This is a genomic window from Arthrobacter sp. zg.Y820 (assembly GCF_030125555.1).
Classification (GTDB): Bacteria; Actinomycetota; Actinomycetes; order Actinomycetales; family Micrococcaceae; genus Arthrobacter_B.
In genome coordinates this window covers 1-55,785 of the sequence record NZ_JASKLX010000001.1, presented here as the reverse complement: position 1 = coordinate 55,785, position 55,785 = coordinate 1, and the positions used below count along the sequence as shown (strand labels likewise).

The following is a 55,785-nucleotide window of genomic DNA, read 5'->3' as shown; positions in this document are numbered from 1 at the left end:
GGGCAGCGTGAGCGCAGCTCTTTTCCTGGGACATCTATCTCGTCCCTCGTGGAAACAAGATCCATAAATATCTCGCCACTGACCTTCTGATGCGATCCATCCTCCCTTAATAGGATGACAATGCCGGCTGCCAAGCGAAGAATTCACTGACAGCAAGTAATTCCAGCCATACCTACAGAGCGCTAACAGACGTTTTCCACCCGAACCAACTCTAGAAGTTGTGTAAGCTCCTCAAATGCAACTAAGTAGAGCGCTAGAGCAGCACATCGCGGTCTTCGGCGAGAGCGGTAGCGGCAAAACCGTCATGATCTCTTCCTTTTACGGAGCCGCACAGGAGCCACAGTATCTGAAGAAGAGTCTGTTCAACGTCGTGGCGAACGAGACTGGCCAAGGCAATCGACTGCATCAAAACTACCTCGGCATGAGAGATTCAGCGCGCCTGCCCGCACCCACCCGATTCTCAGCCACTTCCTACTCTTTCTCAGTGAAGCCAAAGGAAGCGTTCGATGCTAAGGCGGTGAAGGCGAGACCCTCTGATGCCCTCCGCCTCGTTTGGCACGACTACCCGGGCGAGTGGTTCGAGGAGGATGTGAGCGGGGAAGAAGAAGCCAAGCGCAAGGTTGATACATTCAAGGCGTTGCTGGGTTCTGATGTAGCTCTACTGCTGGTGGACAGTCAGCGGTTGCTTGACCACTCAGGCGAGGAGGAACGGTACCTGAAATCGTTGCTGAGCAATTTCCGCAACGGATTGCTGTCGCTCAAAGACGATCTCTTGGACGATGGCAAGCCTCTTGTCGAGTTTCCACGTATCTGGGTCATGGCTCTCTCAAAGTCCGATCTGCTTCCCGAAATGGACGTGTTCAAGTTCAGGGATCTCCTCATAGAAAAGGCCGGTGATGACCTGGCCCAGCTACGGGAAGTGCTCGCCGGGCTGGTGGAAGCCAGTGACGCGTTGTCAGTCGGCGAGGACTTCGTACTGCTGTCGTCAGCCAAGTTCGGCTCAGACAAGATTGAGGTCACTGAGCGCGTTGGGCTGAAGCTAATCTTGCCCCTCGCGGCAATGCTCCCAATCGAGCGTCATGTCAGGTGGGCCGAGGCAAAGCAGATCCCAAGAAAAGTGGCCCAGAATCTGTTGGCTGGCGTTGGCCCTTTGGCCGCCGCGCTGATCGGGCGGAAAGGCCAGGCGCCCGGCCCAATAGGAAATCTGCTGCAGCATATTGGACCAAATCTTGTGAACGAAGCAGTCAAGTTGGCAGCGGATAAACTAAGGGGGATCAACTCCGAGGCTTTGGCAAGACAGGATTATTTGTCAGCAACGCTAACCGGGTTCCGGGCGGACTTGGACAAAGCAGAAGAAGATCAGGTCCTCCTCCGGAGCCGTAGGTGAGCCTGATCTGGGCCACTCGTGGGCGGAGTTGGGGTTTCCGATTTCTCCGCGATGGCGGAAACAAGGATCCTCTCGTGGTCTATGAAGAGGCCTTTGCGGGTGCAGGGGCTGAACCGGAGGTCTTTCACCGCGTCGCCGACATGGTGGCACTGCGTTTCCCAGATCCTTTGCAGCGCAAAGACAGGGCAGGCAGGATCATTCCCCATGATTTTGTCCTCTTCGGGGCCGAGGCCAACGACATCGGCTCAGTTGCGGATGGTCGTCGACTGGTCTGGCAACAAGTTGCCGACGAGTTTTCCCGGGTCTGGGAGTTATCCAAACCGCCCTCCGCCGGCTGATAGCTTGTGCGGGCGCGAGTCCTCACACCCTTGCCCGCCAAAGGGGATACAGAGTCTGTCGACCGTCGTCGTCGGGCAGGTAATCTCAAGCAGCAGCGCGCATCAGTCGGCGGCCAAGGCGTCCGTGCCTGGCTCCACTCAGGAGACAGTCTCAGCCGCGTTTACCTGCCCAAACGGTCCCTCCCCCGCAAACGCATACTCGGCAAAACGTTCCCCGATGATGCGATGTGCTGCAGTGTCCGGGTGCAGCGCGTCGGGCAGCGGGTGCACCTCAGCATCCTCGGCCCCGTAGAGACTCAGGCCGTCCAGGAAGAACAGATTCGGATCGTCAGCCCGGCGCTCCGCCAGCGACGCCAGCGCCTCGCGGATCACCCGAAGCGTCAGCTGGCCCGCAGCCACCCCGGCAGGATTGCCGGACGCCGTGAAGCGGATCTGATCCGTGCCGAACGATGCCGGATCGATGGCGCCCGGGCCGGGAGTGTCCTCGTGAATACCGCAGAAAATCGGCGAGATGAGCACCAAGGGTGTCTCCGGGTGTCCCTCACGGATGGTGTCGATGAACCCGTGCACGGCAGGCACGAACGAGCGCAGCCGCATGGAATCAAGGTTCACCACGTTGATGCCGAGCTTCACGCTGATGAAATCGGCCGGGGTATCGCGCATGACCTGGGCGGTGAACGGATCCACCAGCGCGCTTCCGCCCAGGCCGAGGTTGTGCAGCTCGACGCCGCCGATTCGGGCGGCAACCGCCGGCCAGATCTGCGTCGGGGTGGCCGCATTTGATCCGTGGCTGATGGAGCTGCCGTGGTGCAGCCAGACGGGCTTGCCCGAGGAATACGGCACCACCGGAGCGTCGGCGCGCAGTTCCAGCAGCTCGACGGACTCGTTGTGCGGCAGCCAGATCTCCACGACCTTCTCGCCCGGAGGCAGCCGGAGGTCGCTGGTGTGGGACGGGCCCTGGAAAGGGGTGCTCTCGCCGGTCGACATATCAACCTCGACGTAATCACCGCCCGTGAGTTCTTCGCTTTGGAGGAATTCGCCGTCGACCATCAGGTCCAGGCTGCCCCGGGGACGGTCCGCCCCGCGGTACACGACCCGGGTGGAATGCGTGACCATTTCGAGGGTTTGCGCCGTCGTGGACAGGACCAGCCGAACACCGGAGGGCTGGCCTTCGGCCATCAGCAGCTGCGGATCGGGAAAGCGGGTGCGGACCCAGGCCGGCAGCCGATGGGGTCGGAGTCCCCGGGCCGTTGTTTCAAAGTCTGCCGCTCCGACTACGAAGGAGGGCGTGATGGCAGTGGTGATCATGAAGGGTGCGTCTCTCAAAGTCCGGCGGTGGGCACTCACATTTTATGCCTGCGGTTCCGGTGATCCCGCCGGACACGTCTTCTCGGGGCCGAGAATCGGGCCTTCTGCTGCGCTAGGCTGGCGCTAGATTTCGAGCTGCCTACCGCAGGCGCCGAACCGCATCGCCGTTCAAAGCGAATTCACCACAGGGGGAACAAAAAATGAGTGAACCGACGCAGCCTTCCATCCAGCCCGGGCCCAATCCCGGGCCGTGGAATCAGGGCCAGCCGGGACAACAGGGCACCGGCGGCTATCCCGCTCCGGGTGCCCCCAGCGGCTACAGCTATCCCGCGCCGGCCGGTCAGCCGCAGGGCGGCTACGGATATCCGCAGAGCCCCGCCGGCCAGATGGTTCCCGCTCAGGAGCCGGCCCGCCCGCAGCAGGTGAACCTGGCCTTCTGGCTGCTGATCGGCAGCGCCGTCCTCGGACTGATCGCACTGCCCTTCGCCATTGCGTACGTGAATTCGCCCGAATACCTCGAGACCATGGAGGAAACCTTTCGCAACGCCGGGCTGCAGGTTGATTCCACGACCCTGGCCGCCAGCGTAGCGTCCGGCACGGCCTCCGCCGCTGTCTCCGGCATCATCGGCCTGGGCGTCAGGGTGGCTTTGGCCTTCCTCGTGCGGGCCGGTTTCAACTGGGCGCGCATCACCATCACGGTCTTTGCGGCCCTTTCCCTGATTGGACTGTTCGGGCTGTTCACTGCCGGGACGATGTCCGGCTTCCTCACACTGGCAGCGATGCTGGCCACCTTCGCGGCCGTGGTGCTGTTGTTTATGAAGCCTTCAAGCGAGTACTTCGCCCGGAAGAAGGCGTACCGGCAGGCCCAGAAGTTCGGCGGCTACTAGTCCACCGATCAAATAGCTTGGACGGTGGCGCGGACAGCTGCCACCGTCCAGGTCCTGCCCGGGTTTGTGCCCGGCTCAGCTCTCCGAGCCCGGCCCGTCGATGCTGATCATCCAGCTGGTGCCGAACTTGTCGGTCAGCATGCCGAACACATCCCCCCAGGGCGCGCGCTCCAGCGGCACGGTCATCTGTCCGCCGTCGAGCAGCTTGTCCCAGTAGCCGCGCAGCCGGTCGCCGTCGTCGCCGCTCAGCGCGATGGAGTAGCTGCTGCCCTCATCCAGCTCCATGCTGTTGGGCGTGTCCGAGGCCATCAGGACCAGGCCGCTGTCCGTGGTCAGCGAGGAGTGCATGATCTTGCTGCCCTCGGAAGGGTCATCGGCCATGTTCATCTCTGCGAATGTGCTGCTTTCCAAGGTTCCGCCGAAGACGCTCTGGTAGAACGCCATGGCCTCCTTGGCGTTGTCCCGGAAGCTGAGGTAGGGATTCAGGGTGGTGGACATAGCGATCTCCTAAGAACTCCGTGGGATGGGTCTTTCCGTACGCCGCCAGATTAAGCGCTGGCAGGGGCGCGGAGGAAGAGATCGCCACCGTCTCCGGAGAGGCACGACCCGATCGGTTTACCTGCCCACAGCCATGCTGCTGATTTCCCGGTACCGCTCGACCAGCTGCTCAGGCGTCAGCGCCCCGCCGGGCCGGAACCACTGGGCAACACCGGTGCACATGGTAATGACCGCCATGCTGGCCTCCCGCGGAAAACGGGTGGTGAACACCCCGGTTTTGGCCCCCTGTTCAACAACCGCATTCATCAGCCCCTGCTGGCGGTCACGGGCCGCAATGTGCTCCGAGTGGGCGGAGCCGTCCAGGCTCCGGATCTCGCTGAACGCAATGAAGGCCAGCTCCGTCCGCCGGGCATGAAAGAGCACCAGGCATTCGACCAGGGAATCGAACTGGTCCGAGACGGATTCTCCGGCTTCGGCCAGCGCCTGTTCGCTGCGCAGCCACAGGTCGGACATCGCATGCGAGGTAATGGCCACCAGCAGCGCGTGCTTGGACGGATAGTGGTGATACAGCCCGGGGACGGACAGTCCGCACCGGGCCGCAACCTGGCGGATGGTTGTGCCGTGATAGCCGTGCTCCATGAAGCACTCCAGGGCGCTGGCCAAGATCGGCGACAGGTCATCCGGTGCGTAGGTTCGCCAATCCGACCCTCCGTTTCGAGCCGGCAAAGCAGCGCCCGGGGACGGAACCGGTTCCCCTTTTCGCTCTGTGCGTGACATTTCTTCCCTTCGAACTACCTGTTTTTGGGCCTTGACAGTCCACGTGTCCTAGCTCACACTAATGCTACCGAGCGATCGCTCGGTAAGCGATCCCCTTCCGGGTCCCCCCAGATCGACATGGAAGCGAGCACGCAGTGGATGCCAGTGTGACTCCCAGATCAACCAGCCTTCATCCTTCCGGTTTGTCCTCCCCCTTTGAAATCCACGCCCAGTCAGTGGTGGAGGCCTGGCGGCGACGGGTTCAAGGGAATCCCCAAGGAACCGCCATTGCCTACTTCGACCAGACCCTAACCGCTGCGCAGCTGGACGAATTGTCCGATGCGTTCGCCGCAGCCCTGCAAAACCGCGGCGTGGGCCACGGTGACCGCATCGGGATCCAGCTGCAGAACATCCCCCAATATGCCATCTCCTTCCTTGCCCTGTGGAAGCTGGGAGCAACGGCAGTGCTGCTGAACCCCATGTACAAGGGCCGGGAGCTGCGCCATCTCATCGATGACTCCCGCTCCACGGGGATCATCGCCGAAGACACGCTCTACCCAGCCACTGCCGACACCGTCGCCGGCAGCTCCGTGCAATGGATCGTGACGACGTCGGGACTGGAGTACCAGAGCCGCAACGATCCGCGGGTCTTCCCCAAAACAGAGCCGCTGGAACCCTCGCCGGACGGCGACATGGCGGAGCTGATCAGTGCCTTTGCCGGCCGCTCCCCCGCCGGCCTGGCACCGGGGTCCGCCGGCCTGGCACCGGGGTCCGCCGGCCTGGCACCGGGGTCCGCCGGGACGACGCCGGGGCCCGACGACGTGGCGCTGCTGAGTTACACCTCCGGAACCACCGGGCCGCCCAAGGGCGCCATGAACACGCACCGAAACGTCCTCAACGTGGCGGCCACCTCGGCCGCTTGGATGGGGCTGCAGCCCGGCGACCGGGTGCTGGCCGTTGCTCCGCTGTTCCACATCACCGGTGCCGTGCTCGGCGCCGCCGCTCCCCTGCTCCAGGACACCACGCTGGTCTTCATCAACCGCACCCATCCCGCCGTCGTCGTCGACGCCATAGCCGAGCACAAGGTCACCTGCACCACGGGCTCCATCACCGTCTTCAATGCCATCTATCAGATCCCCGGCGCAACCGCCGAGCACTTTGCCTCGATCCGGACGCTGTATTCCGGCGGTGCCCCCATTCCGCCGGCCACGGTCGAGGGCTTCCGGGCGCGGTTCGGAAAGTACATCCACAACATTTACGGCATGACCGAGACGACGTCGGGCGTCATCGCCGTGCCGCCCGGCGTCGACGCCCCCGTGGATCCGGCCAGCGGCAGCCTGTCCATCGGCCTTCCGCTGCCCAACGTCACCGTCCGGATCATCGATGCGGACGGAAATCCGCTGCCCGCCGGTGAGCAGGGCGAACTGGAACTGGCCGGGCCGCAGATTGTTCCGGGCTACTGGAACAATCCCGAGGCCACCGCCCGGACCATGCCCGGCGGCCGGCTCCGGACCGGGGACGTGGCCGTGGTGGATGCGGACGGCTGGGTCTACATCGTGGACCGGCTCAAGGACCAAATCAACGTGTCCGGCTTCAAGGTGTGGCCCCGGGAGGTCGAGGACGTGCTCTACGAGCACCCCGCGGTCTTTGAGGCCGCCGTCGTCGGACAGCCCGACCCGTACCGCGGCGAGACGGTGGTCGCCTACGTCTCGCTGAAGCCCGGGCACACACTCACCGAGGAGGAAGTCATCGAGTTCACCAAGCAGCGCCTCGCCGCCTACAAATACCCCCGGATCGTCCATGTCATCGAGGACCTGCCCAAGACGCAGACCGGCAAGATCCGCCGGAAAGTGCTCCGCGACTCACCCTTGGAGGGACAGGCATGAGCGGCGGGGGCGAACTCGACGGAAAAACCGCGCTCGTCACCGGCGCCAGCCGGGGCATCGGCCTGGCCATCGCCCGCGACCTCGTGGCCCACGGAGCCCGGGTCTGCATCACCGCCCGGAGCGCAGGACCGCTGGAAGAGGCGGCGGCCGGCTTCCCGGCCGGCTCCGTCATCGCCGTCGCGGGAAAGTCCGACGACGCCGTCCACCGGGCGACAGCGCTGGACACGGTGGCGGAGGCCTTCGGCGGGCTGGACATCCTGGTGAACAACGCCGGCATCAACCCGGTCTTCGGGCCGCTCGTCGACCTGGACCTGGCCGCAGCCCGCAAGGTCTTCGAGGTCAATGTCCTGGGAACCCTGGCCTGGGTGCAGGACACCGTTCACCATCCCGGCCTGAGGTTCCGCGAGCGCCGCGGAGTGGTGGTCAACCTGTCCTCCGTCACCGCCGACACGCCCTCCCCGGGGATCGGGCTCTACGGCATCAGCAAGGCCGCCGTCTCCCACCTCACCCGCTCCCTCGCCGTCGAACTCGGCCCGGAAATCCGCGTCAACGCCGTCTCCCCCGCAGTCGTCAAAACCCAGTTCTCCAAAGCCCTGTACGAGGGCCGGGAGGACGAAGTGGCCAGCGGCTACCCCCTCGGCCGCCTCGGCACTCCCGAGGACATCGCCTCGGCCGTCACCTACCTCGCCTCCGCAGAATCGGCATGGACCACCGGGCAGATCCTCACGCTGGACGGCGGCCTGATGGTTGCCGGCGGCACGGCCTGACCCGCCCCGAAAGGACACAGTTATGACCGCAGCAGCCCACACCCCGGACACGGTGGAAGCACTCCGCCGGCGCACCCGGGACTTCATCCGGCAAACCGTCCTTCCCGCCGAACCCGCACCGGGCCAGCGGATGGACCAGGCCACCCGCGACCGGCTGCAGCAGGCCGCCAAGGACGCCGGAGTGTTTGCACCCCACGTACCGCAGGAATACGGCGGCCAGGGCGTTCCCATCCAGTGGTGGTCGGTCATTTTCCAGGAGGCCGGCTATTCACCCATCGGACCCGCCGCGCTCAACTGCATGGCGCCGGACGAGGGCAACATGCACCTGCTCGAGCTCATCGGCACCGCAGAGCAAAAGCGCCGCTTCCTGGCGCCGCTGGCCTCCGGAGAGATCCGCTCCTGTTTCGGCATGACCGAACCGCACCCCGGAGCCGGGTCGGATCCGGCGGCCCTGCTGACGTCCGCGGAGTTCGACGGCGAGCGGTGGGTGATCAACGGCCACAAGCGCTTCATCAGCGGAGCGGTTGGCGCCGGCTTCTGCATCGTCATGGCCCGCACCGAGGCAACCAACGACGCCGCTGCCGGGGCAACCATGTTCCTCGTGGACATGGACCATCCGGGGGTGCGGGTCGGAGAGCCCATCCACACCATTGACCGCACCATCGACGGCGGCCATCCGCACCTGCATTTCGAGGACTGCGCCGTGTCCCCGGATGCGGTGCTGGGCGGGGTGGGCCTCGGGTTCACGTACGCCCAGGTGCGGCTGGGACCCGCCCGGCTCACGCACTGCATGCGCTGGCTCGGCCTGGCCCGGCGCTCCCTGGACATCGCACTGGACCGGGCGGAGCGGCGCGAACTCTTCGGCTCTCCCCTGAAGAACCTCGGCCTGGCCCAGGAGCTCATCGCCCAGTGCGAGATTGACATCGAAACCTCTGACGCGATCATCACCCGGACCGCCCAGCTGCTGGCAACCGATCCGAAGGCCGGTTCCGCCCTGTCCTCCATCGCCAAGGTGCATTGTTCCGAAGCGGTGTTCCGGGTGATCGACCGCTGCATCCAGATCTGCGGCGGCGACGGCGTTTCCGACGGCCTGCCGCTCGCCCAGTACCTCAGCGAGGTACGGCCCTTCCGGATTTACGACGGCGCCAACGAGACCCACAAGTGGGCCATCGCCCGCCGTGCCTCCTCGCGCAGGCGCAAGGCCGTGGAAGCGGGCGAACCCTATTTGGGCGATGCCGCGGTTCGGGCCGGGGCGGAGGCCCGATGAGCATGCAGACCGGCATGAAGCCCGACGGCGTGGAGGTGGTCATGACGACGGCGGAGGCCCGTGCCCTTCCCAGCCCTCCGCTGCTCATCCTGGATGCGGTGACCGCGTTCTTCGACGAACAGGGACTGGGCGCCGGACCGCTGGCCTGGGAACGGATCGGCGACGGCCAATCGAACATCACGTACCGGATCCAACGCGGAGACCAGACGTATGTGCTCCGCCGCGGCCCCCGGCCGCCGCTGCCGCCCTCCACCCACGACATGGTGCGGGAAGCGCGGATCCAGCAGCTCCTGCACGCCGAGGGTGTGCTCGTTCCCCGGATCCTGGCCGTCTGCTCGGACGAGTCGGTGCTGGGGGTGCCCTTCTACGTCATGTCTTTTGTGGAGGGGGTGGTGATCACCGATGCGGCCCCGCCGGCCCTGACCCCGGCGGTGCAGCGGGAGGCAACCAGCCGCGCCGTCGTCGATACCCTGGCCCAGCTGCACCGGGTGGACGTGAGCCGGCCGGGACTGGCCGAACTGGGCCGGCCGGAGGGTTATCTGGAGCGGCAGGTTCGGCGCTTTTCCGGCCTGTGGGACACCAACACCACCCGGCATCTGCCGCAGGTACAGGATCTGGCCCGGTGGCTGGAGACCAACCGGCCGGATTCCCAGGGCGTGTCTGTGGTCCACGGCGACTACCGCATGGGAAACCTCCTGTTCGGCGGTTCCGCGCCCGCCGCCGTGCTGGGGATCCTGGACTGGGAGATGGCCACTCTGGGTGATCCGCTGGCGGACCTGGGTTATCTGACCGCCACCTACTCGGATGCGGCGAGCGCCCCCACGGTCATGGAGCTGACGCCGGTCACCCGTGAGCCCGGCTACTGGAGCAGGGCCCAGCTGGTGGACCGGTACGCGGAACAGACCGGACTCGAGATGGCCGCGCTGCCCTGGTACCAGGTGCTGGCCCTGTGGAAGTCGGCAATTTTCTGCGAAGCAATCTACACCCGCTGGCTCCAGGGCGAGCGGCCGGGCGACGAGGTCTTCGGCCCGTCGCTGGAAACCGGAGTCCCCCACCTGCTGCAGCAGGCGGCCCGGCACATGCACGACCTGTAGCCCCACCACGCCATCCCATCGATAGAGCCCGTCCCGTCCCATCCGTCCGCAGAACCCCTCACTGTCTGAGCGGCAAAGGAGCCCCAGCATGTCAGCACAATCGTCCTCCATCCCAGCGTCCGGCGCGGCCGTAGCCCCGGCCGGCAGATCCAAAAAGCACTCCCTGGCGGCCAGCACCGTCGGCAACATCCTCGAGTGGTACGAGTGGAGCGCCTACGCCGTCTTCGCGCCCTTCATAGCCGCGGCCATGTTCAATCCGGACGATCCGGTGTCGGCGCTGCTGTCCACCCTGGCCGTGTTCGCCGTCGGCTTCCTGATGCGTCCGCTGGGCGGCATCGTGTTTGGCCGGATCGCGGATAAGAAGGGACGGAAGTTTGTCCTTATCACCACCATGCTGATGATGGCCGGCGGCTCCTTGGTCATCGGCCTGATGCCCACCTACGCCACGGTCGGCGTCTGGGCCTCCGTCATTCTGCTCCTGGCCCGCGTCGGCCAGGGCTTTGCCCACGGCGGCGAGTCCGCCACCGCCAACACCTACGTGGCCGAGATTGCCCCCGCGAACCGCCGGGGCATGTGGGGCAGCATTGTCTTCGTCGCGATTTTCGCCGGATCGGTGCTGGCCTACACCGTGGGCGGAACGGTCACGGCAGTGCTCGAAGAGAGTGAAGTGGCTGCTTGGGGCTGGCGGATCCCGTTCATCCTGGGCGCTTTCCTGGCCCTGGCTGCCCTCTACCTGCGCAAGGGGATGGACGAGAGCGACGTCTTCCACGAGGAAAACAACGCCCAGGCCGCCGACCAGCCGACGCCCCTGGCCCGCAAGCAGGTGGTCCGGTCGGTCCTGCTGATGATCGCAATGACCTCAGGCATCACCGCCGCCCACTACACCTGGACCTCCTACGCCTCCACCTACGCCATCACGCAGCAGGGAATGTCCGCCTCGAGCGCCTACTGGTCCTCCGTCATTGCCCAGCTGATTGCGCTCTGTTCCCTTCCGTTCTGGGGCCGCCTGTCCGACAAGGTGGGCCGCCGGCCGATGATGATCGGCTTCGCCGCCGTCATGATCCTGGTCCAGCTGCCGCTGATGGGGATGATCTCCTCCGAGCCCTGGACCCTGCTGGTCGCCGCGTCCCTTGCCCTGCTGGTGGTCGCCGTTCCGGGCGCCCTGCTGGCTGCCACGCTGTCCGAAAACTTCCCCACCAAGGTGCGCACCCAGAGCATTGGCTTTGCGTATTCCATCTCCGTGGCCGTCTTCGGCGGCACGGCGCCCTATCTGAATGCGCTGCTGATCGAGTTGGGGGTGGGCTGGCTGTCGAGCGTCTACATCATGTTCCTGTGCGCATGCACCGCGGTGGCCGTGTGGCTGATGCCCGAAACCAAGGGGATTGACCTCAAGGACGCCTGACCCGCGGGCAAGCAAACACCGTGACCGGACACCAGGGCCGGCAGTCCTGAGGCCGGGCAGCTCCTGCCCGGCCTCAGCTGCGCATCTAGGCGCCGACGGCGCGCGCGGCGCCGTTCGCAGCTGCCGCGGAACGGAGGACGATTGCCACCTGAACTACGAGCGTCAGGGAAGCCACGCCGATACCCCATGCCCCGCCCGCCGTGAACTGCACAACCAGGGCAGCCAGCACGCCGACGCCGGTCACGGGCCACATCTTCTTCACCACCGGAAGGGCAGCCCGGTGCCCGGCAGTCCATGCTTCGTCCGAGGCCTTGGTGTACCGGGTACGGATCCCGGCGACGCCGTTCGGGCCCATCAGGCCGTCGGCGGCCTGCCGTGTCATGGCAACGCAGAGGCCCGGCAGGAAAATCAGGGCGAACAGCAGCGGGATCAAGCCGCCGAGCTCCTCAGACATGGCCCGCCGCCCCTCCGGTGCCCCACACCGACAGCACCGATATCTCGTCTTTCCGCAAAGTCATGCTCCCGAATCTATCGGAGAAACAGACCCTAACGCACACTCCGCCGCCGGCTGAACCCGAACGCCACCGCGAGCAGCAGCACCAGACCCTTGATGATCTGCTGCCACGCCGCGTCCACGGACAGGATGGACAGCCCCTGGTTCAGCACGCCCATCACCAGGCCGCCGATCACCGCGCCAATCACGGTGCCCACCCCGCCCTGCACCGACGCCCCGCCGATGAACACCGCGGCAATGGCATCCAGCTCGAACCCCGCGCCGGCCGCGGCCACCGCTCCCCCGGCCCGCGAGGTGGCGACCACGCCGGCCAGCCCGGCGAGGAATCCCATGTTCACGAAGATGAAGAAGTTCACCCACTGCGTCTTCACGCCGGACATCATCGCGGCGTTCAGGTTCCCGCCCATCGCGTAGATGTGCCGGCCGAACACGGTGCGGGTGAGCAGGAACGAATACGCCAGCACCAGCACGGCCAGCGTGATCAGGATGAACGGCGTGCCCCGGTTGTACGCCAGCAGATAGCAGAGGTACATGATGGCCACCACGGCCACGCCGATCTTGAACCAGAAGGACAGCGCCCGCTCGCGCGGCAGGCCCAGCCGGACCAGATTGCCGCGGCTGCGCAGCTGCTGCACAATCACCGCCACCGAGGCAACGGCGCCGATGCCCAGGGTGATCAGGTCCGGAGTGCCAGTGGTGGGCAGAGTGCCGGAACTGATCGCCACGTACGGCCGCGGCAGCCCGCTGACCGTGCCACCGGACAGCAGCACCAGGGCCAGGCCGCGGAAGATCAGCATCCCGGCCAGCGTGACAATGAACGCCGGGATCCCCACAAACGCCACCCAAAAGCCCTGCCACGCACCGATCAGGGCGCCAACGACGAGCGCCAGCGCGACGGCGCCCCACCAGGGCAGGCCCCAGTCGTTCATCGACAGCGCGGCCACGGCACCGACCACCGCCACCACCGACCCCACGGACAGGTCGATGTGCCCGGCGATGATCACCATGACCATGCCGATGGCCAGGATCAGCACGTATGCGTTCTGCTGGATCAGGTTGGACACGTTGCCCGGGTAGAGCAGCCGGCCACCGGTGAGGATCTGGAAGAGCACGATGATGACGACGAGCGCGGCCAGGATGCCGTACTGCCGCAGGTCCACCCCGCGGCGCTTTTTCGACGTCGTGCCCGCGCGCGGCGGAAGCGGGGCCTTCGCCTGTTCTGAGGTGGTGGTGGTCACGAGGCTTGTGCTCCTTGGGTCCGGGCGGCGGTCATGTGGCGCATCAGTTCCTCCTGGGTCGCGTCGGCGTGCTGCACCTCGGCGGTGAGCCGGCCCTCGGCGATGGTGTAGATGCGGTCGGCTAGCCCGATCAGCTCGGGCAGCTCGCTGGAAATCACGATGACGGCTTTGCCCTGCGCCGCCAGCTCGTTGATGATCCCGTAGATCTCAAATTTGGCGCCGACGTCGATTCCGCGCGTCGGCTCGTCGAGGATCAGCACATCCGGACCGGAATAGATCCACTTGCTGAGCACGACTTTCTGCTGATTGCCGCCGGAGAGGTTCCCGACCAGCGAGGACACCGACTGCGTTTTGATGTTCATCCGCTGCCGGTAATCGTCGGCGACGGCGTATTCCCGGTTGCGGTCGATGATGCCCAGCTTCGCGAGCCGGCGCAGCGCAGCGGCGGAGATGTTGACGGTGACGCTGCCGATCAGGTTCAGCCCGTAGCGCTTGCGGTCCTCGCTGACGTAGGCGATGCCGTTGCGGATGGCCTCCCCCACGGTCCGGGTGCGGATTTCCGCCCCGTCCTTGAACACCCGGCCGGAGATCCCGGCGCCGTAGGAGCGGCCGAAAATGCTCATCGCCAGCTCGGTGCGCCCGGCCCCCATCAGCCCGGCGAAGCCCACAATCTCTCCGGCACGGACAAAGAAAGACGCGTGGTCGACGACGACGCGGTCCACGTCGATCGGATGGTGCACGGTCCAGTCCTCGACCCGGAACTTCTCCGCGCCGATGTCCGGTTCCCGCTCCGGAAACTGGGAATCCAGCGGCCGGCCCACCATGTTCCGGATTATGCGGGTCTCGATGTCGTCGGTGTCCTCCACCTCGAACGTCTCGATGGTGAGGCCGTCGCGGATGACGGTGACGACGTCGGCGATCGCCCGGATCTCCTTGATCTTGTGGGAAATGATGATCGAGGTGATGCCCTGCCCGCGGAGCTGGTCGATCAGCCCGAGCAGGTGCGCCGAATCGCCGTCGTTCAGTGCTGCGGTGGGCTCGTCCAGGATCAGGATCTTCACTTCCTTGGAGAGCGCCTTGGCGATCTCCACCAGCTGCTGCTTGCCGACGCCGAGCTCGAGGATCTTCGTGGCCGGGTTTTCATCCAGACCCACACGCTCGAGCAGTGCCGCGGCCTGCAGGTTCGTCTGGTTCCAGTCGATCACTCCCCCGCGCTGCACCTCGTTGCCCAGGAAAATGTTCTCCGCGATGGACAGGTACGGGCTCAGCGCCAGCTCCTGATGGATGATCACAATCCCGTCCCGCTCACTGTCGTTGATCGACCCGTAGCTGACCGGCCTGCCCTCCAGCGTGATCGTGCCCTCGAAGCTGCCGTGCGGATACACGCCGCTGAGCACCTTCATCAGCGTGGATTTGCCGGCGCCGTTCTCGCCGCAGATGGCGTGCACGCCGCCGCGCTCCACTTCCAGCGAAACGCCGTCGAGCGCTTTGATGCCGTGGAATTCCTTCACAATGCCGTCCATGGAAAGGATGACGTCATTCATGCCGTTCTCGTTTCGCTGCAGGGAAGTGGTGTCCACGGACGGTGCCTTCCGGGGCGGGCGCGGAGCGGCCGCGTCCCGCCCCGGAGGCGGCGAAGCGGCAGTTACAGCCCGACGTCGTCAGCGGTGACGAAGCCGGAGTCCACCAGCACGGACTGGACGTCGTCCTTGACCACAACCTGCGGCTCCAGGATGTAGGTGGGCACCACGAAGACGCCGTTGTTGTAGGTCTCGGTGTCGTTGACCTCCACGTCTTCACCGGCCACGATCGCCTCGATCATGGTGTCGACCTGGGCGCCGAGCTCGCGGGTGTCCTTCCAGACGGTCATCGACTGGCGGTCGGCGAGCATCGCCTTCACGTTGGCGGCGTCGGCGTCCTGGCCGGTGATGAGCGGCCAGTCGGTGCCCGGGGTGTAACCGGCCGCTTCCAGCGAGGATTCGATGCCCAGCGCCAGGCTGTCATTGGGCGAAAGCACGACGTCGACCTTCTCACCGCCGGTGTAGAACGACTGCAGGCGGTTGTCCATCTCGGACTGCGCGTCGGCCGATTTCCAGCCGAGGATGCCGATGGAGGTCCACCCCTCGTTGCTCTCCGGGGATTTGTCGGAGGGCACCACAAGCTGGCCGCTCTCGACGTACGGAAGCAGCACGTCCCAGGCGCCGGCGAAGAAGAAGGCGGCGTTGTTGTCATCCGGGCTGCCGGCGAAGGGTTCCAGGTTGTAGGGGCCCTCACCCTCGGCCAGGGCCAGCTCCTCCTCGATGAATTCTCCCTGCAGCTGCCCCACCTTGTAGTTGTCGAAGGTCGCGTAGTAGTCCACGGCCTCGGTGCCGTTGATCAGCCGGTCGTAGGCGATGACGGTGATGTCCTGCTCCTTTGCGCTTTCCAGCGTGGGGCCGAGGGTTTCACCGTCGATGGCCGCGACGACGAGGATCTTCGCGCCGCCGGCGATCTGGTTCTGGATCTGGCTGATCTGCTGGTCCGTCTCGTCTTCGGCGTACTGCAGGTCAACGTCGCAGTTCCTGGCTTCGAGCTTTTCCTTCAGGCCCTCGCCGTCGTTGATCCAGCGTTCCAGGCTGCGCGTGGGCATCGAGATGCCGACGCTGCAGGCGGCGGCTTCGCCTTCGCCGTCCTCGGTGTTGGATCCCGCCGGAGCGCAGGCCGCCAGGCCGGCTGCCAGTCCGAGGGTGAGAAAGAGGGTTGATGCGTGCTTGATTCGGGTCATGGTTGCTGCCTTTGAAAAAGGATCCGGCCGCGGCGGGCAGCTCCCGGGCATCACGCCGGCGGAAACGGCGAAATGTCACTGGATGGCCGTGGGGCTGAATCGAGCGGATACAACGCTGTAGCGCCCGGTCGACGGCGACCGTCAACAATCTGCAGGCGAGGACAAGAGTCCCACTGCCCGGCCGGTTGAACAAGAGAAATGAACACAGTTATGCAATCGCAATTCCGCATCCGGGTAGGCCGTGCGGGGCTGGCCGGCCTGCGCCGTTTGGGGCTCCACGGAGCTGGCGGTGACAGGCGCTCACCGCCCGTAAAGACCGGGCACGGAACGGAGCACCATCGAAATCTCGTGGGCGGTCCCCCGCAGCAGCAGGCCGAGGCCTCCCGTCCGCACGAGATCCGCGGACGCCGGCACCGACACGGCCACCGAGCCCACCGTCTGGCCGTTGCCGTTGCAGACCGCCACGGCCATGCAGCTCGTGCCGGAAAGGTACTCCTCGATTTCCGTTGCCAGCCCCTCGCGGGCCACGCGGCGCACCTGGGCAATCAGTTCCTCTTCATCCGTGATGGTGCGCGGCGTCCGTGCGGCCATGCCAAACCGGCGCAGGAACCGGCGCTGCTCCGGCTCAGGCAACCCCGCCAGCAGGATTTTCCCGAAGGCCGTGGCATGGAGGGCTCCGGCAAAGCCCGATTGCGGAACCGGAATCCGCGGATGCTCCGGAGAATCCGCCACGTGGGCCACCACCACCTCGTTTCCCCAGTGCACCGCGTAGTAGGCGGCCGCCCCGGCAGTCTCGTGCAGGTTGGCGACCAGCCGCGCCACCGTGCGCGACGTACCCATCTGCCGATGCAGCGCACCGCCCAGCCGGTGCAGCTGATAGCCCAGGACATACCGGCCCTCGGACTTTCGGTGCACCACATAACCGGCGTCGCCCAGAGCCGCCAGGAGCCGGTAGGTGGTGGCCACCGGGAGGCCGAGCGCCGTCGAAATCTCCTTGGCGGTCGCGCCTCGGGCATCGGCTGCCACCGCCTCCAGGACATGCAGCGCCTTGTTCAGGGAACCCATGGTCAGCATCGATTCCATACCGTCCCCCGCCCTTGGTTTCCCACTCTCTGGTAACGCATCTTTACCGAACGTTCGGCGGATGAGAAGAGTGAGTACCGGCAACGAGGCCGTCCGGGAAGAACCGGGTCCGAAAGGGAAAACGATGGCTGCTCAAAGCGAAAACAAGACCGCACTGATCACCGGCGCAGGGCGGGGCATTGGCCAGGCAATCGCCGAGCGCCTGGCCGACGACGGCTTCAACATCATCGTCGCTGATGTTCCCGAGGCCAAGGAGAACGTCGACAAGGTCATCGCCTCCCTGCAGGCCCGCGGCCGGGACGCCGTCGGCGTGTATGGCGACGTCGCCAATCCGGACGACGTCACCCGCTTCGTCACCGAGGGCACGACGGCGCTGGGCAACCTTGACGTGTTCATCGCCAACGCGGGAATCGCCCAGGTGGACGCCATCCTCGACGTCGAACCGGCAGCCCTGGACCGGATGCTCGACGTCAACATCAAGGGCGTTTACTACTGCTATCAGGCCGCGGCACGGCAGTTCATCGCTCAGGGCACCGGCGGGAAAATCATCGGCGCCGCCTCGATTGTCGCCTACCGTCCGTTCCCGCTGCTGGCCTCCTACTCGGCGACCAAGTGGGCGGTCCGCGGGCTGACGCAGGCGGCGGCCATGGAGTTCGCCAAGCACCACATCACGGTCAATGCCTACGCCCCCGGCGTCGTCGGAACGGCGATGTGGGACCTCATCGACGAGCGGCTGACCACCATCGAAGGCACTCCGCGCGGCAGCGCGCTGGAACGGCAGGTTGACGGCATCCTCGCGGGCCGGGTGTCGGTGCCGGAGGACGTGGCCAAGCTGGTCTCCTTCCTGTCCGGACCCGATTCCGACCATATGACCGGCCAGACCGTGCTGGTCGACGGCGGCATCAACTTCGCCTAGGACTGCACCGCCCAGTAGCCGGTCCCGTCCTGCTACTCCCCGGCCCGGCCGCGCACGGCCGCCCACTTCTCGCCCAGCGCGACATCGGCCAGCGGCTGCCACTTGCTGGTTTCCAGCAGCGAGGCGACGGTGTCGCGGTTGATGTCCAGCTCCTTGCCGCCTTCCTCCACCGCGGTGGGATAGCAGACCCAGAGCACGCCGTCGGCCTCCACGGCGGCGGCGGCGCCCGCCAGGTCATGGGCCAGATCCGCTGCCGAACCGACAACCAGGATGACGACGTCGGCCGGCATCAGTGCGCCCGGCTCGGCCAGGAATGCCTGCTCCGGCAGGAAGGAGGCTACCTCCGGGCGGCCCTGCGCGCCGTAGACGGTGACGCGGTTCCCGGCGGTGGTGCCGAACGGCTGGGCGGAGGAATCAGAAGACATGGGTGGAGCTCCATTTCACGGGCGTGAGTCGGACTGGAAACATGATTCCGGCGGGCACGCCAACCAACCGGATGTTTCCATTCTTTCAGGTTCCGGCATCGGCGCAGGTCACCGCGCTTTCGGGCACGGACCACGCTCCGGATCGAGCCGGACCGGAGTCTGGGGCGCCGTGTGCGGGACGGGCGCGACCTCTTGGCCCTGTGGTGCGGCCGCTTTTGCCGGGCACCCTACACGCGCCGGGATCCGGTAGGCAGAATATGCCCAGGCGGGACGGCCTCCCGCCGGCCCATCCCCTAAGGAGAGTCCCATGAACACGTCGCCTCCGCGCAGTGTCATCGTCACCGGCGGCTCCGGCGGCATTGGCCGGGCGGCCGCGCTGCGGCTCGCCCGCGACGGCGCCCAGGTTCTTGTCCACTACAGCGGAAACCGCGACGCGGCCCGCCAAACGGCCGACGGCGTCGTCAATGCCGGCGGTACAGCCGTGGTTTTCGGCGGAGATGTGGCGGAGGAAGGACAGATGCAGGAGATGTTTGTCGAAGCCGACGCGGCCTTCGGCGGCGTTGACGTGCTGGTCCACACCGCTGGCATCATGCCCCTGGGGCCAGTCGCGGAAATGTCGCTGAAGACCTTTGACCGGATTCAGCGGACCAACCTCCGCGGCACCTTCATCGTTGATCAGCTGGCCGCACGGCACCTGCGCGACGGCGGTGCGATCATCAATTTCTCCACCTCCGTCACCCGCCTCCAGCTCCCCGGCTACGGCGCCTATGCAGCATCCAAGGGCGCCGTGGAAGCGCTGACCCTGATTCTGGCCCGCGAGCTGCGTGGACGGAACATCACGGTGAACGCCGTGGCTCCGGGGCCGACGGCCACTCCCCTATTCTTCACCGGCAAATCCCAGGAGCAGATCGACGCCATCGCCAAGCTCAACCCCATGGAGCGGCTCGGGACACCGGAGGATATAGCCGAGGCGGTGGCCTTCCTCGCCGGTCCTGGCCGCTGGATCAACGGCCAGGTCCTCTACGCCAACGGCGGCGCCGCGTAGCCGCAGTGCGCCCACCGTTTACTTCTGGAACTGCCGGACCTGCTTTAGGTTGAGGTGATTGCGTGCCCGCCACAGTGCCGTTTCCCCATTGTCACCGGCACCGAGTAATCTCGGGGAGACAATTCAATAGTTGGGGATAACTTTGCAGCACACCATCAGCGGACATCACTGCTCCGCTTCCAAAACCACGCACCTTACGGCAGGCCCGGATTCATCCGTTTCGGACCTCCGCGAACCTCGCGGAAAGCAGCTTTCATGATCAGCGGAGCGAAAGCCTTAATTGCAGTCGCCGGCCTGGTGGTCGCCGGAAGCACGGTGGCCATTGTTGCCTCCGGAAACGCCGATGAAGGAAAAGTCGTTCGGGTTATCGACGGCGACACCCTGGTGGTGGATTTTGATGATCAGGAGCTGACCGTCCGGCTGCTGAACGTGGATACCCCGGAGACCAAGGATCCCGGCAAACCCGTCGAATGCCTGGGCCCGGAAGCAACCGATTTCCTCACCCAAGCCCTGCCGGCGGGAAGCACCGTGACGCTGGCGTTCGACGTCGAGCGCGAGGACCGCTACGGCCGCACGCTCGCGGCCGTCTATAACGACGACGATCTCCTGATCAATGCCGAGGTGGCCCGCCGGGGTTTGGGAATCCCGGTGACGGTCGGCAAGAACACCAAGTTCCGGCCGCCCGTCGATGAGGCCTACCAGGAGGCTCAGGAACAGCACGCCGGGCTTTTCGCCGAGGACGTCGAATGCACCGTTCCGGCGATGGTCGCGGCTCTGGAAGAGACTGCGACCCAAGCGGCTTCCCAAGGAACGGGAACGACGGCGGTGGCCGCCGGCGCCGCCGTCACCGCTGTTTACGCGCTTGCAAAGACGGTCGACGCCGGGTTCGACGCTTTCGAAGCCAGTGCAAAGGCAGGAGAGTCCCTGATTTGGGCGGCACTCACCCCGGCCCAAAAGGCTGACCTCCAGGCCAGGGCAAACACCGCGCAAACCCAGGTCCATGACCGCCACGATGAATTGGTCACTGTGCAGGCGGAGCTGCAGGCCTCCGAAGACGGGGTGAAGCGCAAGGCTGCCGAAGCCGAACGGATCGCTGCCGAAGAAGAAGCCCGCAAGGTTGCCGCAGCGGCGCAGGCCGAAGCGGACCGCCTCGCCGCAGAACAGGCAGAGGCCCACCGCATCGCCGCAGAAGCCGAAGCCCGGCGGAGTGCCGCCGCGCAGGCCGAAGCCGACCGCCAGGCTGCCTATACCCCTCCGCCCCAGCAATACGTTCCGCCCGCACCGAGCAGCAACCCGCCGGGCTACACCGGTCCGCGCTGTTACGCGCCGGGCGGGAAGACCTGGCGCCCCTGCTAAACGGAGGCCCGCGCTGCTCAAAGGCGCGGGCCACCTGCGTCCTTAGCTGCCGAACGAGTCCTGCAGGAAGTGCCGGTTTGCTTCAGCCCGCTCCAGGAGATCGTTGTCGGTGAAGTACTTCCGGTTGAACTCTTCCCAATCGCCGACGAACATGGTCCATTCCCCGTCAACCTGGACCGGCCAGCAGCGGCGCACCCAATTGAGTTTTTCGCGGACGCTGTTCTGGGTGTTCGGGTCGGTGCTGGAATACTGCAGGACGGTGCAGTTGTGAATCATCTGCGCCTTGTCGGCGTCACGCCTCAGGAATTCTTCGTCGCTCCAGCGCTCCAGAACGAGGCGCGTCGCCCACATGAATTCCCCGTGGGTGACCATGAGAACGTTGTCGCGGGCATTTTCGCGGTGCAGAGTGCTGAGGATGTTCCGGACCCGGTTCTCGGCCACATTGGCAATGGATTCGCCGGCGGGCGGAGCCCAGTACAACGGATCGTTCTCGCGGTACGCCGCGTTCTGTGAATACTTCCGCGCAAAATCCTGCTTCGACATGGATCCGATCTCGCCCCAGGACCGTTCGCGGATGACGCGGTTCTCTTCCCAGCGCACATCCAGCCCGAGGTTCGCGGCAGTCTCGCGGGTCCGGGTGTAGGTGGAGACAATGGCGCGGTCGAACTCGATGTTCTGCTCGGCGATCCAAGCGCCCGCGACCTTTGCCTGCTGTACTCCGAGTTCGGTCAGGCGCCAGGAACGGTCCGGAACGGTCATTGTCTCTTCGGTGTAGAGGCTCGGGTCACCGGCCTTGGAAGCCCGCTGCATAACGTTCGCTTCGCTCTGTCCGTGGCGGACGAGAAACAGGTTCCGGGGCATGACCATCGAGGCCTCCTTTGCGTCTGCGTTGGTTCTTTTACATTCTAGGTGCGCCAAAAGGCCCGCCCCGTTCCCTGTCTCCGGCGCATAGCTGTCTCCGGCGGCCAGGCGGCGGTTGGACCTCGACGCCGCAAAAGGGGTTGACTGTCTTTATGATTCTTACCGGTGAATACGCCCCCAGTTCCAGCAAGCGCGCCCGCGAGCAGGCGGAGCTGATTGAAAGCTCCGGCGGTACCGAGGGAACCACCCTCGGCGGCCGCCCGGTCATCCTGCTGACCACGGTCGGCGCGAAGTCGGGAAAGCTGCGCAAGACGCCGCTGATGCGCGTGGAACACGACGGCGACTACGCCGTCGTCGCGTCCATGGGCGGCGCACCCAAGCACCCCGTCTGGTACTTCAATATCCAGGCCAACCCGCACGTGGAGCTGCAGGACGGACCGCAGAAGTGGGACATGCGCGCCCGAGAAGTCACCGGCGAGGAGAAGGCCGCGTGGTGGGAGCGCGCCGTCGAAGCCTATCCCCCGTATGCCGACTACCAGGCGAAGACGGACCGTGAAATCCCCGTGTTTGTGCTGGAGCGGATGGACTAGCTCCTTAACAAACGGAAACGACGACGGCGGACCCTCTGGGGCTCCGCCGTCGTCGTTGTGCTGCTGCCGTTGTGGGATTTCGCTGCCGTTTTGGGGTTCTGCTGCCGTTGCGCAGTGGCAGGAAAATCCCAAAACGGTCACGGAACCAGGACGACGCTGCCGCACACCTGGCCGGATTCCAGCCGCCGCATCGCTTCGGCGACGTCGGCCAGCCGATACCGGCTGTCGATGCGCGGCACGACCGTGCCTGCCTCGGTCATGGCGGAGATGCGCTCGAGGTCTTTGCCGTTCTCCCGGCACATCAGTCCCTTCAGCCGGCGGTTGCCGAAAAGCGACAGGACCGCACCGCCGACCTGCCGCTCGAAGATGGCCCCGGTCAGCCGGTTGCCTCCCTCCCCGCCGGCAAGCACCGCCGTGCCGCCGGGCACCAGTGCGCGGCGCAGGCGGGCCGGGGAAGGATTGCCGCCGACGTCGATAATCGCGTCGAACCGGGGCCCGGCGGCGGCGAAATCCTCCCGCGCATAGTCGATAATCCCCGCGGCACCAAGCGACCGGACAAACTCCGCCTTGCCGGCACTGCACGCCCCGGTCACCTCGGCCCCGGCTGCCCGGGCCATCTGCACTGCAAAACTGCCGACGCCGCCGGCCGCTCCCAGCACCAGGACCTTCATCCCCGCGGCCACCCGGGCGGCATCCAGGGCCTGCAGCGCAGTCAGTCCTGACAGTGGAACCACTGCCGCCTGCTCGAAGTCCAGACCGGCAGGCTTGAAGGCCAGCTTCTCCTCGGGGGCAGCAGAGAATCCAGCAAAGGTGCCCCGGCCGATCCCATACACCTCATCCCCTATCCGGAAACGAGTGACGCCGGCACCGACGGCGGCCACGGTGCCGGCGAGGTTGTGCCCCATCACGGGCTGCCGGGGCCTGCGCAGCCCGACGGCGGCGCGGAGCAGATACGGTTTACCCGTCATCATGTGCCAGGCGGCGCGGGCCAGCCCGGCGGCGCGTACCTGCACCAGCACCTCGGTGTCTCCCAGTTGAGGAAGCGGATGCTCGGCCAGACGCAGGACCTCCGGGCCGCCGTAGCCGGTCTGCAGCACGGCGGGGACTGTAGCCGGCAAGCTGGCAGGCGACGAAGCGGCAGGGAATGAAGCGGACAGAGTGGTGGACGGAGTAGACGGAGTGGACGGAGTGGACGGACTGGAGGGGTCAGACGGTACGGCATTGTTGGAAGTGCGTGACGTGCGGGACATGGCGGGTCCTTTCGCGGAAGTTCCTTCTGGAACACATCAGCCTTACTCTGTAAGCGCGACCGTACCTTACAAAGTAAGGCAGCGGTAGACTGCCCGCAATGACAACCACAAACGCTTCCCCACACCTCCGTCAGCCGCTGACCCGCGAACGCGTGCTGCAGGCTGCCGCCCGCCTTGCTGACGACGGCGGGCTCGGCTCTCTGACCATGCGCTCCCTGGCCTCGGATCTGTCGGTGCAGCCGATGTCGCTCTACCACCACGTGGCCAACAAGGAAGACATCCTGGACGGACTGGTCGACCTCGTCTTTGACGAGGTGCAGGTGCCCTCCGAAACGCCCGGCGGATGGCGTGCAGCCATGGAGGCCCGCGCCCACGGCATGCGGGCGGCGCTCTCCCTCCACCCGTGGGCGGTGGGACTGATGGAAACGCGCACGACGCCGGGCGCCGCCAATCTGCGCCACCACGACTCCACGCTGGGCGTACTGCGCCGGTCGGGCTTCTCGCTGGACGCGGCCGGTCACGCCTATGCCCTGCTGGACAGCTACATCTACGGCTTCGCCCTGCAGGAGGCAGGGCTGCCGGTCGGCGTGCCCGATGCGGATCCGCAGATTGTGGAGGCCATGGCCCGCTCCATCCCGGCCGGTGAGCTGCCCTACCTGGCGGAGATGGCCATGGACCGCGCCACCCAGTCGGACTACAGCTTCGGTGCCGAGTTTGAGGTGGGGTTGCGCATCATTCTCGACGGCCTGACCGGCCTGCTGACGCAATAAACGCCCGGATTGTTGAACAATCCAACGTGATCGCGCACACTGTAGGGACACCAACCCCCACCAGAGGTACGGAGACCAGCATGCCGGTCATTGATTTGAACAGCGATGTCGGAGAGTCCTTCGGCAACTGGAAGATGGGCGACGACGCCGCCGTCTTCGAATCCGTCTCCAGCGCCAACGTGGCCTGCGGCTTCCACGCCGGAGACCCGTCCACCATCGCACAGACCTGCCGCGACGCCGTAGCCGCCGGAGTCACCATCGGCGCCCACGTGGCGTACCGGGACCTGGCCGGCTTCGGCCGCCGGTTCCTGGACTGCTCCTACACCGAATTGCACGACGACGTCCTCTATCAGCTGGGCGCGCTGCAGGCCATGGCCCGGGCCGCAGGCGGCGAGGTCAAATACGTGAAACCGCACGGCGCCCTCTACAACACGATCGTTCATCACGAGGTCCATGCCCAGGCCGTCATCGACGCCGTCCGCACCTTCGACAAGGACCTGCCGGTCCTGCTGCTGCCCGGCGCCGTCGCCCTGGACAAAGCCGCCGACGCCGGCCTGCGCGGTGTTGCCGAAGCCTTTGCCGACCGCAGCTACAGCCCGGACGGAACCTTGGTGTCGCGGCGCGAATCCAATGCGGTGATCCACGATGCAGAGCAGGTCACCGCCAACATGGTCCGCCTCGCCACCGAAGGCACCATCACGGCCGTGGACGGCACCGTCATCCCCATGAACGCCGCCTCCATCTGCGTCCACGGCGACACCCCCGGCGCCGTCGCGATGGCCGCGGCCGTACGGCGCGGATTGGAAAACGCCGGCGTCACCATCCAGAGCTTCGTATGACGTCCTCCCCGATCGCCGGCATCCGGCCCGCGGGCACCCGCACCCTGCTGGTCGAGCTGGCATCGCTGGCCGACGTCACCGCCCTGCACACCCAGCTCAAGGCACACCCGCTGCCCGGCCAGGTCGATGTTCTCGCGGCCGCCGGCACCGTGCTGGTCCGTTTCATCGGCCGGCGGGAAACGGTCGACGCCGCTGGCCGGATTCCAGCCCTGGACCTCACCCATGCTGAGGCTCCGGAGGCGCGCACGGTCACCATCGACACCGTGTACGACGGCGCCGACCTCGCCGAGGTGGCCCGCCTCACCGGCCTCTCGGAGGAGGCCGTCGTCAAGGCCCACACCGGCAGTTCCTGGCTGGGCGGGTTCGGCGGGTTTGCTCCCGGTTTCACCTACCTGACCGGCGGAGATCCGGCCCTCAACGTGCCGCGCCGCGACAGCCCCCGCACCGCCGTGCCCGCCGGGTCCGTGGCCCTGGCCGGCGAATATTCGGCGGTGTATCCGCGCGAATCCCCGGGAGGCTGGCAGCTGATCGGCCGCACCAACGCCGTCATGTGGGACCTGGACCGCCCCGATCCCGCCCTCATCCGCCCCGGCGACCGCGTCATCTTCCAAGCTGTCCGCGAGCTGGTTACGACGACGGACCCCTCCCCCGCAGCCATCGAGGAATCAGCGACCGGTCCCTCGTTGGAAGTCCGCGCCGCCGGCCTGCAGTCTCTGATTCAGGATTTGGGCCGCCCCGGCTATGCGGACCTCGGCGTTTCCGCCTCGGGAGCCGCCGACACCCGCTCCGCCCGGCAGGCCAACCGGCTCGTCGGCAATCCCGCTGACGCGGCGGTGATCGAGAACCTCTTCGGCGGCCTCGAGCTCACCGCGCACGGGGACACGGTACTGGCGCTGGCCGGCGCCGAGGTGCCCGCCGCCGTCATATCCCCCGACGGCAAGCGCGACCGGCCGGTTCCGTTGAATGCTCCGTTCGCACTGCTCGACGGCGAGATCCTCACCCTGGGCTCCCCCTTCCGCGGAGTCCGTACGTACGTTGGAGTCCGCGGCGGTATCGCGGTCGAGCCCGTTCTGGGCAGCTGCAGCACCGATTCGATGAGCCATATTGGACCCGCCTCGCTGGATGCCGGAACCCGGCTGCCCATCGGCAACATCACCGGCACCGCACCCGTCGGCTCCCCCGAGCCCGGCACCCTGCTCAGCGGCGACCAGCCGGGAACCCTCGGCGACGGCGACTCCCCCGCCCTTCTGCGCATCACGGCCGGCCCGCGGCAGGACTGGTTCGGACCGGATGCCGCCGCCGCGCTGACCGAGCACACCTGGCGCACCACCAACGAGTCCAACCGGATCGGCGTCCGGCTCGAAACCGACCCCGAAGACCCGGAGGCGCAGCCGCTGCAGCGCGTCCGGAATGGCGAACTTCCCAGTGAAGGCGTGGTCGCCGGCTCGCTGCAGATCCCGCCGTCGGGCCTCCCCGTCCTGTTCCTGGCCGATCATCCGGTGACCGGCGGATATCCGGTGATTGCCGCCGTCGTGCCCGAGGACCTGCCGGTCGCCGCGCAGCTGCCGCCTGGCCACCCCGTCCGCTTTGTTTTCGTGAACCCCGATACCCTGGCGCCGCTCTCCCCCGGATCGGCCGCCGCACTGTTTCCGGAAGGAACCCCATGAAGAAGGTCCTGATCGCGAACCGCGGCGAGATTGCCGTGCGCGTGGCCCGTGCCTGCGCCGACGCCGGAATCGGGTCGGTGGCGGTCTATTCGGACCCCGACGCCGATGCCCTGCACGTGCGCCTGGCCGATGAAGCCCTGCCCCTGCACGGCGCCGCCGGCGCCGACACCTACCTGAACATTCCCAAGCTGATCGAGGCCGCGCACCTCGCCGGGGCCGACGCCGTGCACCCCGGCTACGGTTTCCTGTCCGAGAACGCTGACTTCGCGCAGGCAGTGCTCGACGCCGGACTCACGTGGATCGGCCCCTCACCGCAGGCGATCCGCGACCTGGGCAACAAGGTCACCGCGCGTGACATCGCCGTCCGGGCCGGCGCGCCGCTGGTGCCCGGCACCCCGGGGCCGGCCGAAAGCGCCGGACAGGTCCGCGCGTTCGCCGAAGAGCACGGTTTGCCGGTGGCGATCAAGGCGGCCTTCGGCGGCGGCGGCCGCGGCATGAAGATCGCGCGCCGGCTCGAAGACGTGGAGGATGCGTTCGAGTCAGCGGTCCGCGAGGCCGTGTCAGCGTTCGGCCGCGGCGAGTGCTTCGCCGAACGGTTCCTGGACCGGCCCCGGCATGTGGAGGCGCAGGTGCTGGCCGATACGCACGGCAACGTCGTCGTTGTCGGCACCCGCGACTGCTCGCTGCAGCGCCGCAACCAAAAGCTCGTGGAGGAGGCTCCCGCGCCGTTCCTGACCGATGAGCAGCGCGCCACCATCCACGAATCGGCGAAGGCGATCTGCCGCGAGGCCGGCTACACCGGCGCCGGCACGGTGGAATATCTGGTCTCCCCCGACGGGCTGATCAGCTTCCTGGAGGTCAACACCCGGCTGCAGGTTGAGCACCCGGTGACCGAGGAAACCACCGGCGTCGATCTGGTCCGCGAGCAGTTCCGGATCGCCGACGGCCTGCCGCTGTCCTTTACCGAGGATCCGGCGCCCCGTGGACACGCGTTCGAATTCCGGCTCAACGCCGAGGATCCGGCCCGCGGCTTCCTGCCCGGCCCCGGCCCAGTGGACGCGTTCGAACCGCCAACCGGCCCCGGCATCCGGGTCGATTCCGGCGTCCGCTCCGGTTCCGTGGTGCCCGCCGAGTACGACTCGCTGATGGCCAAGCTGATTGTCTGGGGCGAGGACCGGCCGCAGGCGCTGCGCCGGGCCCGGGCCTCGCTGGATGAGATCGTAATCCGCGGGCTGCCCACCGTCCTGCCGTTCCACCGCGCCGTGGTCCGCTCCGAGGCCTTCACCCGCGGAGACGCCTTCGGGGTGCACACCACCTGGATCGAGTCCGAGTTCGCCGAACCGCTGGCCGCGTCTCCGGAGATCGCCGCTTCTCTGCCCGGCGCCGAGCGCGAGACCATCACCATCGACGTCGACGGCCGCGCCGTCACCGTCGGGGTGCCCGCCGCCCTGCTGAACGCGCTGCGCTCCGGCGGAACCGGAGCGCCGGCCACCGGCACTGCGGGCGGCGACGGCGGCAGCTCCGGCGGCAGCGACGGCGCACTGGCCTCGCCGATGGCGGGGAACCTGGTGAAGTGGGTGGCCGACGACGGTGCCCGGCTGGCCGCGGGCGATCCGGTCGCCGTGCTGGAGGCCATGAAAATGGAAACCACCGTCCGCGCCCACCGGGCCGGAACCCTGAGCCGTGCCGAGCTGGAACCCGGGGCCACCGTCGCACGCGGGGATTCCCTGGGCCGCATCGGCTCCTAAACCGTCCGGAGCACCGGCCGTCCCCCTCCGGCCGGTGCTTCGGATCCCTCTTTCGCCCACTAGATTAGGGGAATGCTTGTGAACCCGGCGGACATCACCACGGACCGCACCGACCATGCGAACACCACCGTCTGGGTGGCCGATGTGCTGCGCCGCCGGATTGCCGCCGGCGAGCTGGCGCCGGGCACCAAGCTTTCCGAGCAGCAGCTCGCCGCGTCCATGCAGGTTTCCCGCAACACCCTGCGCGAGGCGTTCACCATGCTCAGCATCGAGTCGGTGGTGACCCGCTTTCCGAACCGCGGCGTGTTTGTGGCCGCGCCCGACGCCGACGCCGTGCGGGAAATCTACCGGGTCCGCCGCATGCTGGAGCCCGCCGCGGTGCTCTGGGGACCGGAGCTGGACCTGAACCGGCTCGACGCCGTGGTGGCGGAGGCCCGTGACGCCAAGCGCCGCGGAGCTGTCCCGGACATGGCCGCCGCCAACCAGGCCTTCCATGAAGCGCTGATCGCCATGTCCGGCAGCCTGCAGCTGCAGCAGATGATGGGCCGCGTGCTGGCCGAGATGCGGCTGGTGTTCCATGCCATGAGCGCCGAGCCGGAGTTCCACACCCGGTATGTGGAGGAAAACGCCGCCCTGGTGGACCTGCTGCGCGCCGGACGCCGGGCCGAGGCCGCCGACACGCTGCGCGGCTACCTCGATGCCGCCGAGGCTGAACTGCTGGGGCATTTGGGCGCGTAGCTGCAACCGAGCGATTACGGCGGTGTCCCGCGCTCGTCCTTCATTTCTGCGCCGCCACCATGGCCAGCGCCTCCTCCGCCCGGCCGCCGGTCACGAGGGCGGTGAAGTGCAGGCTGAAGCTGTCCTGGCCAAGATAGCCGCCGAGCCCGTGGCCGCCGACAGCCGCAAAGGATTTTCCGTCCACCGTGACCCGGTCCGAGCTGAAGACTCTGCCGCCCCAGGCCTCGGTGAGGGGATCCAGACGCGCGGCAGCGGGATTGAGCGTCACAATGGCCACGATTTCGCTGGCCGCGGTCCCCATTTCCGCGACGCGGTCCGCCGATGCGAGCGTGACGTAGACGTCCACCGCTCCGTCCGTGGCGAGATCCACGTTGAGGGTATCGGCGGAGTCCGGCTGAACCCCGGCGGACGCCAGCAGCACCGCTGCCGTGACCCGATACTGGGTCTGGTCCAGCGCCAGCGCCGCCATGGTGGTGCCGTAGGAGTGGGCCACCACGTTGACCTCGGGAGGCGGAGCTCCGTCAGCGGTCCGGCCCAGATACAGGCCGTCAAGGGCTGCGGCCAACGCCGGTGCGCCCTTCTCCGCGCTGGCCGCACCGCCCACGGTGAGCTCGGTCGGGGGTTCGTAGCCCATGTACGCCACCACCGCGGTGGACCCGCCGTGAACTCCGATCCTGCGCTGTTCCCGGCCGAGGGACCGCGCGTTGTCCACCAGCGACGCCGCCTGCTTCGTGGAGGTATTCATGCCCGGCACCAGGAAGGAAACGTTGCTGGCAGAGTCGAGGTCTTCTCCGACACTGATGGCGGCCAGCGGCACGTTGGTGCCGGGGTCGAAGGAAATCAGCTGCCGCTTCTCCCCCGCGCCGCCCAGCGCTTTCGTCAGCGCGTCCACCGCTTCGGTGCGTTCCAGATGCCGGCTGCGTTCCATCGGCCGCAGGTCTTCCGGCCGCCATGCAGCACCGCGGGCCTTCCTGCCGCCGGCAGCGGTGCCGGCGGGTGTCCGGCCGAGGCGTTGCTGAACGGCCGCCAGAACGCGCCGGTTGGCCTTGTCCCGAACCTTGTACGGGGCGCCTTCCAGGTTTCCGACCAGCCCCGGAAGGGCTGCGGCGAGGGCGGCCTGCTGCGGGCCGTTCAGCTTTGCCCAGAAGTTGGCCTCTTCGTGCGGGCTCAGGCCGGCCACGAAAAGCCGGGCCTCCGGTCGCCGTCCCAGCTCGCTCAGCAGCTCCGGACCCAGCAGCGTCAACTGCGCATACAGCGCCCTGATGTCTGCCGGAGTGGCGTCCCGAGCGGCGGCCTTCCGGAATGCCGCGTCCATCTCCCGGCGCAGCGCGGAGAACAGATCCATGCGGCTCGAAGAATAGCTGGAGACCACGTCGGGCGTGGAGCGGGAGATTCCGGCCAGGGCGGCCAGGCAGTCCTCGGATGCCTGCTCAAAGTGCACGGCCAGCAGGTCCGCTTTGGCCTGGAGCGGTTCGGTAGCCGCGGCCCGGACGGCCTCCATGGTGCGCTGGGAGGCGTTGTCCTTCTTCATCTCGCGGAGCTCGTCGTCGAGGCGCTGGTACGCCGCCTCGATTTCGGTTTCCAGCATCCGGCGCTGCGTTTCAATGGCGATGAGTTCGCTGCCGAACCGGTCCAAGGCAGCCCGCAGCAGCGCGCTGCTTTGCGTGTATTCCCGGGTGTGGGCCGCCGGCGCATCGAAAGCCCGCAACACCAGGTCCTGTTCCGGAGCGGCGTAAAGACCGCCCAGACCCTGCCACTTGTTTTGCAGGGACTCGATGGCATCGGCGAAAACCGCTGCTCCGTCGAGGATTTCCCGAGCCCGTGCCTGGATCGGTTCGCCGTCGGGCAGCATGCGAAGCTCATGCAGCTCGATGTGGATGTAGCGGGTCATTCGACTGCCCGCAGGTTGAGGCTGCCGCCGTAACGGGGTGGACGGTAGTTGGCCGGAACGGACGCCGCGAGGCGCTGGGCATTACGAACCATCTGCTCATCACCCTGGACGTACTCGGCCACAGCTTGGGCGACCCCCTGGACCGCATTGTTGCAGCGGATCATGATGGCCGAGACGTCCCGGCCCAGCACGTCAGCGCAGATCCCGCGGGCCGTCTCGGCTATCTGGGTACACGTGCCCAGAAGGTCCGGCAGCCCCTGCTCCTGCTCCGCCAGCACTCTCCGAGCGTTTTCCAACTCGTCAAGGTCGAACCGGGCGTCGCGCAGCAGAGCCTGCACCGACGCCACCTGAATGTCCATTTCCATGTGCGCCCCCTTCGGGTTTTCAGGAACGCTACGGGGGCAGGCCGGAGCCTGGAATCGCTGATCCGCAGCCTGTGGACACGGCCCGGCACCAATCAGTTCGGAACCGTCAGGTGCAGGAATCCGCCGGAAGTTCCCTACCCCTCGGCGCCGTCCGGCACGGTCTTTCCGTAGGTCGGCTCGGCGACTCCGCCGATGGGGCCGGGCGCCACGATCCGGCGCTTCCGGGGCGCCACGCGTGACCGGACGGTTCCGACAGCCTGCCGCACTTCCAACCGTGCGGCCGGGCCGTGCCCGGGCAGCAACAGCGAAGCGTCCAGTATGCTGAGCTGTCCCAGCGAGCGCCGTGCGCCGTCGCCGTCTGAGTGGAACATGGGATCGAGCATCTGCGGACCCCGGATCCGGCTGATGTTGTGGCCCGTCACCAGGGCGTCACCGGTGGCAACCGCGTGCGCGGCAGGCAGGTAGTACGCGGTGTGTCCCGGTGTGTGCCCCGGGGTGGGCACTGCCACCGGCGAGCCGGGCAGGGCGGCCAGCTCGGCGTCGTCGTACCAGGTGGCCGCGGACAGGACCGCCACCCGCCCGGCGCCGCCGGCAGCCAGTGCATGCCAGGCCCAGTGCAGGACGGCGGGGTTCCAGGCCCGGCTCAGGATGTGCGCGACCGAGACCTGCTCCCGCTGCTCCCCCTGCAGATAGGGCAGTTCGGGAAGGCTGCACAGGACCGGGATTCGGTAGGCTGCGGCGAAGTAGCCGGCGGTCCCGGCGTGGTCAGCATGGGCGTGCGTGACGAGGATCGCCGCCGCGTCGGCGGGATCCAGGCCGGCGTCCCGGATCGAGGCAACCACCAGCGGCAAGTCCCCCGGATAGCCGCCGTCTATCAGGGTGAAAGCATCCCCGTCGCGCAAGATAATCCAGTTCGACGCCGGTCCTTCCACGAAAAAGACGTTCGCGGCCGGTTCCGTCATCGCGTACTTCGGTGTTCCAACTCCAGCATCCATTCCCGTACCTCCTCTAGAGAGGTATATCCTGCCGCCCGGCGGGCTGCAACGGAGTTTTTCTAGTCGGCTGAGGTTTCGTAGAAGTCCCAGGCGCTGATAACCTCGGGCACCGTCAGGGCATGCTCGGCGCGCGGGATGACCCCCTGCAGCCAGCTGAGCTTCGTGCCGGGGCGGCCGCGGTGCGCCAGGACCATCGATCCGAGCATGAACATGTCGCCAACCGGGGCGTAGACCGCCACGCCCTGAACCAGGAAAGGGCCGCCCAGGGCATCAAACACAGCCGTCACCAGGTCCCCGTGCCGGACGCTGCCCAGCAGGACCTCCAGGAACTCGCGGTCCGGGTCATGGCTGAGCAGAGTGGAAACAAAAGCCGCATCCTCATCCTGCAGGAGGGCCAGGGCGTGGATATCGCGCTCGGGCTTGCCGTTGTTTTCGATGCTGCGGTGCCCGAGCATCCGCACCCCGAGCACCGGGGATTTGAAGGCGGTGCCGGCAACCCGGAACACTCCGTAGTGCTCGCTTTTGAAGGTGGCCGCGGCGGGGTCTGCCGGGCCCATCCGTGCCAGGATTTCGCCCATGCCCTTGACGTCACGGCGCTTGGGCAGGGCCGGTGGAGTGTCGACCAGGGACATCGGCTCTGCGGAAGGCAGCAGCGCCGCGGCCGCGGAGGCAACACCGGCTGCGGGATCGGCGGGATTGGCGGGATCGGCGTCGAGCAGCTCCCGGAAGGCTGCTTCCCCGATGATGTCCAGGGTCTGGCCCTTGGCCCGCAGGGCCTGTGCCTTCAGGACTGACCGGCTGACGACGGCGCCGGGCCGCAGCAGGTCGGCGTTCCAGTCGCCGACCACCAGCAGCGAGGTGGCGCGGGTGGGGGCGTGGTTGTTCAGCTGCCCGCCGTGTTCCAGCACCAGCTGCTGCAGGACCGGGCGTTCCACGGTGAAGTCCCCGGTAAAGGAGACCATGTGCCCGCTCATCTTCGCGGAGACTGCAGCCACCGGCTCGGTCAGGGTGAGGGTGGGGCGGGGCGTGAATCGCTGGGTCCGCCCGGCGGCGGTCGACGGCGCCCGGCCGGCAGCCTGCGCCGGCGACGGGGCCAGCCCGGTCACCCGCGCTGCGGCCGGGGTCCGGGTGTAACCCGTTGCCCCCTTCGGCCCGCAGAACTTCAGGACGGCGTCGATTTCTGCCATCCCCTCCCGCTGGGCCAGGGCGATGGTGATGTTGGCGCAGGCTTCGGCGTCGGCCAGTCCGTCGTGGTGCTGGAACGCACCGAAGCCCAGCGCGGCGTTGACGGTGGGCAGTTTGTGATTCTCCAGCGCCAGCAGCGCCTGCGCCATTTTCACGGAACAGCCGTAGCGGAAGGCCTGGCCTGCAAGGCCGGCGTTGGCACTGGTTTCGCGGAACACGGCCAGATCGAAGGCGGCGTTATGGGCGAGGACTGCGTCCTCCGCGATGAACGCCGTGATCTCGGGATGGGCCTGCGCCCAGGTCTGGGCGCCGGCCACCATGGCCTCGGTGATGCCGTGGATGTCGATGTTGCGCGGCTGGAAGCCTCCGCCGTCGGTGGGCCGCAGGAGCCAGTAGCCGCGCTCGACAATCTGCCCGTTCCGGACCTTCACCATGCCCAGGGCACAGGCCGAAGCCCGCGATCCGTTGGCCGTTTCAAAGTCGATCGCGGTGAAGTTCAGCGTCATGTGGTGTGTAGTCCTTGAGTTCTGACCGAACGCAGCCCGGCAGGCGAAAACCGCGACAGGCGGCCCCTCACTCTACCGGCCGGCGGCTCAGCGCGCCGCGGGAATCCCCGGGCGGCCGCTGCGGTTGTGTCCGTATGGATACCTCTGCAGCCACTCCTCCACCGTCCGTCCGCCAGCTGCGGCTGGTGATAGCTGCCGAGGACTATGCGGCGGCGCTCGCGTTTTACCGCGACATCCTGGGGCTTCCGGAGCTGGAGGCCTACTCGGGCGGCGACGGCGCCGAAGTCACCATTTTGGACGCCGGCCGGGCCACCCTGGAAATCTCGAATCCGGCACAGGTCCGGTTCATCGACCGGGTTGAGGCTGGCGGCGAGCCCAGCCTGAAGCTGCGGGTGGCCTTTGAGGTCGACGACGGCGCGCTGGCCACCCGGGCAGCGGTCGACGGCGGTGCCGAGCTGGTGGCCGAGCCCCGCGAAACGCCCTGGCGGTCGTTGAACTCCCGGCTCAACGGCCCCGAAGGTGTGCAGCTGACCCTGTTCGAGGAACTGGACTAGGCGCGCAGCCGGTTTTCCGTTGGGTTTGCCTGCGGGCAGGCCCCTGGTTTGTAAGCTGAAGCGGTGTCCGAAATTCCGCCCGCATTCCCCGCTGCGGCCCCCGCCCCAATCTCCGTCGCGCCCTCAGCAGGAGCCGGCCGCTTCGCCCCGAGCCCGACGGGAGATCTCCACATCGGCAACTTCCGCACGGCCATCCTGGCGTGGCTGTTTGCCAGATTCACGGGGCGCAGTTTCCTGCTGCGGGTGGAGGATTTGGATCCCGAGCGCTCCCGGACCGAGGCCGCACAGCTGCGTGACCTCACCGCCGTCGGGCTTTCCTGGGACGCTGCGCCGATCCGTCAGTCCGAACGCACCGAGCTCTATCTGCAGGCCATCGATCGGTTGGACGAGGCCGGCAAAGTCTACGAATGCTTCTGCACCCGCAGCGAAATTGCCGACGCACCCCGGGCTCCGCATGCTCCGCCCGGCGCCTATCCCGGCACCTGCCGCAACCTCAGCAGCACCCAGCGAGCCCGACGGCGGCGGCTGCGTCCCGCTGCCCTGCGGCTGCGCAGCGAGGTGGAGCAGTACACGGTGACCGATCTGCTTCACGGGTCCTTCACCGGACCGGTGGACGATCTGGTGCTGCTGCGCAACGACGGCGTGCCGCCCTACAACCTCGCTGTGGTGATTGACGACGCAGCGCAGGGCATCGACCAGGTGGTGCGCGGCCGTGACTTGCTCAGCTCCGCTCCCCGGCAGGCGTATCTCGCTTCGCTGCTGGGCCTGCCGCCGGTGGAGTATGCGCATGTTCCACTGGTGTTGAATTCCGCAGGGCAGCGGCTGGCCAAGCGCGACGGCGCCATCACCCTGGGCGCGCTGGGACACGCTGGTGCCGGCCCCGGGCAGGTACGGGACCTGATCCTGGCCTCGCTCGGGCTGCCACCCGGCACGCTCGAGGAAGCACTCGAGGAGTTCTCCCCGGCACGGCTGCCGCGCGAACCCTGGGTGTTCACCGCGCCGCTCGTCCGGCGGTGAAAGCGGGTAGGCGGGAGAAGGCGTCCGGCGGCGAAAGGCGTCCGGCGGTGAAGCCGGGCCGTCTGTGGGCCGTTCCGCGGTGATCCGGCCCGGTCAGCCTCCGCCGAGCCGGATTCCCAGCGCCAGCAGGAAGGCCGCCAGCCCGAGAACTCCCACGATGGCGGCATCGCGCCGGTGGTGCAGCCAGAGCCAGGAAGGCCGGCCGCTGAAAAACGCGTAGAGGCCAGTGATCAGCAGAATCAGGCCGGCCATCCCCACGTAGCCCGGCAGCCCGGAGGCCACCCCCTGGGCGATAACCAGCAGCAGCATCAAGAGCCCAAAGACGAAACTGCCCCAGTGGAAGGCGGGTTCGCCGCGGACGTGTGAAGGTGAAGCCGAACTAGTCATGGTCATCCCAACCGGATCGTTATTCAACCAGAGCCTTGTCCCCGCAGATCGTTATCCCAGCAAGCGCTGCGGCCGCCGGAGCCTTAGCCCAGCAAGGGCGCAACCGCCGGAGCGCGGCTGCTGTGGCACCTGAACCAGGGCCACAGCCTGCTCCTCCCATTGTCCGGCGGCGGGGCGGGGCTGTGAATAGCGGCCCTTCCGGCTGGGGGCGGCCCGCCGCGATCGGCGTCCGCCTCCTACCGGGCCCGACGGTCCGCGCCGAGTTCTCTCGTGCAGATAACGAACTCTAAGGGGCCGGGGGTGGATCCCTCGTGCAGATAAGGCTCTCCTACCGGATGATTTGGACGATTAGAGGCCCTTATCTGCACGAAGGAATTTCGGGTGCCTCGTCGAGTGCGCAGATATGGCGAGGTCGGATCGGTCTGGCCCGTCGAGTGCGCAGATATGGCGAGTTTCAGCGCGGTCAGGTCACCAGACCTGCGCTTTCGCGAAGCGAAACCCACCAGATCTGCACACTGGTCGGGCCAGCCAGCCGACCCACCCAAGCCACCCAAACGCACCCCCAGCGGGGCCCAACCCCCGCCGCCGCACCCCCGCCGTCGTCGTCGGAAAGTTTCCGTAAGAGATTCCCGGAGAACCCTTGACCCTCCCAAAACCGGGGCGTAGCTTCGTAATCAACCAACAGGTTGAACAACCACAACCTTGATTACGGTTGAAGGATTGTCTGCTTCCGTTGGTTGTCAGTACCGTGAGAATTCGAACTACAGAAGTTGACCGCGGCATGGAGACTGCAGGCGATGAGGCACAGCTTGACCGGGCCTTCCAGGCTCTGGCCGATCCGGCCCGGCGCCGCATCATTGCCCGGCTTTCCCGGGGCCCGGCCACGGTCAACGAGCTGGCGGAACCCTTCGAGATGTCCAAGCAGGCCGTCTCGAAGCACATCCAGGTCCTCGAGCAGGCACAACTGGTCACGCGCAGCCGTGACGCGCAGCGCCGGCCCGTCCACCTGAACCCCGCACGGTTGGAGGCGCTGACCGCCTGGATTGACCAGTACCGGTTGATCCGCGAGCAGCAGTTCCGCGGCCTTGAGGCCGTGCTCCGCAGACAGGCCGCAGCAGCCGGCCGTCAGCCAAAGGATCCATCATGACCAACGCACTGGAACTCAACGTCCCCGAGGGCGTCCCGTTCATCAACTTTTCCCGGGAGCTGGATTTCCCGGTTTCCCAGGTCTTCAAGGCCTATGCCGATCCGGACCTCATCGTCCAGTGGCTCGGTCCGCGGGGCATGAAGATGGACATTGATCACTACGATTTCCGCAGCGGCGGTTCCTACCGCTACATCCACACCGGCCCCGACGGCGTGCCGTATACGTTCAGCGGCATCTTCCACACCGTGCGGGAGAACGAATTCGCCGTCCAGACCTTCGAATTCTCCGGTTATCCCGACGTCGTGAGCATTGAGTTCATGACGCTGGAGCAGCTCGACGGCGACCGGACCCGGATTAGCGCCCACGCCGTTTATCCGTCAATGGAGGCCCGCGACGGCATGGCCTCGTCCGGCATGGAAGGCGGCGTGTCCGAGGGCTTTGACCGGCTCGACGAACTCCTCGCCCAGCTGCAGGAGGGTGCGCTGCAGGGAGAAGGTGCGCCATGAGCAATCCGTTGACGGTCCACATGCCAGAGGGCGAGCCCTATGTGCACTATGAGCGCGAGTTCGATTTTGCCGTGCACCAGGTCTTCCAGGCGCACGTCGACCCGGAGCTCTTTGCCCAGTGGATCGGACCGCGGGAGATGACCACCCGGATCGATACATTTGAGCCCCGAACCGGCGGCGCCTACCGCTTTGTGCAATCGGGCGACGACGGCGTGGACTATGCCTTCCACGGCCTGTTCCACACCGTGCGCGAGGACGACTTCGTGCTCCAGACCTTCGAGTACGAGGGGTATCCGGACTCGGTGACCCTCGAATATGCCACCTTCACGGACCTCCCCGGCGGCCGGAGCAAGCTGACGGGCCGGTCCGTCTTTCCATCCGTGGAGTCCCGCGACGGCATGGCTTCCGCCGGCATGGAGGTCGGCATGTCCGAAGGCTATGACCAGCTCGACGAGCTGCTCGGCAAGGGCCTGTCCACAGGCTAGCGACACAGCAACCGCAACGCAGAAAGCAGGTGCATCATGGATTGGACCTTGGAAGTCGTGGTCCTGCCGGTCAGCGATTTGAACCGGTCGATCGCCTTTTACCGCGACCAGGTCGGATTCACCCTGGACCACCACACCGTCGCTGAGCAGATGGAATTCGCGCAGCTGACTCCGCCGGGGTCGGGCTGCTCCATCGTCATCGGGGACCTGCCGTCCCAGCAGCAGATGGCCCCCGGGTCGATGCACGGCATGCAGCTGGTGGTGTCCGATGCCCGGGCGGCCCGGGAGGAACTGGTCGGCCGGGGCGTGGAGGCCAGCGAAGTCACCGTCATTGACCCGCGCGACGGCGGCACGTTCTTCGGCTTCGCTGATCCGGACGGCAACAGCTGGGCGGTGCAGGAGATGAAGGTCCGCGCCGAGCAGCCGCTGATTCCGCACAGCACGCCGACGCCCTGACCGGCTGCTGGAGCTGCGGAACCGAATACGCAGAACTGAAAACAACAGAACCGGACCGGCATTCCGCCGGTCCGGCTCTGTCACTGCGACGTCTGTGACAACTTCTTTGTTACAACGGCTGCTGCGCTAACGGCACGGAAGTTACCGGCCGGCCGACCGTTACCGGACCCGCCGGAGGAAGCTTCGATGCAGCCGCCGGATGCTCCTCCTGCGGCAGATCCGGATTAGCCGCCGGGTTCCCCGCCGGCGGGTTCTCCTCCTTCAGCTGCCGCACCTCGGAGCGGAAAATACGCAGCGATTGGCCCACGCTCCGCGCCAGCCCGGGCAGTTTGGGCGCGCCGAAGAGCAAGACGGCCAGAAGAACCAAAATGACCAGGTGCCAGCCTTCAAGTCTCATACCGGTGTCCTTTCGGGACGGTTGGCGAGGATCCCGGATAGGTCCGGAGACGTCAGGCTCGGGACTGCAGTACTCAGAACAGCAGCGCGTCGGCAAACCAGCCGGTGATGGTGGTGGGATGCGTGATGGCGGTGCCGACGACGACGGCGAACGCTCCGGCGTCCAGGCAGGCGCGGGCCTGTCCGGGCGAGTGGATGCGGCCCTCGGCGATCAGCGGCAGGCCCAGGTCCAGGGCGGCGATCTCGGCGATCAGCTCCAGGTCCGGGCCCACGGTCTTCGGCCGCTCGCCGGTGTAGCCGGCCAGCGTGGTGCCGATCAGGTCCGCTCCGGCGTCGGCCGCGGCCTGCGCGTCCGGGACCGAGCCGCAGTCGGCCATCACCAGCGCATCGGTCTGCTGGTGCAGGGCAGCGATGGTCTCCGCCAGGCTGCGCCCGTCCGGCCGCGGCCGGCGGGTGCCGTCGATCGCCACGATGTCCGAACCCGCGGCCACGCAGGCCAGTGCGTGCTCCAGCGTGGGAGTGATGAACACGCCGTCGGCGCCGTCCTTCCAGAGTCCGATCACCGGCACGTCCACCGCAACGCGGGTCTGTTCCAGGTCCTCGATGCCCTGGATGCGCACCGCCACGGCTCCGCCGGCGACGGCGGCCTGCGCCATCTGCGCCATGGTCCGCGGATCCCGCAGCGGCTCCCCCGGATAGGCCTGGCAGGAAACGACAAGCTGGGACTGCAGGCTGTTCAGGTCAAGCATGGGAGTTCTCCAGTGGTGGTGCGGTCGAAGCGGAGGCGAGGCGGTCAAAGGCGAGTTTGGCGGCGCCCACCAGGGCGGCACCGGAGTCCAGGGCGGCCGGAACCACGGGCAGGCCGGCCAGCGGGTCCATTAGTTCGGCGCGCAGGGCGGTCCGAAACGGGGTCCACCACAGGTCCCCGGCTGCGGTGACGCCGCCGCCGATCACCACGATGGACGGATCCAGCACGTTGGCAAGCCCGCCCACCGCCTGCCCGGCCGCTGCGGCGCCGATCGCCAGCGCGCGCATGGCAACGGTGTCACCGGCGGCGGCCCGGGAGGCCACGTCCCGTCCCGAGACAGTTTCAGCCGAGACGGTTCCGGCCGAGACAGCAGCGCCGGTCAGCCGCTGGTACAGCAGCGCGATGGACGGCCCGGAGGCAATCGCTTCCACGTGCCCGGCCCGGCCGCAGCTGCACGGCAGCGCGCGGCCGCCGTCGTCGTACGCGCGGGGCGAGGCCAGGTGCCCCACATGGCCGGCCACTGCCCGCGCACCCAGGTGCGGTTCGCCGGCCAGGATCAGGGAGCCGCCGACGCCGGTGCCCACCGCCACCAGCAGGCTGGAGGCGGATCCGGCGGACGCGCCTTTCCAGTGCTCGCCCAGGTTGTGGGCGTGCACATCGTTGACCGCGTACGCGGGCAGTCCGGCCTGTTCGCTCAAGTGGGCCGCCAGCGGCGTGCCGGCCCAGCCGGTGAGTGAATCGGTGGCCGAAGCCACCGATCCGTCCCGGGCATCAATGACGCCGGCCGAACCGATGCCCACCGCCACCGGATCCAGCCCCGCAGCGCGGGCCGCGGCCAGCAGGGAGCTGACAAGCCCGACGGCGGTGGCCAGGATCGCCGCCGCTCCGGCGGTGGCCGGGGTGGGCCGGAACTCGGTGGCATGGAGCATGCCGGTGTCGTCGACAATGCCGGCGGCGGTCTTGGTGCCGCCCAGGTCCACTCCGATCACGCAGCGTCTGCCCGGAGGCATCGGTTTGCCAAGGGGCATGGCTACATCAGGCCGTTGCGCTCAAGGATGGTCCGGATGGCGGCTGTTTCTGCGTCGTTCAGGCTCACCATCGGTGCGGACATGAGGTTGGTGTCGATGACGCCCATGAGCATGAGCGCCGTCTTGAAGGCGCCCAGGCCGGCTGCTCCGCCGGAGACGCGGCCCGGAGTGGGCGTGTAGACGATGTTGAAAACGTCGGCCAGGCGGTCCTGTTCGGCGGCAGCCTTGGCAAAGTCGCCGCTGGCGGCGGCGTCGAACAGCCGGCGGTAGCCGGCCGGATCCACGTTGCCCAGTCCGGGGACAACGCCGTCGGCGCCGCCGAGCAGGGCGCCGTCGACGACCACTTCGTGGCCGGTGAAGATGGAGAAGTTGTCGATGCCGCGGGCGGCCAGGACGAGCTGGCGGAAGGAGACGTCGTCACCGGAGGAATCCTTGACGCCGGCGATCACCTGGTCGCGGCCCAGCTGGATCAGCAGGTCCAGCGGCAGCTTGTAGTTGGTGCGGACCGGCACGTCGTAGGCGAACAGCGGCACGTCCAGGGCGGCGTGGATGCTGCGGAAGTGGGTGTCCGTTTCCTTCGCGTCGGTCAGCGCGTAGAACGGCGAGGTGACCACGAGGGCGTCGGCGCCGAGGCCGATCATCTTCCGGCCTTCCTCGATGACGCGGTTGGTGGTCTGCTCGGAGGCACCGACGATCAGCGGCACCTGTCCTGCGTTGACGCCGGCGATGGTGGTGACCACCAGGTCGCGCTCGTCATTGGTCAGGTACGGCACTTCGGCGGAGGAGCCGAGGACGAACAGGCCGTGCACGCCGCCTTCGAGCAGGTGCTTGGTCACCCGGGTCAGGGAGTGGGTGTCGATGCTGCCGTCGGCGGAACGCGGGGTGACGACGGGGGGAATGACGCCGGTGAACTGGCGGATGGGCTGAGAGGCCACAGATATCTCCAAAGTGCTGGTGGTGGTTGGTGCGGTGGAACGAATCATGAGACGGGTGAAGCGGGTGGAAATCAGGGGTGCAGCAGGCTGGGCGCGGCGCCCAGGAGCTTGCGGGTGTAGTCGTCGGCCGGGTTGGCGAAGATCTGCTCGGCCGGTCCTTCTTCGACGATCCGGCCGTAGTACATGACGCAGATGCGGTCGGAGACGTAGCGGACGGTCTGGATGTCGTGCGAGATGAAGACCATGCCCAGGTTGAGTTCCCGCTTCAGGTCAGCGAGCAGGTTCAGCACCTGCGCCCGGACCGAGACGTCGAGGGCCGACGTGGGTTCGTCGGCCACGATGACGGCGGGATCCAGGGCCAGGGCGCGGGCGATGGCCACGCGCTGGCGCTGGCCGCCGGAGACCTGGTGCGGGGTCACTTCGGCGGCGGTGTAGGGCAGCCCCACCAGGGCCAGCAGGTCCTTGACCTTGGCGGCCCGGGAGCGGGCGTCGCCGATGCCGTGGACCTGCAGCGGATCGGTGAGGATGTCCTGGATGGTCATCCGCGGGTTCAGTGCGGTGGACGGATCCTGGAAGACGACGGCGACGTCCTGGCCGAAGCGCTTGCGGTCCGCGGCGCGGCGGATGCTGATCCGTTTCCCGTGGAACAGGACCTGCCCGGCGGTGGGTTCCTGCAACCCCACCAGGACCGAGGCCAGGGTGGACTTGCCGCAGCCGGACTCCCCCACCACGCCCACGGTCTCACCGCGCCGGACGGTGAAGTCCACGCCGTCGACCGCCTTGACGATGTTGGGGCGGAAGATGGAGCCGGTGCGGGTGCGGTGGTGAACCTTCAGTCCGCGCAGTTCCAGGACCGGAGTGTTATCGGTGGACGTCTCGGTGCTCATGCTTGTCCTTCGGTGGTGCTAACGGAGGCCAGGGCGGCGCCGTCGTCGTTTTGGCGCCCTGTCAGGTGGCTGGCCCAGTAGTGCTCCCCGGCGCCCACCCGGACAAAGGACAGGATCTGGTCCGGATCGGCGTCCGGGCGCAGGGACCGCTCGGCAAAGCGGTCACCGGCCGCGAACTCGCGCGGCGAGGGCACGGTCCCCTGGATCTGGTGCAGCCGGTTGGCGTCGGATTCGATCGAGAGCACGGCGCCGAGCAGCCCGCGGGTGTATTCGTGCTGCGGATTGCGCATCAGCTCGGAGGCGCCGGCCGATTCCACCACCTGTCCGGCGTACATGACGGTAATCCGGTGCGCCAGGGAGGCCACCAGGGCCAGGTCGTGGCTGACGAAGACCATGGCAAAGCCGAGTTCCTCGCGCAGTTCGTTGAGCAGGTCCACCACCTGTTTCTGGACGGTGACGTCCAGCGCGGTGGTGGGTTCGTCGGCGACGATGATCTTCGGCGAGCGGGAGAGCGCCATGGCGACGAGCACACGCTGGCGCTGTCCGCCGGAGAGCTCGTGCGGGTAGCTCTTGAGTGTGCGGTCCGGATCCAGCTTGACCATTTCCAGCAGCTCGCTCGGAGACTTGCGCCCGTTGCGGCGGGTCAGCTGCAGCAGCTGGTCCTTGATCAGCATGGACGGGTTGAGTGAGCTCAGCGCGTCCTGGTAGACCATGGCAATCTGGTCGCCGCGCAGTCCGCGGTAGCGCTGGTCGCGTTCGCGCTTGTCGTTGGTCAGCAGTTCCTTGCCCTGGAAGGTGATGGAACCGGACAGCACCGCCGTGGGCGGCAGCAGGCCCATGATGGCCAGCGAGGTGATCGACTTTCCGCAGCCGGACTCCCCCACCAGGCCCATGGTTTCGCCCTCGCGGACGGTGAAGCTGACGCGGTCCACAATGGCGGTGTCGCCGTAGCGGCCCGGGAACCGGATGGAGAGGTCGCGGACCTCCAGGATCACCGGCGCTTCGGCCGGCACGGCGGGCAGCCGGTCGGTGCGCTGCTCCTCCACGGCGGCCAGCAGCTGCAGCTCCGCGGCCAGGGCAGCCAGCGAACCGGGCTGGTTGATGCGGGTGCCGACGGCGGCGGGAGCGGCGTCGTCGTCCACTACCGTACCGGCGGCTGCTGTCGGCGGGGCGGGAACGACGGCGGCGCCGGCCGGTGCGGGAACGGCAACCTTGACTGTGCTTTCCTTCGCCAGGGCCTCCTTCACCGGGGCAGCACGGCGCGGGCGCGGATTGACCATGGCGTCGGTGAGGCCTTCGGCCAGGATGTTGAGCGCCAGGACGGTGAGCAGGATGGCGATGCCGCCAAACGTCGTCGGCCACCAGGCGCCGCTGAAGACCACGTTGCGGCCGTCGGCCATCACGTTGCCCCACGAGGCGGAGGGCGGCTGGACGCCGGCACCGAGGAAGGACAGCGAGGCTTCGAGGATGATCGCGTCGGCCACCATGACGGTGGCGAAGACCAGCACGGGGGCCGCGGTGTTGCGGACCACGTGCTTGGTGAGGATGAACAGCCGGCCGGCGCCGATGACGCGTTCGGCGCGGACGTAGTCCTCGCCGTACTGGGCCAGCACGTTGGCGCGGACCACCCGGGCCAGCTGCGGCGTGTACACGATCGCGATGGCGAAGATGATCACCGGAACGGTGGAGCCGAAGAGCGCGACCGAATGGTCCTTGAGCGCGAAGAGCAGGGCGGCGGCCAGGGCAATGCCCGGAAACGCCATCATGATGTCCAGCACCCGCATGATGCCCTCGTTGACCCATTTGCGGGAGGTCGCGGCCAGGGCGCCGAGGATGGCTCCGAGGACGACGGCGACGATCACCGAGCCCAGGCCGATGGCGGCCGAAACCCGGGCGCCGTAGAGCAGCCGGGAGAAGACGTCGTAGCTGGAACCGTCGGTGCCCATCAGATGCTCGCCGCCGGGCGGAAGCACCGGGGCGGAGGATTCGTTTTCGCCGAACGGGGCGAGCCAGGGTCCGGTGACGGCGATGAACGCCACCAGGACCAGGAAGCCCAGGGCGAGTTTGGAGCTGAGGTTCAGGGAGGTGAAGCGGGCGCCCGAAGTGGCGAGCCGTTCAGCGAGTCCGTTGCGCATGTCTTATACCGTCCGGATCCGGGGATTGATGAGTACGTAGAGGACATCCACCAGGATGTTGACGACGACGAAGGCCACGGCGATGGTCAGCACGGCGCCCTGGACGAGGTTGGTGTCCGAGGTGTTCAGCCCGACGATGATCAGGTCACCCATGCCGTTGAGGTTGAAGATTTTCTCGATCACCACGGCGCCGCCGAGCAGGTAGCCGATGCGCAGGCCCAGGACGGTCACCGGGGTCACCAGGGCGTTGCGCAGCACGTTCCGGGCGACCACGGTCCGGTACGGAACACCGTTGCCGATGGCGGTGCGGACATAGTCGCGGTCCAGCTCCTCGACCATCGAGGTGCGCACCACGCGGATCAGGGAGGCGGAGACCGGCAGGCCCAGCGCGAGGGCTGGGAGCGCCATGGAGTACATCCAGCCGACAAAGCCGTATTGTTCGGCCCAGTCCAGGCCGCCGGTGGGGAAGATGGAGCCGGCGGGCAGTGCAAACCACTGAATGAGCAGGATGGCCAGCCAGAAGGACGGCGTGGCAATCGCGGCGATGGAGAAGACACGGATGGCCTGGTCCGGCCAGCGGTCCCGGTACAGGGCGCTGGTGACGCCGAGGACCAGGGCCAGGAACACGGCCAGCAGGATGCCCAGCAGGGTCAGCTGCAGGGTGACCGGGAACGCGGAGGCAATTTTGGAGGCCACCGATTCCTCCGGCGGGTTGGTGAAGCCGAAGTCCAGCCGCACCACGCCGCCCAGGTAGCGCAGGAACTGCACCAGCAGGGAGTCATTCAGGCCGCGGTCCTCGCGGAAGGCCTCCTTGGCCTCTTCACTGGCGTTTTCGCCGAGGACGGCTGTGGCACGGTCTGCCGGGATCACCGACAGGACGATAAAGACCATGATGGTCACGCCAAGCAGCATGAATGGCAGGGCTGCCAGCCTGCGGCCCAGCAGGCGCAATAGTGTTGCCATGTTTTATTTCTCCAAGTGGTGCGGGGGCCGGCTTGACGGAGGAGGGTGCGGTCTTGGGGGATTTCCCCTCCTCCGTCAGGCCGGGGTCTTACTTCCGGCCTACGCCTACGAAGGAAAGACCGGTGGTCGGAAGCGGCTGGAAGCCGTCGAGGGTGCCGCTGTCCCAGGCGGTGGGAAGCTGCCGGTGGAACAGCGGGTACAGCGGTGCCTCTTCGGCAACGATGTCGACGACGGCTGCGTGCAGCTTCTTCGCCGCGGCCGGATCCAGCTTCACCGCTTCGTCCAGCTTGGCCGTGATGTCAGCGAACTCCGGTGTGCCGGACCAGGCCATGCGGTTCTTCGCCCAGGTGTCGCCGCGGAAGAACCAGCTCAGCAGCAGGTCGCCGTCGTTGCCGAAGACCGAGGGGTCGCCCGGGGCGATCAGAACGTCGAAGTTCAATCCGCCCACCTTTTCCGGGGCGTAGACCGCTGCCGACTGCAGCGGCTCCAGCGTGGTGGTGATGCCGATGGCGTCCCAGTTTTCCTTGATCAGCGGGGTCACCCGGGTGACCCAGCCGGCGTCGGTGGAGGTCAGCGTCAGGGTCAGGTTTTCGACGCCGGCTTCCTTCAGCAGTGCCTTGGCCTTCTCCGGGTCATAGCCGTAGACGGTGCCGGCCTCGGTGTAGGAGGGATGGCCCTTCTGGAAGTAGGAGGTCGCGGCGGCGGCGTTGCCCAGCAGCGCCTTCTTGATGATGTCCTCGGTGTTCGTGGCGTAGTGCAGGGCCTGCCGCACCCGCTTGTCGGCAAACTTCTCCGACACGCAGTTGAACATGAGGAAGAGCAGCCCGAAGGACTGCACCGACTCCACGTCGAGCTTGGCCTTCAGCTGGTCCACGTCCAGGTAGGGGATGTCCTCGATGGCCTGGGTCCGGGACGGGACCGAGGCCACGCGGGCCGCCGGATCCGCCAGCAGCAGCCAGGTCATGTCGGTGACCTTGGCCGGATAGGAGCCGTTGTATTCCTCGAACTTCTTGAAGACAATGCGGTCTTCCTTGACCGCCGAGACAAACTTGTACGGGCCGCTGCCTACCGGTGCCAGGTCGAAGGTGGCCGTGTCCGAGGCCAGCGCCTTGGGAACAATCTTGACCACGGAGATGCGCGGGGAGAATTCGGCGAAGGGGTACTTCAGCGTGAACTTCACTGCGTCGCCGTCGGCGGTGACGGAGGCGATGAAGGGGATGAAGCCGGCAAACAGGGACTTGTTGGCCGGATCGAGCACGCGTTCAAAGGAGAAAACGACGTCGTCGACGGTGACGGGAGCGCCGTTGTGGAAGGTCGCTCCTTCGCGGAGCGTCACCCGGTACGTGGTCTCGTTGAGCTTCTCCGGCTCCGCTGCTGCCAGCGCCAGGTAAGGCTCCCGGGTGGCCGGGTGCAGCTCGGTCAGGCCTTCGAAGATGTGCAGGTTCGCTGCCACCGGCGTCGCGCCGGTAGCAGCCATCGGGTCAAAGCCGGTGGACAGGGAATAGGAGATTCCGGCCTCGATGGAGTCTGCGGCAACGGCGCCGGTGCCGGTGGCCGCGGGAGCGCCGCCCGGGCTGCAGGCAGCCAGGGAGCCGGCAAAAGCTGAAGCGGTGCCCAGGACACCGGCAATGCGTAGAAAATCGCGCCGGCTAGCGTTCCGGAGGAAACCGGTGCTTTCAGAAGTTGTGCTCATCAAGGTGCCTCACCATTCGGGTGTGATGCGGATATCGGACGTAGGACATCCCATGCGGGTTGATTAGACTGTAGGCTGAATCACAACAGTGGGTCAAGCACGTCACACCTATGAACCGCAGAACTCCGGCCGGGGCGCTGTCCCGACCGCGGCGGACCCGCTCTGTGCATATTGCTCGAAGAACCATTTCCGAAGGAGTTCCGATTTTGGTGAACGACACCACAACGCCTACGTCCAGCGAGGCAGGCAGAACCTCAGCGGCGGCGCTCCCCGCCCAGGCCCGGCTGCCGCGGTTCAGCGCCCAGGCAAGACTGGCGGCCCTGCAGAACGACATCATGGAACTGATCCTGGACAGCAAGCTCGAGGCCGGAAGCCCGCTGCCCACCGAGGCCGAGCTCTGCTCCGCGCTGGGCGTGGGCCGCAATACGCTGAGGGAATCCCTCAAGGTCCTGCAGGCCCTCGGCGTGGTCGAGATCCGCCACGGCTACGGCATGTTTGTCGCTCCGACCAACTTCGATGCCCTGACTGCCGGACTGAGCTTCCGGGGACGGCTCTCGCTGCGGCAGCAGGGCAAGGAGGCGCTGGAACTCGTCGATGTCCGGCAGACCTTGGAATCCGGGTTGATCGGACAGGCAATGAGCCTGATGACCCCTGCTCATCTGGCCCGCATTGAAGAAACGGTGCGGGAAATGGAATCGCTGGCCGATCAGGGGCAGGCACTGGCCGCAGTGGACTCGGAGTTCCACCGGCAGCTGTTTGAGCCGCTGGACAATGAGCTCCTGACCCACCTGCTGTCAGTATTCTGGGATGTCTACAGCCGGATCCATGCCGAGGCCGGCATGAAGGCAGGCAGCCTGCACGCCACCGCGCAGATGCACCGTGAAATCTTCGAAGCCGTAAGCGCCGGGGACAGGACGCTGGCCTCGGAGCGCATCAACAACCATTTCGACGGCATCCGCGAAGCCATCCACGACATGGTCAGCCGATGACCGGGGTAAAGGACAACACCATGACGGTTCGAATTCTGGACAGTCCGGCAGCAGCCGGAGCCGCGGCCGCCGCCGTCGTCCGGGACTGCGTGCAGGACAAGCCCGACGCCGTGCTCGGCTTTGCCACCGGCTCCTCTCCGCTGCCGCTGTACAACGCGCTGGCGGAATCCGGTGAAGACTTTTCCGGTGTTCGCGGGTTTGCCCTGGACGAGTATGTGGGGCTGCCGCCCGGCGACCCCCGCAGCTACGCGACGGTGATCAACAGTGAAGTGGTCGAGCGGCTGGGCCTGCCGCAGGGTACAGTCCGCGTGCCCGACGCCGCCGCCGCCGATCTGGACGCTGCGGCGCGGGAGTATGAGCAGGCCATCCGCGACGCCGGCGGCGTCGACCTGCAGATCCTCGGCATTGGCCACAACGGCCACGTCGCTTTCAACGAGCCCGGTTCTGCCCTGGATTCCCGCACCCGCGTGGAAGAGCTGGCCGAACGGACCCGGCGCGCCAACGCCCGCTTTTTTGACTCGCCGGACGAGGTTCCCACCCGCTGCCTGACCCAGGGCCTCGGCACCATTCTCGACGCCCGCCACCTGCTGCTCATCGCCCACGGCGCGGACAAGGCCGAAATCGTTGCGCGCGCCTTGCAGGGACCGATCACCCCGGACTGCCCGGCCTCCGCACTGCAGCTGCACCCCCGCGTCACCGTGGTGCTGGACCGCGCGGCTGCCGCCAAACTCACCGACACCGGGACGCCGGCGTGAACCCGCCGGCGGGTCCCCCACCCGCCGGTCCGTCCGTGACGGTCATCCGCGGCCGGATCCTGCTGGAATCCCGCATCGTGGAGAACAGCGCGATTGCCGTCGCCGGCGGCAGCATCCTCTACGCCGGACCCGAGTCCGGACTTCCCGCGGCGCTGGCCGGACTCGACGCCGGAGCCGGCGCCGGCCCTGGCCGCATCGACGAAGTCCGCCTGCCACCCGGGCAGCTGGCGGTTCCCGGCCTGATAGACCTGCACACCCACGGCGGTTACGGCGTTGACTTTCCGTCCGCGGATGCCGGCGCCGCCCGCTCCGCGCTGCAGCGCATGCACGCCGGGGGCACCACCACGGTGCTGGCCAGCCTGGTCACCGCGGCGCCCGCCGATCTGCTCTCCGGCCTGGACATCTTCGCCGGGCTGGCGGAGGCCGGCGACCTGGCCGGCATCCATTTGGAAGGTCCGTTCCTGGCCACGGCCCGCTGCGGCGCCCAGGATCCGCGCTGGCTGCGCTCCCCCGACCAGGCCTTCGCCGCCGACCTGATAGCCGCCGGCCGCGGGCACCTGCGCACCATGACCTATGCTCCGGAACTGCCCGGCTCGAATGAGCTCGTGGACCTGCTCACGGCGCATGCGGTGGTTCCGTCGCTCGGGCACACCGCGGCGACCGCCCACGACGCCGGCGCTTCCCTCGCGCGGGCGGCGGCGGGACTGGCGTCCCGCCGGCAGCATCCGGGCGGAGCCGGAGCGGCCCCCCTGCCGGAAGCCATGCCGGAAGCCATGCCGGAATCCTTGGCGGAATTGGTGCCGGGACACTTCCCGGGACCGGTGCCGACAGTGACGCACCTGTTCAACGGCATGGATCCCATTCACCACCGCTCGCCCGGCGCGGTCACTGCGGCGCTGCGCGCAGCGCGGGCCGGCAACGCCGTCGTCGAGCTGATCGCCGACAACACGCACCTGGACCCGGTTCTGGTGGCCGCCATGTTTGAACTGCTGGGCGCTGGGAACATCGCCCTGGTCACTGATGCGATGGCAGCCGCCGGACTCGCTGACGGACGGTACCGCCTGGGTCCGGCCGAGGTTCAGGTCCACGACGGCGTGGCCCGGCTGGCCTCCGGCGCTATTGCCGGCGGCACCGCCAGCATGCTGGATCTGGTGCGAAATGCCGTAGCTGCCGGTGTGCCCCTGGAGGCTGCCCTGCAATCCGCCACCGAGGTTCCTGCCCGGGTGCTGGGACGATCCGGGCAGATCGGCACCCTCGCCGCCGGTGCCGCTGCCGATGTGCTGCTGCTGGATGCCGAACTCCAGCCGACCGGCGTGATGCGCGGCGGAACCTGGCTTTAGCCCCGCCGGCAGGCCAAAAACTGAGCCGGGCACCCAAGTATTTTGTGACCATACTGTGATTTGAGCCGCAATGTAATAACCAGTACGTTACTCCCGAGATCCGGATCGTCGACAAGGGAGTCACGTGACGAACAGCCAGCGGGAACCGCAGGCATCGCGGGGGCGATGGCGGAGCATCGAAGTGTGGATCACCCGCCTCGAGGTGACCATCGGTGCGCTGTCGCTGATCACCATCCTGCTCATGGTGTTCCTGCAGGCACTGCAGCGGTATTTTCCCGGCGACGGCTTTGCCTGGACCGGAGAACTGGCCCGCTTCTCCCTCATCTGGCTGACGTTCGCCGCGGCCGGCGTTCTCGTGAGCACAAACGGCCACATTGCTCTTGAAATCATGGACGCGGTGCCGAACCAGATGGTCGTCCGGTGGGTGCAGGTGTTCGCCCTGCTCGTCGTCGCCGCCACCGGCGTGGGCCTGGCGGTGGAGGCCCTTGCCCTGATCGACTCGCAGCAGATCATCAAGTCGCCGGTGCTGCGCGTCCCCATGTCCGTTGTCTACATCCCGGTGCTCATCGGCGTCGCGAGCATGACCATCCGCGCCCTCGTCGCTGCCGTCCTCGTTGCCCGGAACGGGCCGATGCTCACGGAATACGACGGCGACGACGGACCGGGGGTCCTCTCATGATGCTCACGCTGCTCGGCATCGCGATCGCGGTGCTGCTGGTGCTGCGGGTACCCGTCGCGATCGCCTTCCTTGGCCCGTCCCTGGTCTATATGAGCCTCAACGGCCGCTCCCCCGGCAGCGCCCTGCGGGAGGTCGCCAACGCCGCCGACAGCTTCCCGTTGCTCGCTGTTCCACTGTTCATCCTTCTCGGCGCCCTGGCCAACCACGCCGGCATCGCCGACCGGTTGTTCCGCTTTGCAATGGCGGCCTTCGCCTCGGTGCGCGGAAACCTGGGCTACGTGAGCGTCGGCGTAAGCCTGGGCTTCTCCTGGATGAGCGGCTCGGCCGTCGCCGACGCCGCGGCGCTGGGAAAGGTCGAGATCCCGGCCATGCTGCGCAACGGCTACAGCAGGCGCTTCGCCACCGGCGTCGTGGCCTCCTCGTCGCTGATCGCGCCGGTCATGCCGCCGAGCATTCCGGCAGTGATCTTCTCCGGCCTCGCCGCCGTATCGACCGGCGCCCTCTTCGCGGCGTCGGTCATTCCCGCGCTGCTGATGACGCTGGGGCTGTGCATCGTCGTGTTTTTCCTGGTGCGGCGCCAGCCGAACCTCGTGCGCGGCAGGTTTGACCGGACCGAGTTCCTCCAGTCGCTCAAAGGCGTCATTCTCCCGCTGCTGGCACCGATCATCATTCTGGGCGGCATCCTCGGCGGCATCTTCACGCCCACCGAGGCTGCTGCCGTTGGCGTCGTGTACATGCTGCTGCTGGGCATAGTCCAGCGTTCCCTGACCCTCACCGGGCTGATCGCGGCCATCAAGGAAACCGTTCTCACAACCTCCGGCATCATGCTCATCGTTGCCAGCGCCTCACTGCTCGGCTACATCCTGGCGCGCGAGCGGCTACCCCAGATGCTCACGGAAGCCCTGTTCGGCCTCACCGACAATCCCACGGTGTTCTTGGCGCTCGTCGTCCTGCTGGCACTGGTGCTGGGCTGCGTGATCGACGCGACGGCGATCCTTGTGCTCGTTGTGCCCATCCTCATGCCGATTGCCATTGAATACGGCGTCGACCCCGTCTCCTTCGGCGTGCTGCTGATCATCTCCCTGATGATCGGCCTGCTGACGCCTCCGGTGGGAACGGTCCTCTTTGTCACCTCCGCGGTCTCGAAGACCCGGATCGGCGAGGTCTTCCGCGGATCGCTGCCGTTCATCATTCCGTTCCTGGTAATCGTCATCCTCATCGTCTTCTTCCCCGATGCGGTGCAGACGCTGCCGCGATGGCTGGGGCTGTGAGGCCATGTTCGCCACGAAGCTTTGCGGTCTGGGCGCAAAAAGACGCGGTGGAGGAGCTTCCTCCCCGCGGTTCCACCACCTGTCCGGCTATCCCCGGCGGACCCTTTGAGAGGAAGAATCGATGACAGAACGACGAACCAGGCTCACGGCCTGGACCGCCCTGGCCGCGCTGCCGGCACTGCTGCTGGTCGGCTGCGCGGGCGGGGAAACTGAGTCGGAAGGCGGCGGCGGCGAGGAAGAAATCGAGCTGACGCTCGCCCACAGCTACAACGAGGATCAGCCGCAGCACCGCTGCGGCGCACAGGTTATCGCGGACGAGGTCGCCGCGGCCGACGCCGGGATGACGGTGGAGATTTTCCCCTCAAGCCAGCTCGGCGGCGATGCGGACCGCATCTCATCCGTCGAGTCAGGGGACATCGACATCGACATCCAGGGCGCCTCGGCCCTGGGTGCCGTGTATGAACCGATCAGCGTGCTCGACGCCGCCTACGTCTTCGAAGACGCCGATCATCTGGCCGCTTTCATGGCCAGCGAGGAATCGCAGACGGTCACCGACGGATTCGCGGAGGCCGCCGGCATCCAAACCCTCGGCGCGTGGTCGGCGGGTGCGCGGCAGTTCACCGCCAACGCCCCCATAGCCGAACCTGCCGACTTGGAAGGGCTGCGGATCCGGTTCCCCGGTTCACCGCAGTTCCTGATGAATGCTGAGGCCCTGGGCGCCTCCGCCACCGAGGTGGCCTATGAGGAGCTGTACCTGGCGCTGCAGCAGGGCACTGTTGACGGCCAGGAGAACCCGATCACCAACATCCAGGCACAGAACCTCGCCGAGGTGCAGGACTATCTGAGCATGACCAATCACCAGCTCAACACCAATCTGGTCATTGCCGGTCCCGTGTGGGACGAGCTCTCGGAGGAGCAGCAAAGCGTCCTCAATGCTGCCGTCGAGACAGCCGTCAGCGAGGTGACGGAGTGCGTGGCAGCCGATGAGGAAGAGACGTTGGCGGAGTGGAAGGCCGCGGGCGACTGGGAAATCATCGAGGATGTGGACACCGAGGCGTTCAAGACTGAGGCGCTTGAGTATTTGGAGGGAGAGTATTCCGGCGACTCGCTGGCAGTGTTCGAATCAATCCGGGCAACGGCGGACTGACCGGGGTGGGCTCGCCGAGGGCGGGCGCCGTTTCGACGTTCACCGGCGAGGTGCCGGCTGACCAGCTCGGCACCACTCTGGTCCACGAGCATGTCTTCGTCGGCCATCCGGAACTGGACCTGAACTGGCCGCATCCGGAATGGAACGAGGAGGAAGCGCTCGACCGGGCGGTGGCTGGTTTCGGGCGGCTGCACGCGCTCGGGGTGCGCACCGTCGTCGACCTCACGGTTCCCGGCCTGGGGCGCGACGTCAGGCGGGTGCTGCGGGTGGCCGAGCGGACCCCGGTGCGGCTGATCGCCGCGACCGGCTACTACACGGCGGACGGCCTGCCCCAGTTTTTCCGGACCCATCGCCCGGGCGGGCTGGTGGGCGGCCCTGATCCGCTCATCGAGATGTTCCTGCGGGACATCAGGGAAGGGATAGCCGGGACGCGCGTGCGTGCCGGCATGCTGAAGGTCTTTTCGGACTCCGGCGGCATCACGCCCGACAGCGAACGGGTGTTCGCCGCTGCAGCGCACGCCCATCTCGAGACGGGAGTACCACTGACCACCCACTCACATGCGGAGTCCCGCGGCGGGACGGCGCAGCAGCAGCTGCTCGCCCGCCTCGGGGTGCCGCTGGATCGCGTGGTTATTGGCCATGCGGGTGATTCGGAGGACTTGGACTACCTGATGTCGCTGGCCGACGCCGGGTCTTTCCTCGGTTTCGACCGCTTCGGCATGGAGCACGTCGTTCCCGATGCGCAGCGGTTCCGGACGCTGTGCGCGCTGCTCAGCCGTGGGTACGCGGACCGGATCCTGCTGTCGCACGATGCCGCGTTCTTCAGCAGGATGACGCCGCCGTCCTGGCGTTCACGTACCGTCCCCCACTGGCACATGGAAACGGTGCATCGGCGGGTGTTGCCGCAGCTCCGGGCGGCGGGCTTCGCCGAGCCGGTGTTGAGGATGCTGATGATCGGGAATCCGCGGCGATTACTTGCTAATGATGTGGCCGCGGATCCAGCGGCTGAGATTGAGGAGGGTACCTGAGGTGGAGGAACTTAGAGAACTGGCCGAGGGTTCCGCCGGGCCGCCCGCAACGGAACGGAAGCGGGATCCGGAACGCACGCGGGCCGAAATTCTGAAGGTCTCCACCGAAGTGTTTGCGGCGGAGGGCTACTCGGGAGCACGGGTGGATGAGATTGCCGCGAGAACCCGCACGACAAAGCGCATGATCTACTACTACTTCGGCAGCAAGGAACAGCTCTATCTCGAGGTGCTGAAGAGTGCCTACGGCGGCATCCGTGCTGCGGAACGTGCCATCCATGTCGGGTCGCTGGGCCCCATCGAGGCAGTGCGCCGCCTGGCGGAGCTGACCTATGACCACCATGTACGGCACAGCGATTTCATCCGGCTGGTGATGATCGAGAACATCCACCGCGGCGTGTTCATCCGACAAATTGAATCGATCCGGGGACTCGTTGCGCCGGCCGTCGGCCTGCTGGAGGAAATCCTGGAGCGCGGCCGTGAGGAGGGAGTCTTCCGGCACGATGTGGACGCCTTTGACGTGCATCTGGTCATCAGCGCCTACTGCGTCTTCCAGGTCGCGAACCAATACACTTTTGGCCATCTCTTCGGAAGAGACCTGCATGCGCCGCCGCTCAGCGACCATCTCCGAACTCTGCTTGGAAATGTGGTGGTGGCTTGGCTGGCAGCCAAAGAGTGAGGATTCTCTCGCGAGATGGCAGTAAGTGCTCTTCCCGGGGCCGGGACGTGCAGTTTCTGCCATCCCGGCGCGGTGTTAAACAAGTAAGGCCCCGCCAATGGCGGGGCCTTACTCTCTGAACAACCGGTGTCTTTCAACCGTAAATATTGTCCGGCGGTGACCTACTCTCCCACATCCTCCCGGATGCAGTACCATCGGCGCTGTGGGTCTTAGCTTCCGGGTTCGGA

The 55,785-nt window shown here is 67.1% G+C and carries 55 protein-coding genes and 1 rRNA gene; 31 read left to right on the top strand and 25 right to left on the bottom strand.

All coding sequences use genetic code 11. The features are described from left to right. The first annotated feature begins 235 nt into the window (after window positions 1-235). On the top strand, window positions 236-1,387 hold the full coding sequence (locus QNN99_RS00280; RefSeq protein ID WP_229964433.1) for a TRAFAC clade GTPase domain-containing protein: 1,152 nt from the start codon (window positions 236-238) through the stop codon (window positions 1,385-1,387). Between the two features lie 74 nt (window positions 1,388-1,461). After that, the gene (locus QNN99_RS00275; protein ID WP_229964432.1) at window positions 1,462-1,725 is read left to right on the top strand and encodes a hypothetical protein; all 264 of its coding nucleotides are present in this window, start codon (window positions 1,462-1,464) and stop codon (window positions 1,723-1,725) included. A 138-nt stretch (window positions 1,726-1,863) separates the two neighbouring features. Here the strand turns inward: QNN99_RS00275 and QNN99_RS00270 are convergent, their stop codons facing one another. After that, window positions 1,864-3,033 (bottom strand): SGNH/GDSL hydrolase family protein, encoded by a 1,170-nt coding sequence (locus tag QNN99_RS00270; RefSeq protein ID WP_229964431.1) that lies wholly within the window; start codon window positions 3,031-3,033, stop codon window positions 1,864-1,866. 200 nt (window positions 3,034-3,233) lie between these two features. On the opposite strand from QNN99_RS00270, the gene QNN99_RS00265 reads away from it, so the two are divergent. Beyond that, the gene (locus tag QNN99_RS00265; RefSeq protein WP_229964430.1) at window positions 3,234-3,920 is read left to right on the top strand and encodes a hypothetical protein; all 687 of its coding nucleotides are present in this window, start codon (window positions 3,234-3,236) and stop codon (window positions 3,918-3,920) included. 75 nt (window positions 3,921-3,995) lie between these two features. On the opposite strand, the gene QNN99_RS00260 is transcribed toward QNN99_RS00265, so the two are convergent. Beyond that, window positions 3,996-4,418, bottom strand: coding sequence for a VOC family protein (locus tag QNN99_RS00260; protein WP_229964429.1), 423 nt, complete (start codon window positions 4,416-4,418; stop codon window positions 3,996-3,998). A gap of 117 nt (window positions 4,419-4,535) precedes the next feature. Further along, window positions 4,536-5,081 carry a TetR/AcrR family transcriptional regulator gene (locus QNN99_RS00255; protein WP_442860448.1) on the bottom strand — a complete coding sequence of 182 codons (546 nt, stop codon included), beginning with the start codon at window positions 5,079-5,081 and terminating at the stop codon, window positions 4,536-4,538. A gap of 296 nt (window positions 5,082-5,377) precedes the next feature. On the opposite strand from QNN99_RS00255, the gene QNN99_RS00250 reads away from it, so the two are divergent. The 5 genes from QNN99_RS00250 (at window position 5,378) to QNN99_RS00230 (ending at window position 11,590) form a co-directional block, all read left to right on the top strand. After that, window positions 5,378-7,060: a class I adenylate-forming enzyme family protein gene (locus QNN99_RS00250; protein ID WP_229964427.1), complete on the top strand. Its 1,683-nt coding sequence runs from the start codon at window positions 5,378-5,380 to the stop codon at window positions 7,058-7,060. Continuing rightward, window positions 7,057-7,827, top strand: a complete 771-nt coding sequence (locus QNN99_RS00245) for an SDR family oxidoreductase (RefSeq protein WP_229964426.1) — start codon at window positions 7,057-7,059, stop codon at window positions 7,825-7,827. Before QNN99_RS00250 ends, QNN99_RS00245 begins: the two co-directional genes overlap by 4 nt. 22 nt (window positions 7,828-7,849) lie before the next feature. Beyond that, a complete protein-coding gene (locus QNN99_RS00240) occupies window positions 7,850-9,094 on the top strand; it encodes an acyl-CoA dehydrogenase family protein (protein ID WP_229964425.1) in 1,245 nt (414 codons plus the stop codon). After that, entirely contained in the window at window positions 9,091-10,188 is a 1,098-nt protein-coding gene (locus QNN99_RS00235; protein WP_229964424.1) for a phosphotransferase family protein, read from the top strand. Before QNN99_RS00240 ends, QNN99_RS00235 begins: the two co-directional genes overlap by 4 nt. A gap of 88 nt (window positions 10,189-10,276) precedes the next feature. Continuing rightward, window positions 10,277-11,590: an MFS transporter gene (locus tag QNN99_RS00230; RefSeq protein WP_229964423.1), complete on the top strand. Its 1,314-nt coding sequence runs from the start codon at window positions 10,277-10,279 to the stop codon at window positions 11,588-11,590. Window positions 11,591-11,675: 85 nt separating this feature from the next. On the opposite strand, the gene QNN99_RS00225 is transcribed toward QNN99_RS00230, so the two are convergent. The 5 genes from QNN99_RS00225 to QNN99_RS00205 form a co-directional block, all read right to left on the bottom strand. Then, entirely contained in the window at window positions 11,676-12,044 is a 369-nt protein-coding gene (locus QNN99_RS00225) for an SdpI family protein (protein ID WP_229964422.1), read from the bottom strand. Window positions 12,045-12,136: 92 nt separating this feature from the next. Next, window positions 12,137-13,342 (bottom strand): multiple monosaccharide ABC transporter permease, encoded by a 1,206-nt coding sequence (mmsB, locus tag QNN99_RS00220; protein WP_442860447.1) that lies wholly within the window; start codon window positions 13,340-13,342, stop codon window positions 12,137-12,139. Then, a complete protein-coding gene (mmsA, locus tag QNN99_RS00215) occupies window positions 13,339-14,886 on the bottom strand; it encodes a multiple monosaccharide ABC transporter ATP-binding protein (protein WP_229965018.1) in 1,548 nt (515 codons plus the stop codon). Before mmsA ends, mmsB begins: the two co-directional genes overlap by 4 nt. Before the next feature lie 101 nt (window positions 14,887-14,987). Further along, window positions 14,988-16,106, bottom strand: coding sequence for a multiple monosaccharide ABC transporter substrate-binding protein (gene chvE, locus QNN99_RS00210; protein WP_229964421.1), 1,119 nt, complete (start codon window positions 16,104-16,106; stop codon window positions 14,988-14,990). A 300-nt stretch (window positions 16,107-16,406) separates the two neighbouring features. Beyond that, window positions 16,407-17,189: an IclR family transcriptional regulator gene (locus QNN99_RS00205; RefSeq protein ID WP_229964420.1), complete on the bottom strand. Its 783-nt coding sequence runs from the start codon at window positions 17,187-17,189 to the stop codon at window positions 16,407-16,409. 124 nt (window positions 17,190-17,313) lie between these two features. Here QNN99_RS00205 and QNN99_RS00200 point away from each other — a divergent pair, with 124 nt between their 5' ends. Then, window positions 17,314-18,105 carry an acetoin reductase gene (locus QNN99_RS00200; RefSeq protein WP_229964419.1) on the top strand — a complete coding sequence of 264 codons (792 nt, stop codon included), beginning with the start codon at window positions 17,314-17,316 and terminating at the stop codon, window positions 18,103-18,105. Window positions 18,106-18,137: 32 nt separating this feature from the next. Here QNN99_RS00200 and QNN99_RS00195 read toward each other — a convergent pair whose 3' ends face one another. Beyond that, window positions 18,138-18,530 (bottom strand): hypothetical protein, encoded by a 393-nt coding sequence (locus tag QNN99_RS00195; protein ID WP_229964418.1) that lies wholly within the window; start codon window positions 18,528-18,530, stop codon window positions 18,138-18,140. Window positions 18,531-18,837: 307 nt separating this feature from the next. Here QNN99_RS00195 and QNN99_RS00190 point away from each other — a divergent pair, with 307 nt between their 5' ends. Continuing rightward, window positions 18,838-19,575: an SDR family oxidoreductase gene (locus QNN99_RS00190; protein ID WP_229964417.1), complete on the top strand. Its 738-nt coding sequence runs from the start codon at window positions 18,838-18,840 to the stop codon at window positions 19,573-19,575. Between the two features lie 255 nt (window positions 19,576-19,830). Then, complete coding sequence (locus QNN99_RS00185) at window positions 19,831-20,931, top strand: thermonuclease family protein (RefSeq protein WP_229964416.1); 1,101 nt, start codon at window positions 19,831-19,833, stop codon at window positions 20,929-20,931. Window positions 20,932-20,973: 42 nt separating this feature from the next. On the opposite strand, the gene QNN99_RS00180 is transcribed toward QNN99_RS00185, so the two are convergent. Continuing rightward, entirely contained in the window at window positions 20,974-21,792 is an 819-nt protein-coding gene (locus tag QNN99_RS00180) for a histidine phosphatase family protein (protein WP_229964415.1), read from the bottom strand. Window positions 21,793-21,944: 152 nt separating this feature from the next. Between QNN99_RS00180 and QNN99_RS00175 the strand changes: the two genes are divergently transcribed. Further along, window positions 21,945-22,382 (top strand): nitroreductase family deazaflavin-dependent oxidoreductase, encoded by a 438-nt coding sequence (locus tag QNN99_RS00175; protein WP_229964414.1) that lies wholly within the window; start codon window positions 21,945-21,947, stop codon window positions 22,380-22,382. Between the two features lie 137 nt (window positions 22,383-22,519). Here QNN99_RS00175 and QNN99_RS00170 read toward each other — a convergent pair whose 3' ends face one another. Next, a complete protein-coding gene (locus QNN99_RS00170) occupies window positions 22,520-23,479 on the bottom strand; it encodes an NAD(P)-dependent alcohol dehydrogenase (protein WP_229964413.1) in 960 nt (319 codons plus the stop codon). Between the two features lie 251 nt (window positions 23,480-23,730). Between QNN99_RS00170 and QNN99_RS00165 the strand changes: the two genes are divergently transcribed. The 5 genes from QNN99_RS00165 to QNN99_RS00145 all read left to right on the top strand — a co-directional run bounded on the left by QNN99_RS00165 (window position 23,731) and on the right by QNN99_RS00145 (window position 29,394). Continuing rightward, window positions 23,731-24,402 (top strand): TetR/AcrR family transcriptional regulator, encoded by a 672-nt coding sequence (locus QNN99_RS00165; protein WP_229964412.1) that lies wholly within the window; start codon window positions 23,731-23,733, stop codon window positions 24,400-24,402. 80 nt (window positions 24,403-24,482) lie between these two features. Further along, entirely contained in the window at window positions 24,483-25,241 is a 759-nt protein-coding gene (locus tag QNN99_RS00160) for a LamB/YcsF family protein (protein WP_229964411.1), read from the top strand. Then, window positions 25,238-26,908, top strand: a complete 1,671-nt coding sequence (locus tag QNN99_RS00155) for a 5-oxoprolinase subunit B/C family protein (protein ID WP_229964410.1) — start codon at window positions 25,238-25,240, stop codon at window positions 26,906-26,908. Before QNN99_RS00160 ends, QNN99_RS00155 begins: the two co-directional genes overlap by 4 nt. Next, window positions 26,905-28,656 carry an acetyl/propionyl/methylcrotonyl-CoA carboxylase subunit alpha gene (locus QNN99_RS00150; protein ID WP_229964409.1) on the top strand — a complete coding sequence of 584 codons (1,752 nt, stop codon included), beginning with the start codon at window positions 26,905-26,907 and terminating at the stop codon, window positions 28,654-28,656. Before QNN99_RS00155 ends, QNN99_RS00150 begins: the two co-directional genes overlap by 4 nt. A 72-nt stretch (window positions 28,657-28,728) precedes the next feature. Beyond that, window positions 28,729-29,394, top strand: a complete 666-nt coding sequence (locus tag QNN99_RS00145; RefSeq protein WP_229964408.1) for a GntR family transcriptional regulator — start codon at window positions 28,729-28,731, stop codon at window positions 29,392-29,394. A gap of 40 nt (window positions 29,395-29,434) precedes the next feature. Here QNN99_RS00145 and QNN99_RS00140 read toward each other — a convergent pair whose 3' ends face one another. The 4 genes from QNN99_RS00140 to QNN99_RS00125 all read right to left on the bottom strand — a co-directional run bounded on the left by QNN99_RS00140 (window position 29,435) and on the right by QNN99_RS00125 (window position 34,336). Further along, the gene (locus QNN99_RS00140) at window positions 29,435-31,285 is read right to left on the bottom strand and encodes an alpha/beta hydrolase (protein ID WP_229964407.1); all 1,851 of its coding nucleotides are present in this window, start codon (window positions 31,283-31,285) and stop codon (window positions 29,435-29,437) included. Continuing rightward, a complete protein-coding gene (locus tag QNN99_RS00135; protein WP_229964406.1) occupies window positions 31,282-31,650 on the bottom strand; it encodes a DUF6507 family protein in 369 nt (122 codons plus the stop codon). Before QNN99_RS00135 ends, QNN99_RS00140 begins: the two co-directional genes overlap by 4 nt. A gap of 134 nt (window positions 31,651-31,784) precedes the next feature. After that, window positions 31,785-32,645: an MBL fold metallo-hydrolase gene (locus QNN99_RS00130; RefSeq protein ID WP_229964405.1), complete on the bottom strand. Its 861-nt coding sequence runs from the start codon at window positions 32,643-32,645 to the stop codon at window positions 31,785-31,787. Between the two features lie 59 nt (window positions 32,646-32,704). Continuing rightward, window positions 32,705-34,336, bottom strand: a complete 1,632-nt coding sequence (locus QNN99_RS00125; RefSeq protein WP_229964404.1) for a 3'-5' exonuclease — start codon at window positions 34,334-34,336, stop codon at window positions 32,705-32,707. 134 nt (window positions 34,337-34,470) lie between these two features. Between QNN99_RS00125 and QNN99_RS00120 the strand changes: the two genes are divergently transcribed. Further along, complete coding sequence (locus tag QNN99_RS00120) at window positions 34,471-34,890, top strand: VOC family protein (protein WP_229964403.1); 420 nt, start codon at window positions 34,471-34,473, stop codon at window positions 34,888-34,890. Between the two features lie 72 nt (window positions 34,891-34,962). Next, window positions 34,963-35,907 (top strand): tRNA glutamyl-Q(34) synthetase GluQRS, encoded by a 945-nt coding sequence (gene gluQRS / locus QNN99_RS00115; protein ID WP_229965017.1) that lies wholly within the window; start codon window positions 34,963-34,965, stop codon window positions 35,905-35,907. 93 nt (window positions 35,908-36,000) lie between these two features. Here the strand turns inward: gluQRS and QNN99_RS00110 are convergent, their stop codons facing one another. Further along, the gene (locus QNN99_RS00110; protein WP_229964402.1) at window positions 36,001-36,294 is read right to left on the bottom strand and encodes a hypothetical protein; all 294 of its coding nucleotides are present in this window, start codon (window positions 36,292-36,294) and stop codon (window positions 36,001-36,003) included. A 781-nt stretch (window positions 36,295-37,075) separates the two neighbouring features. Between QNN99_RS00110 and QNN99_RS00105 the strand changes: the two genes are divergently transcribed. The 4 genes from QNN99_RS00105 to QNN99_RS00090 are packed head-to-tail and all read left to right on the top strand — an operon-like array spanning window position 37,076 to window position 38,888. Continuing rightward, entirely contained in the window at window positions 37,076-37,441 is a 366-nt protein-coding gene (locus QNN99_RS00105; RefSeq protein WP_229964401.1) for an ArsR/SmtB family transcription factor, read from the top strand. Further along, a complete protein-coding gene (locus QNN99_RS00100; RefSeq protein ID WP_229964400.1) occupies window positions 37,438-37,947 on the top strand; it encodes an SRPBCC family protein in 510 nt (169 codons plus the stop codon). The genes QNN99_RS00105 and QNN99_RS00100 overlap by 4 nt, the downstream gene beginning before the upstream one ends. Beyond that, window positions 37,944-38,432: an SRPBCC family protein gene (locus QNN99_RS00095; protein ID WP_229964399.1), complete on the top strand. Its 489-nt coding sequence runs from the start codon at window positions 37,944-37,946 to the stop codon at window positions 38,430-38,432. The genes QNN99_RS00100 and QNN99_RS00095 overlap by 4 nt, the downstream gene beginning before the upstream one ends. A 36-nt stretch (window positions 38,433-38,468) precedes the next feature. Next, entirely contained in the window at window positions 38,469-38,888 is a 420-nt protein-coding gene (locus QNN99_RS00090) for a VOC family protein (protein WP_229964398.1), read from the top strand. Between the two features lie 109 nt (window positions 38,889-38,997). Here QNN99_RS00090 and QNN99_RS00085 read toward each other — a convergent pair whose 3' ends face one another. From QNN99_RS00085 to QNN99_RS00050, 8 genes are all read right to left on the bottom strand, one after another. Beyond that, window positions 38,998-39,285: a twin-arginine translocase TatA/TatE family subunit gene (locus tag QNN99_RS00085; RefSeq protein WP_229964397.1), complete on the bottom strand. Its 288-nt coding sequence runs from the start codon at window positions 39,283-39,285 to the stop codon at window positions 38,998-39,000. A 73-nt stretch (window positions 39,286-39,358) separates the two neighbouring features. Then, a complete protein-coding gene (locus tag QNN99_RS00080) occupies window positions 39,359-40,033 on the bottom strand; it encodes an N-acetylmannosamine-6-phosphate 2-epimerase (RefSeq protein WP_229964396.1) in 675 nt (224 codons plus the stop codon). Beyond that, window positions 40,026-41,060 carry an ROK family protein gene (locus tag QNN99_RS00075; protein ID WP_229964395.1) on the bottom strand — a complete coding sequence of 345 codons (1,035 nt, stop codon included), beginning with the start codon at window positions 41,058-41,060 and terminating at the stop codon, window positions 40,026-40,028. The genes QNN99_RS00080 and QNN99_RS00075 overlap by 8 nt, the downstream gene beginning before the upstream one ends. A 2-nt stretch (window positions 41,061-41,062) precedes the next feature. Further along, window positions 41,063-41,995, bottom strand: a complete 933-nt coding sequence (locus QNN99_RS00070) for a dihydrodipicolinate synthase family protein (protein ID WP_229964394.1) — start codon at window positions 41,993-41,995, stop codon at window positions 41,063-41,065. Between the two features lie 71 nt (window positions 41,996-42,066). Further along, entirely contained in the window at window positions 42,067-42,882 is an 816-nt protein-coding gene (locus QNN99_RS00065) for an ATP-binding cassette domain-containing protein (RefSeq protein WP_229964393.1), read from the bottom strand. Continuing rightward, window positions 42,879-45,017 carry a dipeptide/oligopeptide/nickel ABC transporter permease/ATP-binding protein gene (locus QNN99_RS00060; RefSeq protein WP_229964392.1) on the bottom strand — a complete coding sequence of 713 codons (2,139 nt, stop codon included), beginning with the start codon at window positions 45,015-45,017 and terminating at the stop codon, window positions 42,879-42,881. Before QNN99_RS00060 ends, QNN99_RS00065 begins: the two co-directional genes overlap by 4 nt. A 3-nt stretch (window positions 45,018-45,020) precedes the next feature. Beyond that, entirely contained in the window at window positions 45,021-45,980 is a 960-nt protein-coding gene (locus QNN99_RS00055) for an ABC transporter permease (RefSeq protein ID WP_229964391.1), read from the bottom strand. A gap of 88 nt (window positions 45,981-46,068) precedes the next feature. Next, window positions 46,069-47,673, bottom strand: coding sequence for an ABC transporter substrate-binding protein (locus QNN99_RS00050; RefSeq protein WP_229964390.1), 1,605 nt, complete (start codon window positions 47,671-47,673; stop codon window positions 46,069-46,071). A 284-nt stretch (window positions 47,674-47,957) separates the two neighbouring features. Here QNN99_RS00050 and QNN99_RS00045 point away from each other — a divergent pair, with 284 nt between their 5' ends. The 8 genes from QNN99_RS00045 (at window position 47,958) to QNN99_RS00010 (ending at window position 55,558) form a co-directional block, all read left to right on the top strand. Beyond that, window positions 47,958-48,662, top strand: a complete 705-nt coding sequence (locus tag QNN99_RS00045) for a FadR/GntR family transcriptional regulator (RefSeq protein ID WP_231712030.1) — start codon at window positions 47,958-47,960, stop codon at window positions 48,660-48,662. Window positions 48,663-48,682: 20 nt separating this feature from the next. Continuing rightward, complete coding sequence (locus QNN99_RS00040) at window positions 48,683-49,417, top strand: glucosamine-6-phosphate deaminase (RefSeq protein WP_229964388.1); 735 nt, start codon at window positions 48,683-48,685, stop codon at window positions 49,415-49,417. Window positions 49,418-49,452: 35 nt separating this feature from the next. After that, a complete protein-coding gene (locus tag QNN99_RS00035) occupies window positions 49,453-50,757 on the top strand; it encodes an N-acetylglucosamine-6-phosphate deacetylase (RefSeq protein WP_229964387.1) in 1,305 nt (434 codons plus the stop codon). Window positions 50,758-50,881: 124 nt separating this feature from the next. After that, the gene (locus QNN99_RS00030) at window positions 50,882-51,436 is read left to right on the top strand and encodes a TRAP transporter small permease (protein ID WP_229964386.1); all 555 of its coding nucleotides are present in this window, start codon (window positions 50,882-50,884) and stop codon (window positions 51,434-51,436) included. Beyond that, window positions 51,433-52,707: a TRAP transporter large permease gene (locus QNN99_RS00025; RefSeq protein WP_229964385.1), complete on the top strand. Its 1,275-nt coding sequence runs from the start codon at window positions 51,433-51,435 to the stop codon at window positions 52,705-52,707. The genes QNN99_RS00030 and QNN99_RS00025 overlap by 4 nt, the downstream gene beginning before the upstream one ends. A gap of 121 nt (window positions 52,708-52,828) precedes the next feature. Then, complete coding sequence (locus QNN99_RS00020) at window positions 52,829-53,854, top strand: DctP family TRAP transporter solute-binding subunit (protein WP_229964384.1); 1,026 nt, start codon at window positions 52,829-52,831, stop codon at window positions 53,852-53,854. Between the two features lie 5 nt (window positions 53,855-53,859). Next, window positions 53,860-54,882: a phosphotriesterase family protein gene (locus QNN99_RS00015; RefSeq protein WP_229964383.1), complete on the top strand. Its 1,023-nt coding sequence runs from the start codon at window positions 53,860-53,862 to the stop codon at window positions 54,880-54,882. Window position 54,883: 1 nt separating this feature from the next. Beyond that, window positions 54,884-55,558 carry a TetR/AcrR family transcriptional regulator gene (locus tag QNN99_RS00010; protein WP_229964382.1) on the top strand — a complete coding sequence of 225 codons (675 nt, stop codon included), beginning with the start codon at window positions 54,884-54,886 and terminating at the stop codon, window positions 55,556-55,558. Between the two features lie 148 nt (window positions 55,559-55,706). Here QNN99_RS00010 and rrf read toward each other — a convergent pair. Next, a 5S ribosomal RNA gene (gene rrf, locus QNN99_RS00005) occupies window positions 55,707-55,785 on the bottom strand; the annotation flags it as partial.

Excerpts from the sequence above, each read along its gene's own strand:
- QNN99_RS00280 (WP_229964433.1), top strand. The coding sequence starts at position 236 with ATGCAACTAAGTAGAGCGCTAGAGCAGCACATCGCGGTCTTCGGCGAG.
- QNN99_RS00270 (WP_229964431.1), bottom strand. The coding sequence starts at position 3,033 with ATGATCACCACTGCCATCACGCCCTCCTTCGTAGTCGGAGCGGCAGAC.
- QNN99_RS00265 (WP_229964430.1), top strand. The coding sequence starts at position 3,234 with ATGAGTGAACCGACGCAGCCTTCCATCCAGCCCGGGCCCAATCCCGGG.
- QNN99_RS00260 (WP_229964429.1), bottom strand. The coding sequence starts at position 4,418 with ATGTCCACCACCCTGAATCCCTACCTCAGCTTCCGGGACAACGCCAAG.
- QNN99_RS00245 (WP_229964426.1), top strand. The coding sequence starts at position 7,057 with ATGAGCGGCGGGGGCGAACTCGACGGAAAAACCGCGCTCGTCACCGGC.
- QNN99_RS00240 (WP_229964425.1), top strand. The coding sequence starts at position 7,850 with ATGACCGCAGCAGCCCACACCCCGGACACGGTGGAAGCACTCCGCCGG.
- QNN99_RS00235 (WP_229964424.1), top strand. The coding sequence starts at position 9,091 with ATGAGCATGCAGACCGGCATGAAGCCCGACGGCGTGGAGGTGGTCATG.
- QNN99_RS00230 (WP_229964423.1), top strand. The coding sequence starts at position 10,277 with ATGTCAGCACAATCGTCCTCCATCCCAGCGTCCGGCGCGGCCGTAGCC.
- QNN99_RS00225 (WP_229964422.1), bottom strand. The coding sequence starts at position 12,044 with ATGTCTGAGGAGCTCGGCGGCTTGATCCCGCTGCTGTTCGCCCTGATT.
- mmsA (WP_229965018.1), bottom strand. The coding sequence starts at position 14,886 with ATGAATGACGTCATCCTTTCCATGGACGGCATTGTGAAGGAATTCCAC.
- chvE (WP_229964421.1), bottom strand. The coding sequence starts at position 16,106 with ATGACCCGAATCAAGCACGCATCAACCCTCTTTCTCACCCTCGGACTG.
- QNN99_RS00205 (WP_229964420.1), bottom strand. The coding sequence starts at position 17,189 with ATGGAATCGATGCTGACCATGGGTTCCCTGAACAAGGCGCTGCATGTC.
- QNN99_RS00200 (WP_229964419.1), top strand. The coding sequence starts at position 17,314 with ATGGCTGCTCAAAGCGAAAACAAGACCGCACTGATCACCGGCGCAGGG.
- QNN99_RS00195 (WP_229964418.1), bottom strand. The coding sequence starts at position 18,530 with ATGTCTTCTGATTCCTCCGCCCAGCCGTTCGGCACCACCGCCGGGAAC.
- QNN99_RS00190 (WP_229964417.1), top strand. The coding sequence starts at position 18,838 with ATGAACACGTCGCCTCCGCGCAGTGTCATCGTCACCGGCGGCTCCGGC.
- QNN99_RS00185 (WP_229964416.1), top strand. The coding sequence starts at position 19,831 with ATGATCAGCGGAGCGAAAGCCTTAATTGCAGTCGCCGGCCTGGTGGTC.
- QNN99_RS00180 (WP_229964415.1), bottom strand. The coding sequence starts at position 21,792 with ATGCCCCGGAACCTGTTTCTCGTCCGCCACGGACAGAGCGAAGCGAAC.
- QNN99_RS00175 (WP_229964414.1), top strand. The coding sequence starts at position 21,945 with ATGATTCTTACCGGTGAATACGCCCCCAGTTCCAGCAAGCGCGCCCGC.
- QNN99_RS00165 (WP_229964412.1), top strand. The coding sequence starts at position 23,731 with ATGACAACCACAAACGCTTCCCCACACCTCCGTCAGCCGCTGACCCGC.
- QNN99_RS00160 (WP_229964411.1), top strand. The coding sequence starts at position 24,483 with ATGCCGGTCATTGATTTGAACAGCGATGTCGGAGAGTCCTTCGGCAAC.
- QNN99_RS00155 (WP_229964410.1), top strand. The coding sequence starts at position 25,238 with ATGACGTCCTCCCCGATCGCCGGCATCCGGCCCGCGGGCACCCGCACC.
- QNN99_RS00150 (WP_229964409.1), top strand. The coding sequence starts at position 26,905 with ATGAAGAAGGTCCTGATCGCGAACCGCGGCGAGATTGCCGTGCGCGTG.
- QNN99_RS00145 (WP_229964408.1), top strand. The coding sequence starts at position 28,729 with ATGCTTGTGAACCCGGCGGACATCACCACGGACCGCACCGACCATGCG.
- QNN99_RS00140 (WP_229964407.1), bottom strand. The coding sequence starts at position 31,285 with ATGACCCGCTACATCCACATCGAGCTGCATGAGCTTCGCATGCTGCCC.
- QNN99_RS00135 (WP_229964406.1), bottom strand. The coding sequence starts at position 31,650 with ATGGAAATGGACATTCAGGTGGCGTCGGTGCAGGCTCTGCTGCGCGAC.
- QNN99_RS00130 (WP_229964405.1), bottom strand. The coding sequence starts at position 32,645 with ATGGATGCTGGAGTTGGAACACCGAAGTACGCGATGACGGAACCGGCC.
- QNN99_RS00125 (WP_229964404.1), bottom strand. The coding sequence starts at position 34,336 with ATGACGCTGAACTTCACCGCGATCGACTTTGAAACGGCCAACGGATCG.
- QNN99_RS00120 (WP_229964403.1), top strand. The coding sequence starts at position 34,471 with ATGGATACCTCTGCAGCCACTCCTCCACCGTCCGTCCGCCAGCTGCGG.
- QNN99_RS00110 (WP_229964402.1), bottom strand. The coding sequence starts at position 36,294 with ATGACTAGTTCGGCTTCACCTTCACACGTCCGCGGCGAACCCGCCTTC.
- QNN99_RS00105 (WP_229964401.1), top strand. The coding sequence starts at position 37,076 with ATGGAGACTGCAGGCGATGAGGCACAGCTTGACCGGGCCTTCCAGGCT.
- QNN99_RS00100 (WP_229964400.1), top strand. The coding sequence starts at position 37,438 with ATGACCAACGCACTGGAACTCAACGTCCCCGAGGGCGTCCCGTTCATC.
- QNN99_RS00095 (WP_229964399.1), top strand. The coding sequence starts at position 37,944 with ATGAGCAATCCGTTGACGGTCCACATGCCAGAGGGCGAGCCCTATGTG.
- QNN99_RS00090 (WP_229964398.1), top strand. The coding sequence starts at position 38,469 with ATGGATTGGACCTTGGAAGTCGTGGTCCTGCCGGTCAGCGATTTGAAC.
- QNN99_RS00085 (WP_229964397.1), bottom strand. The coding sequence starts at position 39,285 with ATGAGACTTGAAGGCTGGCACCTGGTCATTTTGGTTCTTCTGGCCGTC.
- QNN99_RS00080 (WP_229964396.1), bottom strand. The coding sequence starts at position 40,033 with ATGCTTGACCTGAACAGCCTGCAGTCCCAGCTTGTCGTTTCCTGCCAG.
- QNN99_RS00075 (WP_229964395.1), bottom strand. The coding sequence starts at position 41,060 with ATGCCCCTTGGCAAACCGATGCCTCCGGGCAGACGCTGCGTGATCGGA.
- QNN99_RS00065 (WP_229964393.1), bottom strand. The coding sequence starts at position 42,882 with ATGAGCACCGAGACGTCCACCGATAACACTCCGGTCCTGGAACTGCGC.
- QNN99_RS00060 (WP_229964392.1), bottom strand. The coding sequence starts at position 45,017 with ATGCGCAACGGACTCGCTGAACGGCTCGCCACTTCGGGCGCCCGCTTC.
- QNN99_RS00055 (WP_229964391.1), bottom strand. The coding sequence starts at position 45,980 with ATGGCAACACTATTGCGCCTGCTGGGCCGCAGGCTGGCAGCCCTGCCA.
- QNN99_RS00050 (WP_229964390.1), bottom strand. The coding sequence starts at position 47,673 with ATGAGCACAACTTCTGAAAGCACCGGTTTCCTCCGGAACGCTAGCCGG.
- QNN99_RS00040 (WP_229964388.1), top strand. The coding sequence starts at position 48,683 with ATGACGGTTCGAATTCTGGACAGTCCGGCAGCAGCCGGAGCCGCGGCC.
- QNN99_RS00025 (WP_229964385.1), top strand. The coding sequence starts at position 51,433 with ATGATGCTCACGCTGCTCGGCATCGCGATCGCGGTGCTGCTGGTGCTG.
- QNN99_RS00020 (WP_229964384.1), top strand. The coding sequence starts at position 52,829 with ATGACAGAACGACGAACCAGGCTCACGGCCTGGACCGCCCTGGCCGCG.